The organism is Paenibacillus taichungensis (genome assembly GCF_050994985.1).
GTDB lineage: Bacteria > Bacillota > Bacilli > Paenibacillales > Paenibacillaceae > Paenibacillus > Paenibacillus taichungensis.
The window spans coordinates 4555512-4613182 of record NZ_CP194720.1 but is presented as its reverse complement, the minus strand read 5'-3'; the positions used below and the strand labels follow the sequence as shown (position 1 = coordinate 4613182).

Sequence of the window (57671 nt, the reverse complement as noted above, 5' to 3'; positions counted from 1 at the left end):
CGTCAGAACAATTTGACCAGAAGACCGATTTCGAGATTATCCGGAAACGAATCTTTTGGAATTCCAATAAGCTCCTGCTCATCGTATCGCAGCTGATCCTATTCTTCCAGCTTATTATTCTGAAATGGCGCAAAAAGGCCGATGAAATACACTTTGTTAACATATTCCCAGTAGGCATCACAGGCCCGTTTATGAAATTTTTTTTCGGGATTAAATATTTCCCTTATGTTCATGGCCTGGATGTAATGGGGATGGTGAATAGCAAGTTGTTTCCACTCTTGTTGTTCATATTGAGGCGGTCTGAAAAGGTGATTGCCAATAGTCAGTACACCAAGTCAAAGTTGGTGGAGCTCGGCATTCCGGAGATGCAGATAGTCATTATTCCACCGGGATTAAACGTAAGTAAACTAATTGGTGGTTCTGAATTCAATGAAGATATCAGGGATAAATATGATCTGCAAGGCAAAAAAGTGATGATAACCGTCTCTCGTTTGGTTGAGCGTAAAGGACATGATGTCACTCTTAAAGCTATTAGTCATGTGATCGAGCGGATTCCTAATCTGAAATATCTAATATGTGGAGAGGGTCCACACAGAGGGGAATTGGAACGTCTGGTGAGGCAGTACGGGTTAGAATCTGTAGTCGTTTTTACAGGCGGCATCACTGACCATGAGCTGCATCAGATATATGAATGTTCTGATCTTTTTGTCATGCCTAGCCGTGATATTAAGGAAAAAGGTGATGTAGAAGGTTTCGGAATCGTATTCCTTGAAGCCAATTACTACAGATTACCTGTGATTGCGGGCAACAGCGGTGGAATTCCTGACGCAGTAAAGGACGAGATAACGGGTTATCTTGTAAATCCTCTGGATGAAAAGGAAATCGCCAATCGTATCGAAGAATTGATTACGGATGAAGGACTGGCCAGAACGATGGGAAATAACGGTTATGACTGGGTTATTAATCATTGCTTATGGTCGCATCGCGGACAGCTGTTGAAGCAATTAGCCTGAACAAATAAAACTGTATATTTGGGGTGAGATAATGAGGGCTTCAGTATCCATTTGCACACACAACAGAGCAATAGACACGATGCAGGCTGTTGAAAGTGTTTTGAATGGGGACACGGGTAATGATGATTACGAGATTCTGGTTATTGATAATAATTCAACTGATAACACAAAAGAATTATTCGACTCTCTTAACATGCCAGCGCATGTTCGCTATATTTTCGAGCCTCAATTAGGATTATCCTATGCAAGAAATAGAGCGATACAGGAAGCGAAAGGAGAGTTCATTTTATTCCTGGATGATGACGCACTAGCGTGTGCTACCTGGATTAAAGAAGTCGTTAGAATTTTTGATATGGATTCCCAAATTGGTTGTGTTGGTGGAAAAATAGTACCTATCTGGGAGGGCGGAAAGCCTGATTGGATACCACATGATATCGTTAGTCTGTACACGCTGATGGATTTTTCTAACGAAATTGTGGAAATGCAGGCACCCTCTATTCCTTTTGGTGCTAATGTAGCTTTCAGGATGAGTATTTTTCAGCAGATTAAACCATTTAGAGAAGATTTGGGACGTGTAGGTAGCAACTTAATGTCAAGTGAAGAAAGCGAGCTAATTGGTCGAGTTCGTCTAGAGTATAAAGTTTTTTACAGTCCATACGCTATTGTAGAGCACAAAATAGCAAAAAGTAGGCTAACTAAACGTTGGTTACTGCGAAGAGTTTACTGGCAAGGCATAAGTGATGCAACACGTTATAAGAAGAGTGGATGGGGAATATTCAAGCATACTGTAAGAATTGTTCAGGCGGCGTTATTAATTTTAATCTCTTTTAATAATGTCCAAAAGGTAATGAGTGAAATGGCTAAGATATCTTATCGTAACGGAACGATCGTAGGGTCTTTCCGGAACAGCAGAGGACTGAACACCTGATGAACATGGCTGTTGCCAAAAATCCAAGACAACGTAGTATGGTCCAGACCATTTTTATGACCAGTGTTGCCAATATTCTTATTATGGCTGTGACGACTCTCACTTCTATTATTACAGCCCGAATGTTCGGGGCAACCGGTAAAGGTGAACTTGCTGCTGTACTGTTCTGGCCCGCCTTTATATCTGGTCTGGCTGCATTTGGCCTGCCAACCTCGTTAATCTACAATGTGAAAAAGAACATAAATCAATTGCCAACGTACATCAGCATGAGTTTTGCGGTTCAAATTCCAATCAGCTTGATAGCTGGGGTTGTAAGTTGGTTTGGCATCTCTTTCTGGCTCTCCGGATATTCGGAATCGGTCGTTTCCATTGCGCGCTGGTATACGGTATCCATGGTTCCTGTAATGCTTTTTATGGGAGTGCTTGCAGCCGCCGCCCAAGGAACGGATAAATTCCATATTTATAATCTATCGAGGCTGTTTGCCCCCTTATTTAATCTTGTTGGTCTGGTGTTGCTGTGGATAACAGGCGTATTGACGGTGGAAAGAGCAATTATTGTTAGTTTTGCAGCCAATGTACTTGTATTAATCTGTTACATGTATGCCATGAGGCAGCAAATATTCAGTTCAGTAAGCAAGCTGGCAGGTCAATTGAGAACCTGTATTCACCTATTCAGTTATGGTATTCGAGTATACGGTGTGGAGCTGCTTGGTACTTTGTATAACCAGTTTGATAAAATAATTATTTTGGCTTTACTTACACCCAAAGATTTTGGGTTATATTCGGTTGTTTTTGCCCTCTCCCGAATGTTTAACGTGGTTCAGACTGCGATAACGAATGTGATCTTTCCGAAGGTCGCAGGCATGGAGCAGCAGAAGGTATTGACTCTAGTAGGCAGAGCCTTCCGTATTAGTATGGTTCTTATGACGATCATCATCATACCTAGTATGCTGATTGGTCGTTTTTTTATTGGAATACTGTTCGGATCGGAATTTCTTGAAGCTAGCGGTGTGTTTTATTTGTTATCTCTGGAATGCATTGTTGGCGGAGGATCCTGGATTCTGGCTTCGGCATTCAATGCGTTGGGAAGACCTGGGGTAATTGTACTCCGGCAGATTGTAGCATTGGCAGTGACCATTACTTTATTTTTTGTGCTCACTCCACTACTGGGCTTATACGGAATAGGGTTAGCATTATTGCTCGGTTCCTTTGTTCGCATGTTAATGTCATTAGCATCTGTATCCATTATTTTCAAAATGCCTATGCATAAGATGCTGTACAACAAGGAAGATATTCCTTTTCTAAAGGAAAGATTGAGAGAGAAAAATATACTCAAAGGAGCCGGAAAAGATGTCAAACGTGCAAAGGATTCATCCCATGGATGAGTTGAAAAAGCAGCTTGAATCCATACTGGAGGTCATACCTTCTAATTCCAAAATTTATTATATTGATTACCCTGTCCATAGCAATTGTGGTGATCTTCTTATTATGAAAGGAACAGAGACTTTTTTTAAGGACCACCGTATTCACGTCACCCATAGATATAGTGTTTATGATTTTGATTATCAGGTTGAAATACCACGAGATGAAATCATTGTACTCCATGGTGGCGGGAATTTTGGCGATTTATACGAAGCACATCAAAAATTGAGAGAAAATATTGTTCAGCAATATCCGAATCATAAGATTGTGATTCTTCCTCAGACGATATTTTATAAGGATCAGTCTGCTCTTCATAGAACCGCTGCCATTTTTAATCAACATCCAGATCTCCATATATATGTTAGAGATGAAATATCGTTTCAAATTGCATCCGAGAATTTCCCCAACTGTGAGGTGGCTTTAATTCCTGATATGGCACATCAATTATGGCCAATTGAATTGAAACGTTCCCCGCGTAAAGAAAAGTTGAATTTCTTTAGAACAGATATTGAACAACTCTCTCTTCAATCTTCGATTTCAACAGAGCAGCAAGGTGACTACTTAGATTGGCCAACATTATATAACAGATATGAAAAGAAACTTATTTACTACATCAGTAAAGGACTGAAAAAGCGGGCTTCACGAGCCATTTCACAGTTTTTATGGATGAAATATAGTGATTATCTGGTGAATAAGGCTATTCGCTGTTTCGCGGACTATCGCATGATTCATTCTTCCAGATTACACGGACACATCTTATCCTGCCTTATGGCAAAACCCAATGTGCTAATTGATAACTCCTACGGGAAAAACTCTGGATATTATCGGATATGGACTCATGAAGTTAACACGGCAAACATGGATACCTCTTCAAAAACGATCTCTCCACCTACAGCTAAGTATTTGGAAACAACCGCAACAGTATAAAAAAACCGGACTCAAATGCGTGTAAAATATAGAGAGTGGAGTGATAACCATGAGAATCGTACTTCTCTCCGGTGGATCAGGCAAGAGATTATGGCCCTTATCCAACGATACGAGATCGAAGCAGTTTCTGAAAGTACTGGAGGGCCCTGAAGGGCAAACTGAATCCATGGTTCAACGGGTGTGGAGGCAACTACAGCATACGGGATTAAGCGAACAGGCCACGATCGCAACGAGTAAGCCGCAGGTGGAGATTTTACGGAGTCAACTGGGAGATGAGGTTGATCTTGTCGTAGAGCCGGAACGCAGAGATACCTTTCCCGCAATTGCCTTGGCAGCTGTGTATCTGTACTCGGTACAGGGTGTCAGTCTGAACGAAACGGTTGCTGTACTTCCCGTTGATCCCTATGTAGAGGAATCCTTTTTCTATAAAGTTACGGAGCTTGAAGGAGTGTTGGCTGAGTCTGGTGCGGAGCTCGCATTAATCGGGGTAAAACCCACGTATCCTTCAGAGAAATACGGTTATATTATTCCTGATCCCCATGAAACCGAAAAACATAACCATTACGCCAAAGTATCACGTTTTCAAGAAAAACCCTGTGAGACTGAAGCGGCAGAGATGATAGAACAATCTGCCCTTTGGAATTGCGGGGTTTTTGCATTCAAGCTGAACTATCTGATTAATCTGCTGATCTCACTTGAACTGCCAATTCAGTATGAAGAGATGCTGAAACAATACGGAAGATTACAGAAAATTAGCTTCGATTATCAGGTAGTCGAAAAAGCCAGTCACATTGTGGTTACACCTTATGAGGGATATTGGAAAGATCTCGGCACATGGAATACGCTGACGGACGAGATGAGTACCCATATTGTGGGCAAAGGTGTAATGACGAACAGCTCTGTAAATACACATCTGATCAATGAGTTGAATATTCCGGTGTGTGTGTTGGGGGTTTCCAATCTTATCGTTGCGACCAGTCCGGATGGAATTCTGGTTAGTGAGAAAGAGGCAAGTCCACAGATTAAAGAGATTCTTAAGGATGATACCCAACGCCCTATGTATGAGGAACGCCGCTGGGGTTGTTACAAAGTGCTTGATTACACGCGTAATGCCAGAGGAGAAGAGGTATTAACCAAACGCATTATCGTTGGGGCGGATAAAAATTTTTCTTATCAATACCATCTCAAACGAAATGAAGTATGGACAGTTGTTTCGGGTCAAGGCGAACTGATTCTGGATGGTGAACTGAGATTGCTTAATCAAGGGGATGTCATTTCGATTCTGGCAGGTAGTAAACACAGTGTAAAAGCCGTAACCGAACTTGAAATTATAGAAGTTCAGATGGGCAGTGAGCTGGTGGAAGAGGATATCGTGCGAATCGAGATGGATTGGGCAGATATTATCCAAAATTGCGTGAATTGGGGGAAAACAAGATGAATATCGCGGTGATTGGAACAGGGTATGTAGGTCTTGTATCAGGAGTATGTTTTTCGGAGATCGGCAACCAAGTCATCTGTGTGGACAACAATGAGGCCAAAGTGGAAATGCTCAACGAGGGCAACGTTCCTATCTATGAGCCAGGCCTCAAAGAGTTGATGGCTTCCAACATGAAAGCAGGAAAACTATCGTTCACCTCCAATATTGCTGAAGCGATTAGCCAGTCGGATATTATCTTTATCGCTGTAGGCACGCCTTCTCTTCCGAGCGGCGAAGCCAACCTGAGCTATGTGGAGCAGGTAGCTATAGAGATTGGAAGCCATATTGAGAGCTACAAAATTATCGTGACCAAAAGCACCGTTCCTGTTGGCACCAATGATCGTGTTCGCGAGCTGATTAGCAGTATTTCATCTCAGCCTTTCGATGTGGCTTCTGTTCCCGAGTTCCTCCGCGAAGGATCTGCGGTTAATGATACGCTGAATCCTGACCGGATTGTCATTGGAACAAACAGTGATCGCGCGATTAAAACACTAAAAAAACTTCATCGGCCATTGACCGAGAACTTGATCATTACAGATATTCGATCAGCCGAAATGATTAAATATGCTTCCAATGCATTTCTCGCAACCAAAATCTCATTCATTAATGAAATCTCGAATATATGCGAAAAAGTAGGAGCTGACGTTACACGAGTAGCCGAAGGCATGGGTTACGATAAGCGTATAGGGGCTTCCTTTTTGAAGGCAGGTATTGGTTATGGAGGTTCATGCTTTCCAAAAGATACACAGGCTTTAATTCAGATCGCAGGCATGGTCGATTATGATTTCAGACTGTTAAAATCCGTTGTCCAAGTAAACCAAGATCAGCGTTTTCATATCATTCACAAACTGGAAGAGGCGCTTGGATCTTTAAAAGGAAAAACAATTGCTGTCTGGGGATTAGCGTTTAAACCGGAGACGGATGACGTGAGGGATGCTCCAGCGATCGATATCATTCAGCATTTAAGTGATGCTGGAGCAGTCATTAAGGCCTATGATCCCATCGCAACTGCAAATTTTCGTAAAGAGGTAGATGTAGCTTCCATCACATGGGAAGAGCATCCACTTCACGCTGCTGAAGGAGCAGACGCCTTGTGCGTGTTGACCGAATGGAAAGAATTCGCTCATATCGATTTGAAAGAACTGGCCAAAATCATGAAGGACCCTATTATGATTGATGGTCGTAATTTGTATAGTGCTGAACAGGTTCAGGCATCTAATCTTCAATATTATTCTGTTGGTCGTCCGGGTTTGACGAAGCTGGAAGGGAAAACGGCAGCAATCATTTAACCGCTATTCATCATCTTGAATGTGAGTGAGGAAGAACCCATGAAAAAGTGGATGAAAGTTACCATCTGGATTGTTTCCTTTTTTGTAGTTGTTGTGTTTGGTTATGCCATATATCTCTACCAATCCGTTAAATCAACCGCTGACCAAATTTATGAGCCTAGAAATCCTGTAAAGCCCGTCTCGGTCACAGATAGCAGAGGTGGGCTACAGGTGGACATCAACAGCAAAGAGCCTTTTAACGCACTGATTTTGGGCGTGGATGAACGTCCGAATGATCGAGGACGCTCGGATACGATGATCGTATTGAGTGTGAACCCCGGGAAAAAACAAGTGCTCATGTTTAATATTCCGAGGGATACACGGACAGACATTGTGGGACACAACACTGTAGATAAGATCAATCATGCTTATGCCTTCGGAGGCGTGGACATGTCGGTAAGTACCGTCGAGCAATTTTTGGGAGTCCCTATTCATTATTATATGAAAGTGGATATGGAGGGCTTTGCCAAAATCATTGACCTGGTCGGTGGCGTGGACGTAAACAATCCTTTTGCATTTGATTATGAGGGCCAGCGTTACGATCAAGGGAATATTCATTTAGATGGTGTTGCTGCGCTCGGTTTTTCAAGAATGCGCTATGATGACCCGAAAGGGGATTTGGGGCGTAATGATCGACAGCGTGAAGTTCTGAAGCAGATGCTTAAGAATACGATGCAATTCTCCAGTGTACTTCATATCCAAAATATGCTGGATGAACTAGGTACTCATGTCAGAACGGATGTTACTTTTGATGAAATGAAGGAACTCCTCCTCGATTATCGTAATGATCTGGAGAATGTAGATACGGTGGAGATTAAGGGTAAAGGCGAGAAAATCAATGGGATTTATTATTACATCGTGGATCAGCAGGAAAGGGATCGCATTCACGGAATAATTGAAGAACATTTGGAGAAATAAACTGAAAATGAAAGGCTTATGAAAGTGGTGAGAACCTTGCTTATGGAGGAGGATTACGGGAAAAGAAGACATAAGCATAGACGTAAACAACGACCTTATGTTTATATATTGTCCGTGCTGCTGATTGTGGCCTGGGTTCTGGTGATTTGGCACTTTTCGACCCAATCTTATCAGCAGCAGACCATCCAGCCTTGGCTGCATAAATGGTCTGAAAAGGTGAAGATCGGATACGCACTACCCGATGTGCAATTCACATACGGTGAGCTTGAATATTCTTTAAGACAGCGACCGTATGGTTTTGTTGAGTTCATTTTTCGGAAAAGTGCACATTTATTTGTATATGCTGTGCTGGCGGTGCTTATCTATGGTGGGCTGAGGTATAGGAAAATGCGCATGTTCACTTGTATGGCTTCAGCCCTGGTCGTAGTAGCGGTTATCGCCTCCATTGATGAATATATTCAGCAGTTCAGCCCTGACCGGACGAGTTCAATCCGTGATGTCGGCGTGGATCTGCTTGGCGGATGTGGCGGAATTGCCTTATATATAGGGGTTAATGTCGTTTTCAGAAGATTCAGGTCTTCAAGGCGATCGGCAGTCAAAAGAAAGTGATTTCCCAGGAAATGCTGCCCGCTAGTTCCCGCTTCTACTTGCTTGCCATCCATCATAAGTATGGAAGTAGGACAAGGGGGACGATGCATGCTGCGAAGAAGGAACCGGAATGCGTTACTTAAAAAGATCGGATTCATTGCACTTGTGCTGCTGCTGTTGTGGCTCATAGTCAGAACCATCCCATATCTGTTTCGTGCAGATGCACCTGATGAAGCTGCTGCCATTGCCCAAGAGTTTTACAAATATGAGCAGACAGGTGATTTCGGCAGTTCATGGGAGTTGTTTCATCCATTAATGAAAGAGCGCTTTCCCAAAAGCGCCTATTTACAGTCCAGAGCGCATATTTTCATGCAGCATTTTGGAGTCGAAACCTTTGATCTGGAGATGGAAAAACCGGAGCGGGAGTTTGACGTTACGGTAATTGATGACGTTAAACCATTTGCAGAGGCGTATCGCATTGGTGTTACCCAGAAGTTTACGGGAACCTTTGGTCAATTTAAAATCGTGCAGAATTGTTATATCGTAAAGGATGGGGACGATTGGACATTGCTTTGGTATTATCCGAAGAATGGAGATACCGAGACTGAGCATGAGAAAACCGAATGATAGTATTAACCCATACTATGTACCGAATTGTATCATTAGTACTTGAAAAGGCTCTATGAATGCGAGACTTTAGTCGCATTTATGGAGCTTTTTTTGCATTTCATTTCTTTTTAAACCTGTAAGGGGTTGACATTAGTCCCGGTGTCAAGTAAATTACGAGTTAGATACAAATTGTATCAAAATTCAGCGTCTAACGACAAATAACAGGGACTTCAATGCTCCTTGTGAGGGGAAGGAATATCATTGATCGAAACGGACCGCTTTTACTGTGTCAGTTGTGGGATGATTGTGTCGGTCGCTAGGGGCTCTGTCGAACTAAAGGAAGAGGACTGTGGAGGCAATCACGTATTTCGCACCGGATTTTATCGGAGTGAGATGCCGCTTGGATGCTGTGAAGCGTGTGTAGTTCATACGAAACGTCAGGGGAAATCCCAGTTTGCGGGACAATATACTAAAGATTATGATACACTATCTTCATATGAGAAGCGGGCATGATGTGAGTGTCCGTTGATGAAGGAGGAAATGGAATGCAACAGGAGCCGGTCGTCCGTCTTCAGGGCGTCAGTAAAATCATCTCCTCCCGATCATTGGTCAGTGACCTGACTCTGGATATTTCTCCGGGGCAGGTTTTTGGTTTTTTAGGACCCAATGGGGCGGGAAAAACAACAACGATTCGAATGATGGTAGGGCTGATGTCCATCAGTCAAGGAGATATCATTATTTCGGGACACAGTGTGAAGAATGAATTTGAGCAAGCCATAGCTCAGGTTGGGGCTATTGTTGAGAATCCAGAAATGTACAAGTTTCTGACTGGATATCAGAATCTCGTTCACTTTGCCCGGATGTCACCTGGTATTACGAAAGAACGCATTGCCGAGACGATTGAACGTGTTGGGCTTACAGCACGCATTCATGACAAGGTAAAGACCTATTCACTAGGTATGCGCCAGCGTTTGGGCGTGGCCCAAGCCATATTACATAAACCAAAGTTATTGGTATTGGATGAACCCACCAACGGACTTGATCCGCAGGGAATACGGGAACTTAGGGATTATTTGCGCCAGCTCTGTCAGGAGGAAGGGATTACAGTCTTTGTATCCAGCCACTTGCTGTCCGAGATGGAATTGATGTGTGATACCGTTGCGATTATCCAAAATGGCAAATTGATTGATGTAAGAAATCTAAAAGCTGAGGCAGGAGTGGACGTACTTACTGAAGTTGCTTTTGAAGTAAATGATGCATCACGTGCAGCCGAACGAATTAGCGAAGCTACAGTTCAGGGCAATGCCATTGTGGTTCGCTTATCTCGTGAGCAGATTCCGGACTTGAATGCGAGGCTGGTCAGTGAAGGGTTTCAGGTATATGGTATCCGTAACGTAACCCATACGCTGGAAGATCAATTTTTGCAGGTGACTGGGGGCGGAAGCATTGAGTAATTTCGGCAATCTCATTATGAATGAAAACATGAAAATTTTCCGTCGTCCGCGTACTTGGATTATGTTATCCATTCTGGCATTGATTTCGCTGTTGATGCCGGTTCTGCTCAAGGAAGGCATGGGATCTAGTGAGGTCCCATACTGGCAAGCAGCTATTACAACCGTTCAGATTGTCTTTTTCCTGAATACCATCTTCTGTGTCGTTATTGCAGCTGAAGCGGTAGCTGGTGAGTTCACCTGGGGAACGATTAAACTTCTGCTGATTCGTCCGTGGTCGCGCAGCAAAATACTGGCATCCAAATATTTGTCCGTGATTGGGTTCAGTATTTTGAGTACGTTACTTGTTGTTATTCTGGCAACCGTAATGTCGTATATGCTGTTCTCTCATTCCGTAACTCCGGATGGAAGCGGTGCTTCTGCATCACATGCATTTGCACTATGGGGATATCTGTACGTGGACTTGTTTATTACGCTCGCTATTGCCTTTATGGTCTCCTCAGTGTTTCGTTCGGGAGCTCTGGCCATCGGTTTGTCTCTATTTATCATGTTTACACAGAATTTGTTCTCATTGATCTTCAATCCCGTTCGTTACGAATGGGCCAAGTATGTTCTGTTCAATAACATGGATCTCAGTCGCTATATGAATTCAGCGGCGGATTATGGATTGCTTGGCGGCGATGGAAATGCAGGTATGACACTTGGCTTTTCTATTGCTGTTCTAGCTGTATATTATGTCATTTTCATGTTGATCTCATGGGTTGTATTCAACAAAAGAGATGTGGCAGGCTAATCGCCTGCTTCTTTTTTTTTGCCCAATTTCTATTTCGGGATAGAAAAGAGAGTATATTCAGCATCCGCTGTGGCATGACTAGCATTTAAGGGTACATATAATAATACATGAGAATACGACTTGGAATGGAACACGCTGCCCAAGCTGTATTAAGTTGCAATACATACATATTATCGCCGCAGTCGTATTTGGCAGAGCAGCGTATGGAGGGATCACGTTTCTTGATAAACAACAAGTTTTACCGTATATGCACAGCAATTATTTTGCTGCTGCTCATCGTGTATTTGGGGGATAAAGTCAACTTTATTTTCAGCCCCCTGACCTCGCTGATTCACATCATCATCATTCCGCTGCTGATTGCCGGTTTTTTCTATTATCTGCTGCGTCCGCTTGTCGACTATATGGAACGGCACAAAATGAAGCGTGCACTGTCAGTTCTTATTATTTACGTGGTGATTGCGCTGATTATGGCAGGATTCAGTGTGCTTGTATGGCCTTCACTGCGTGAACAACTGTTGAATTTTGTGGAGAATGCCCCGGTACTGGTTACTTCGCTCAGTGATCAGTTGGCTGAATTTGAGAAGAGCGGTTTCCTTTCAAAATATATACCTGAGGATTCCGATCTGTTCTCACGTTTCTCTGATTTTCTAAGTCAAGGAATTGCCCAGGTAACGGATTACGTATCCGGATTGTTCTCGGTTGTATCCAATCTGGTTATCATTCTGGCGACGTTCCCGATTATGCTGTATTACATGCTCAAGGAGGGCAGCAAATTTGGAACCAATCTTACACTGTTGCTCCCGAGACGTTACCGTAAAGATGGAGAAGAGACGGTCCATGAAATTGACGAAGCCTTAAGCAGCTACATTGTAGGTCGTGTCATTGTCAATGTAGCATTGGGCATCCTGATGTATATTGGTTTTCTCTTTCTCGGTTTGCCATATGCTTTACTACTGACGGCCGTATCCATTGTTCTGAATTTCATTCCTTATGTAGGGGCCTTGCTGGCAGCCATTCCTGTCGTTATTGTGGGGTTCATCGAATCACCTTCAATGGCGATCTGGTCGCTTGTCATCATTGTCATCGCCCAGCAAATTCAGGACAATCTGATCTCTCCTTATGTCTATGGCAAACAGTTGGACATTCATCCGTTAACTACCGTCATCTTACTGCTTGTAGGTGCAGACCTGGGGAACATTCTTGGTATGATTATCGTTATTCCGCTGTATATGATTCTGAAAATTATAGTTCGCAAAATCCATTATCGGATTGTCGAAGATAAGACTGAAATTTGAATGGAATTTGAAATACAACTCTGTCATGTGTCACCACTAATGTTTACTCTTGAAACACATGGATAAGCCGCATATCAATGGTGAAGGGTCAGGTAACTTGCCCTCGCGATTGATATGCGGCTTTTTTTCATACTTATTGTTCACTCGTGTTATATCTGTTATACTTTATATATAACAGATAACAAAAAAGAAGGTGGACTCTTGATTATTCAACTGGATATGCAATCCGAACTTCCCATCTATTCGCAACTCGTTTATCAAATTATTGAAGGCATTGCCAGTGGGGAGTTACAGCTAGGTGAGGCGCTACCTTCGGTTCGAAATTTGGCAGCAGATATTGGGGTTAACCTTCATACGGTCAATAAGGCTTATACACTACTCAAGCAAGATGGATACATTCTAGTTCATAGACAAAAGGGAGTCGTAGTGAACCCTGATGGAATGCCTGATTTAACAGATGATTTTTTGAAAAAGCAGCAGAGAGAATTAAGACCGATTATTGCCGAAGCGATATGTCGCGGAATGACCAAAGAGGAACTATCTGCGGTATTAGACCAAATGTATGATGATGTAAAGATGGGTCACAACAAAGAGTAAAAGAATCAAGGGAGTGTGTTATATATGCAACTATTTAGTATATTACCTATTATTTTAATCTTTGCTCCATTAGCCTTACTTCTATCCTTTGCACCATATTTGACAAGGGAAACCATCAGCTTTGGGGTTACGGTAAGTGAATATAATTATTACACACCCATCTTACGTAAGCTCCGGAGTATGTTTGCTACAGTAAGCCTGATCGGGAACGGGATTGTTATACTTGTCTGTCTGTATTTACTCCGATCTGCTAATGAAGAGTCTACCGCAATGATTACCGGTGTTTGTACAATGATATTCATTGTGTACTGGGCAGCACTAAATATGATATTTCATTTCAAGATGAAAAAGCTAAAGGGAACACTTACAACTGTAGAAGCACCTCAACGGGTTAAAATTGATACCACCTTCCGCCAAAACAAGCTCACCTATTCCAACTATTGGTTTCTCATTCACTTTGCTATTATTGTAGCCATTGCGATCATTTCGATCGTGAATTATAAGGCACTACCTAACATCATTCCAATGAAATATGATCTTCAGGGCAATGTCACTTCCAGTGTGCCTAAAACCTACCTTTCGGTACTGGCTATTAATCTTGTACAGCTAGGAATCATTGCACTTATGATGTTGGTGAACTGGAGTATTAAAACAAGCAAACAACAGCTTACCCCGTCTGATCCTGCCCGATTTGCTGCTAAAAATATTCAATTCCGCCGTAAATGGTCCCTATTTACGATCATAACAGGGTTACTTCTTACCATTTTATTTGCCTTCATTCAGATCAATATGTTCGTCCCTAATCTGGTCTTGTTGACAGCTATTAGCTTCATCACCCCTGTGGTGATCGTCTTAGGCGCTGTGTTGCTGTCTCTCACAGGCAGACAAGGCGGTGGGGAAATTCGGAATCATCAAGAGGGTCGTGAAAGATCCAAGGAGCAGCCTGTGAATGACGATGATAATTGGAAGTTTGGTTTTATTTACTTCAATAGCAATGATCCTTCTTTTACCGTAGAAAAACGTTATGGAATAGGCTGGACTATTAACTTCGCTCGTCCACTATCTTGGGTCCTGTTGTTATTCATCATTGCTATTGTTGTTATAAGTATAGTCCTGAGCCAATAAACGCTCATATGTCTATGCATATAATAAAAATTGCTTAGGGGGAGTTATTACGATGAACAATTGGAAAAAGCTATTATTTTCTCTTATTTCTGCATGTCTCATCCTGCCAGTAACATCTATCTCAGCAGCTACTGAACAAACCGCTGATGGCAAAGCTTTAGTTCCTATTCGTGAGATTGCAGAAAAGAATGGGGCAGAAGTTTCTTGGCAACAAACAACAGGACAAATCACAATACGAAAAAATGAGCTTACTATTGTAGTTAAGGTAGGAGAGAAACAGGCGATTGTGAATGGGCAAGTCTTACCCTTAGACAATCCTGTTGAGCTAACGAAAGGAGTTACCTTTATGGATGGGAGATTTCTTACCGAGACACTGAAGGCAGCACCTGAGGATATATTCATTTCACTTATTAGTGAGGGCAATGGCAAGGAAGCTGCGAAGTATGTTCATACCTCTGTTAGCGGAGTGTTGTCACCCACGCTGTTGAGTCAGCTATGGGCAGCATTAGAAGGTCAAAATGGAAAAATTTCAAGTGAAGCCATAGCTAAACACGTAGAAAATAACACAGTGCATCGCAATGTTACCTATACTTTTAAAACTGAGCTGACTCGTTTAAATATTACGGTCAGAATGAATCATAACGAACTTGTGGATGACTTGTACATTGCGGCCGCTACGCCAGATGTTTATCAAAAACCAAGCTATGACGATCCATCTGCTTATACAGAGCAAGATATTACCGTTGGTCAGGGTGATTTGGCTTTGCCAGGGACATTAACTTTGCCCAAGGGAGAGGGACCTTTCCCGGTTGTCATTCTGGTACACGGATCTGGGCCTAGCAATCAAGATGCTGCCATTGGTGGTGCAAAGCCATTTCGCGATCTTGCGGTAGGTTTAGCTTCACAAGGAGTTGCTGTATTAAGATATGATAAGGTCACATATGAGCATACCTATAAGGTCGCTTCACAGCCTAAATTCACGTTAAAACAAGAAAGTGTAAATCAGGTAGCCGATGCAGTAGATTTGCTTAAAAAGAATCCAAATATTGATCCTACAGCGATTTTTGTGGCTGGACATAGTCAAGGCGGGTTTGCAGTACCGTTAATCATTGCTGACGATAATCAGCATGATATTGCAGGAAGTGTTCTGCTTGCTGCACCAAGCAGCAGCTTTGTGGATGTGCTTACCGAGCAGCAAGGCGAATTGGTAGACCGGATGGAGCGGCTAGGTTTAGACACGAAGATTATTAAAGAACAAGCTGCTTTTTATAAAAATGTTGCTGCGATCGTTAAAGATTCTCAATACTCTATAGATCATCTTCCTGAGGCATTTCCGCTTCAACCTGCTTATTGGTGGTTTGAACAGAGAGATTATGTGCCTGCGGAACTGGCTAAAACACAAAATACCCCTATGCTTATTATCCAAGGCGAAAATGATGTGCAAGTGTCTATGAATCAATTCGAGAACTGGAAATCGGCTCTTCAAGATCATTCCAATGTGACATACAATAGCTATCCAAAGGTAAATCACCTTTTATCCAGCTATGATGGACTTTCGATTGGTCAAGAGTACACTGAGCCATCTAATGTCTCCAAAGTCATTATCGATGATATTGCGAAGTGGGTATTAAAATCAAATTAAAAAATGGGACGGTAAGTTCCATTCTGGTTGAGTGATAACATGGGGAAGTAACACATTCAGCCAGAAATAATAAGAAGAGCACTTACCAAAGTAGGCAAGTGCTCTTCTTATTATATATGAAGTTGTTGCTTTATTTAGCCCAATTAGGCTCTCTTCTCGTCTTCATCAGTGTAGTCGGACATGGTCAGTGGTTCCTTAGGAACAACGGCGACTTTGTAGAAGCGATTTTTGTCTTTTTCCAGCAAAACGAAGGTCAGATTCTCGAACTCATATTCTTCCTGTTCATTCATCTCTGGACGATGGCTATAAAGCCATCCCCCAATGGTATCCCATTCGTCAGCATCCAGGTTTGACGTGAACATGTCGTTAACCTTGGACAAGGACACCTTGCCATCCATAATGACATAGTTTTCATTGATGACCTGAATATCCTCGACTTCGTCTGCGTCAAACTCATCCCGGATTTCACCGACAATCTGTTCAAGCACATCCTCAATCGTTACAATCCCGGAAGTACCTCCATACTCATCAACCAGAACGGCAATATGCACGCCATCCTTCTGCATTTTTTTGAGCAGATCCTTGACCGGTGTCGTTTCGTGAACAGCCGATACCGGCTGAATCAGGGAAGACAGATCGACAGGTTCGTCGTTTCCGTATAACTCCAGGAAAAATTGTTTGGTATTAATGATACCGATAATATCGTCTTTGCTCTCATTTACTACTGGAAAACGGGTGTATTGTTCTTGCCGGATAATATCCAGGTTTTCCTCGTTCGATCTATTGACATAAAGGCAGACCATATCAGTCCGGGGTACCATGATTTCTTTGGCAAGCATCTCATCAAAAGCAAAAATCCGGCTTACATATCCGAACTCAGCTTGGTTGATTTTGCCGCTCTCAAAGCTTTCATTGATGATAATCTGTAATTCTTCTTCGGAGTGCGCATCTTCATGTTCTGATGCAGGTTTGATTCCGAACAATTTGACCAGTTGATTCGCTGAGCTGTTTAACAGCCAGATAAAAGGATACATAATTCGGTTAAACCAGATGATAGGTGTAGACGTCAGCAGAGCAACGGCTTCGGCTTTACGGATTGCAATCGTTTTAGGTGCAAGTTCACCAACTACCACATGCAAATATGTGATGGCGACAAACGCAATAACAAACGATAAGAATGAAGAAACTGCCTCCGGCATGTGCATGCTTTCGAACACAGGATGAAGAATTTTCTCAACCGTGGGTTCTCCCAGCCAGCCCAGTCCCAGAGATGTAATCGTGATACCCAACTGACAGGCGGACAAATATCCATCCAAGTTGGCAACGGCTTGTTTAACAGCCAAGGCACGCTTGTTTCCTTCTGCAATCATTTGGTCAATCCGGCTCGGGCGAATCCTTACGAGTGCAAATTCCACCGCTACAAAAAATGCCGAAAACCCTATCAAAATCGCAACCAATGCTAAATTTAACGCATACCTCTCACTGTCCATTAACTAGTCTTCTCCTTTAAGTAATAAGTTTTTAACGAATATTATATCTAATTTTACGTAAGAAGACCACCTTCCGATCAAGAAAAGAGGAAGAGTCTGGAAGGCCGTGTGCTCGAAATGGCGATGGAATGCTGATCCGCATACTGGAATGAATCATATGTAGAGGGGAACACAGTCAGAATATACAACGTCGAAGAATGGAATGAACTGGCTGAGCGCCGCTACAATCAGCTGTGTATGTAACATTTTATCTAAGCAAACGTTACGAACAGTGCATACATTGGGTATCTAATGATTAGCTAAAGGCTTTATCGTCAAAGCTTGTACAGTGAGAGAGAACGGCAAGGATACACCTTGCCATGAGGAGGAAGCCGAATGTTTTGGCTGGTCATTATATTGCTCGTATTTACTTTTCAGGCAGCCACCATTCTGTTGCTGGAATTCCGTAATCCGGCGAAAGCTGTGGCATGGCTTTTTATTTTATTCTGTGTACCCTTGATCGGCTTTGTTGTGTATTATTTTGTCGCCCAGGACTACAGCAAACGCAAGAAGGTCCGTAAAGGCGGTTCGCGAATCTTTCGTGAAATACGGGAAACGATCTGGGAGCAGGCTCATATTGTCGAGCATGCGGATCAGATGTCGGGCGGCCGATACAATCATCAGCATCGTTTGTTTAACCTGCTGACACACCTGTCTGAGAGCCCGATTACAGGCTGCAACCGGAGCCAGGTACTGACGAATGGTGAAGAGACATTTGGAACCATGTTGAGGGCCATGGAACAGGCAGAGCACCATCTGCATGTTGAATTTTATATATTTCGAGATGATGTCATCAGTACAAAGTTTCAGGATGTGATGATTCGCAAGGCAAAGGAAGGTGTCAAAGTACGTTTGATCTGCGATGGACTTGGCAGTCACAAGATGAGCTGGAGCTTTATTCGCAAGTTTCAGGACGCAGGCGTGGAGTTTCATTATTTTCTGCCACCGCTCATTGCTACGATTGACCGAAGAGTGAATTACCGGAATCACCGTAAAATTGTTGTGGTGGATGGAAGGATTGGATTTGTGGGTGGGATTAATATAGGTGATGATTATCTTGGGCAATATCCGGAGGTTGGATTCTGGCGTGATACCCATGTACAGATTGAGGGAGATGCCGTATATTTCCTGCAAAGTACGTTCTTGAACGATTGGAAGCTCGCTTCCGGCGAGCAGATTACAGAGCCTCAGCTGACAGAGCTGTTCCCGCCACATATTTGCAGTGGGGAAGAGCGGATTCAGATTCTGTCCAGCGGGCCGGATCAGGACTGGGATGCCATTCAGGAAATGTGCTTTGGGGCGATTTCCGTGGCATGTGAACGCATATACATCACAACACCCTATTTCATTCCGGACCCCGCTTTGTACGAAGCAATCAAGACGGCTGCCGTCAGTGGGGTGGATGTGAAAATCATCATTCCGTATCAATCGGATTCGCGGCTGGTGCATTTGGCTTCTATGTCCTATGTCGAAGAATTGTTGCGTGCGGGAGTGAAGTTCTATCAATATCGCAAAGGTTTTGTGCATGCCAAGGTCTTAATTGTGGATAATTTGCTTGCAACGGTAGGTACAGCCAATATGGATATGCGCAGCTTTTTCTGCAATTTTGAGTTAACCGCAGTGTTGTTCGAGACATCATCTATGGACCGGCTGACTGAGGATTTTGAACGTGATCTGAATGAATGCAGCCAGATTGACGTGAAGGTGTTTCAGCAGCGCTCACGGTGGGAAAAAGGGGCAGAAATGCTTTCTCGCATGCTTTCTCCGCTGCTTTAGCCGTTATAAGGCGGATTTCTCAAGATAAGTTCACTTTTTGTGAATTTATCTTCTTTTTGCTAACTATTTTGCTCAAATTTGATCTTTTATGATATAATGTTTATATAAATTATGTCTTGGCGAAGGAGGGGAGTCTGCGGGAAAACAGGCTCCCTTTTGCTCTCTTTTGCTCTCTTTTGGAATTGTCAACCGGAATTAAGACATACTTGAATACATTTCATATAGCCTTTAGGTGCTTTTATAACGGGTGCATATAGCGTTGGAACGGTGTTGTTCCTCTGTATGTAGGGTTCCTCTGGGTACTTAAATGATTTATGAAATGGATTCACATATTGATCAAAACGGGGGGGATACCATGTCCAATGTATCGGTTAAAGAACTAACATCCAAGCCGGACCGTAATGTGAAGAGCTCGGTGTTTTCACTGAAGCTTCTGCAGCGCATTGTGATGATTCTGGTCGGTGCTGCACTGATGGCTGTGTCACTCGAAGTATTTCTCGTGCCGAATGGCGTTATTGATGGGGGAATAACAGGGATCTCGATTATGGTGTCAGAGCTTACACATCTGCCACTAGGAATTTTCCTGACTTTGCTTAACTTGCCCTTCCTGATTTTGGGGTATAAACAGATTGGTAAAACGTTTGCGTTGTCCACACTGCTCGGGATCGTTGTAATGTCCATTGGAACGTCATTGTTACACCACGTTCCTGCACTGACGCCAGGTGAACCACTGCTTGGGGCTGTATTTGGTGGATTGATCTTGGGGGTTGGAGTTGGTCTCGTCATTCGTTCTGGCGGTTCACTGGATGGTACGGAGATTGTAGCCATACTGTTGAGTGAGAAATCACCATTGTCTGTAGGTCAGATCGTATTGTTCATTAACGTATTTATTTTTGCAGGTGCAGGTTTTGTGTTTGGCTGGCCAAACGCCCTGTATTCCATGATTGCTTATTATATTGCAATGAAGATGATTGATATTGTGAATGAAGGATTGGATCAATCCAAATCGGTATGGATTATCAGTGAGAAGTACCGTGATATTGGTTCAGCCTTAACCGACCGTCTGGGTCGTGGCGTCACTTTTCTGGATGGAGAGGGCGGCTTCAGTGGAGACGAGAAGAAAATTATCTTTGTGGTTATTACCCGTTTGGAAGAAGCTAAGCTGAAGTCCATTGTTGAAGATTGGGACCCACATGCCTTTGTGGCAATAGGTAACATTCACGATGTGAAGGGCGGACGTTTCAAGAAAAAAGGTATACATTAGCGAATCTCATCACGAGTAAACGAAAAAATAGCCGGTACCCTTGGTTTGAGGGTGACCGGCTATTTTTGTTTTAAATGCTGGATAATCAGTTCAACAGGCTGGGGGTCGACAGCTGCGATCAGATCTCCAGTCTCCGTCAAGCGTTCCACGATGTTCATCAAGTGGTAATCCTTAACCGAAACGTTGTTCCGAACTTCATCCCATGTGAGAGGAGTAGACACTGTACCGCCTGGTTTGGCGCGGGGAGTGTAGGGAGCTGCGAGCGTTTTGCCACCGTAATGCTGGAGGTAATCAAAATAAATGCGATCCCCCCGGTCTTTTTTTAGTCGTTCCAGTGTAAATAGATCCGGATGTTTTTGAGTGACGTATTTGCCTACAAAATAACCGATGTCTCTTAATTCATCGAAAGTTACACCTTGGCGGATCGGAACAATAATCTGTACACCTGTGGCACCGGAGGTTTTCGGTACCGATCTAAGGCCAAGCGAAGTTAGCGTTTCCCCCACGATCAGAGCAGCTTGCATGATGCGAGGTTCTTCTTCCTGCGAAGGATCGAGATCAATCATCCACTCGCAAGGCAGATGGCTGCCTACAGCATGTAAGGAAGGGTGAAACTCAAGAGCGGCCAAATTGCCAAGCCATAACAGATCAGGAAGGTCATTCATCACTACATATCGTATCCCATCATGCATCTCAGTTCGTACAAACTCCGGAACGGGCTCCGGGGCATTTTTTTGATAGAAAAACTCGCCACCTGCACCATGTGGATAACGTATCGTGGTGAGCAACCGATTTCGGGTGTACGTCAGTAGATAGGGGGCCAGTGCCGCCAACTTTTGCAAATAGATAGCCTTGGTTACACCCGCTTCGGGCCATAACAACTTGTCCGGATTGGTCACGGTAAGTTCCATTCCATTAATCGTTATGGTGCCCTTTATTGTATGGGCCATGAATATCACCTCCTCTGGTGAGCAAGTATAATTTTAAATGGAAAGCCTTTTTGATGTATCGGGTGTATGGTGAAAGTCGTTTATCGTTCAGGGATAAGATGACTGATCTGGCTGATCGCACACTCATCTCGCTTTACCAAAGCAAAAGCCTGGATGCTTGGGTGACGTAGGGTAAGATGGTGGGTGAGTTCCATGAATTGCACTTTGACGCCGATATGTGGTTCAACCCATGTCGTCTCCGCGCTTCTCTCGGGTATGTTATGAAAAGGTCTATCCTTACGAATAAGAGGTTGTACTTCTTCGGTTAGTTTACGCCAGGAGTCCGAGTTCAATTTACCAGTGCCGACATGACCAATATAGACAAAGTTAGGCCCATCATATACACCGACTGCAATTGCATTGACGAAGCCGCTGCGGTAGGTGACCCCTCCAATCATGGCATATAGGTCGTGGAAAATCTTAACCTTCTGCCAGCGTTGATCTTTGCCGTTGATTCCATAGGTACTGGCAAGGTCTTTACATACAATTCCCTCCATCTGGTGCTGTCTCATCACAGTGAGCAGGGCGTCGGGATCGGTCGTGTTAGTCACCTCTTGAACATGTGGAGCAGAATTCAGAACTTGGTGCAGCAGACGCTGACGATCTGCAAGTGGCTGATCTGTGACCCATTCTCCATCGCAGTAAAGAATATCAAATACCATATAAGTCACCGGAATCTGGTTTACAGCTTGGGCAATGCCATCCGGTCTGCTCATGCGATCTCGCCGCAGCACGTGATAGAAGGACGGTTTTCCTGTATCCGGATCAAGGGCAATAATCTCTCCATCCAAAATATAAGAAGGGACGGAGCATAGGTTGCGTGGCTGAACCAGCTCAGGATATTGTGCAGTTCGGTTGTGCAATCTGCGATTAATTAACTGAATTCCCTCTCCGTCCTCGTAAGCAAGCATGCGGACCCCATCCCATTTGATTTGGGCAATCCAATTTTGCCCGGTAGGGATCACAGCTCGAGATATAGGTTCAAAAGGAACCAGGGGATTGAACATGTGCTTAAAACTCCTTTCCTCTTTCAAATCTGCCTGGAGGTTGATCCTCTAAGTTGAGTAGGGCAGGTTTAGCTCTTCCGCAGCCGTGCTTTCAGCTTATGTACCATAATAAGCAGTAAAGGAATCGCGATACCACAAGTCAAATCCCAATCAATCCAATACGGAATAACAACTTTGAGATAGAAATTTTCGTTGGGTGCTAGCACAATGGACATGGACAGAATCAACATGGCGCCAGGCAAAATGAGTGGACGATAGCTGGACAGTTTGAAGAGATGAGTGATTCCGAGTACAAAGCTGTAGAAGAACAGAATGCTCTTGAAAAAGACGGCAATTATCCAGACGGAAGCCATAAAGGCCTCAATCCGCTGCAAAAAGTTGCCTATATTGATCTTCAGCGACAGATTAAATGCTGCAAACCAATGGTGCTGCGTCATAAATGGACCCATGACCAGCAGACAGATGGTTAGCGTTAGGGTAAGCATCAATCCCCCTATGATGGCTGCTAGAAGGATATCCTTTTCCCAATGTGCTTCCTTTTTGGCATAAGGAAAGAGCATAAGAAAGATGCACAATTCACAATAAGGATAGGTAAGCACAGCGACAAAGCCTTTAAAGGGATTCAGAAAGCCTTCTGCAAGCACGGGCTTGATGTTGTCCAGATGCGAATGCGGGAATAGACAGACGGTCAGAATGAGCAGGAACAGCACGATCAAGGGCAGAAGTACCTCGGCACTTCTGCCTATGGGTTCCAGACCAGAAAAGAGTCCCCAGGCAAGAGTACAAACAAAAAGCAAACTCACAATGAAGAGGGGAGATTCAGGCAGGATCTGGGTCGTCATGAAATCCCCAATTTCTCTTATGAATGCAGATGTACCCATTAGAAAATAGAATAGATAAAAACAGCTGATGAACGCCCCAATCCAGGGGCCAAGCGTATACAATGCATGTTGGATCAGATTCATGCGGGGCTGAAGTTTGTATACAACGAGCATGATGGACAGTACCCCTGCTCCCCCGGCAACCCCCATTAATGCGGATATCCATGCATCCTGATGCGCATATGAGGTAACCATTGAGGGGAAGACGATAATCTGTTCACCTATCGTGCATAAGAACATCAGTGAGCCCAGTTGTCTTACAGTTAAACGCCCCTTTTCAATCATGTGGGTTCTCCTTCGCATGTCGATCTAGATATTTGGTTAGGATACGCCAATTGCACCAATTTTATTAGGAAATGGGTAAAGGAATAGATCTACATAAAAAAGTAGGCAAAAAAGCCCGGACAACGGATTTCCCCATGGTTAGAGCGAGGAAATTGATGTCCGGGCTAATCAGATTGTAATCAACTTAAGGCACAACGTTTACGTCACAGATTCCCCGTCTTAATTCGTTGAAGTTAAGCGAATACGAATATTCTGTGGGTCTATAGTAAACCAGTCCTTACCATGCTGTTCAATCGATGTGTTGGATTGACGTAGTTGTTCTAGAGCTTGTTCCAATTGTTCTTTTCCGTCATAAATGATGGTGAAGTAGTCAATGCCTGTCGCATTGGCCGGATTTACAGGGGCGCCTGTACCAGCCCAAATGTTCAGTCCGATGTGATGGTGATAACCGCCAGCCGATACAAACAGGGCGGACATGTTGGCGAAGTTACCAACGATATCGAATCCAAGTACTCCTGTGTAGAAACGGCGTGACTCTTCCAGACTGCGTACATGGAAGTGAACATGACCAATGACCGTTCCGGCTGGTAATCCCTGCCAAGGTTCGTTCGCGGCGAGAGCAAACAGGCTGTCTACATCAACAGGATCACTTGACATAATGTAGTTATTTTCTGAATCTCGCTTCCAGGTGTCGCGGGCACGGTCTGCATAGATTTCGATACCGTTCTGATCTGGATCGGAAATGTAGAATGCTTCACTGACCAGATGATCACCTTGACCAATTTCGATGCCGGATTCAGCCAGATTACGAAGAGCAAGGCCCAGCGATTTGCGGTCAGGCAGCAGGATGGCGAAGTGATACAGACCTGAAGTGGAGCGAACAGGCATCGTTACTGTATCGGTCAACTGCTCAAGGCGCAGAAGAGACTGCTTTCCATCGGCTGTCAGGGTAGCGACTTTGTCGCTGCGTTCAAGCAGTTTCAGTCCGACCACTTCGGTATAAAATTGAATGGATCGATCCAAATTGCTGATTCGCAAACTTACTTCACCCAGATGGGTTGTAGCAGGGATTTGATAAGTAGAAGTCATAAGGAATTCCTCCTGTATAAAGTTTAGTTGAATTGTTGCGGTTCACTTATTGGCAATGGAATAGGGCTATTGTAATGTCATAGTTCATATAGTTATGAGGCCTAACTGTACATTTATAAATAAGTTACTTTTCATAAGTTAATATAAAATATAAATCAACTTTCGTCAATTGTATTTTCGATTTTGGTATATTCATTCTTGGTTGAGTATTACTTCAATTATGGAGTACAAAACAAAAATCCGGCTGCATGGCCGGATCTCCAATGTTGATGTTAGTGACAAGTGAATCCTGTGTTGTTTGCTGTTTACGCCTTGGGTTTAGGAGCAGCCTTCTTTCTTTTGGCAGGAGCAGGAGTCTCTGTTTCTCCTCCAGCTGCTGCTTGGACTGAAGTTTTCTTGGGAGCACGTTTCTTAGGTTTGGCTGTGGTGGTTCCGGGATCGGTTGGAATGGGCTTCACAGCTTCAATACTTGCTTGCAGTGCTGCCATGAGATCCATGACATTCGCTTCCGGTTTAGCAGGGGCAATTTTGATTTCTTCACCGGCTACTTTGTGATTGATCAGATCCAGCAGTTTGGCGCGGTAGTCGTCCGTATATTTACCAGGTTCAAAAGGAGTAGATAACTGATCGATCAGTAATTTGGCCATCGTCAATTCCTTCTCGTTTACGTTTAGAACCTCGGGCAGGTTGGGAACCTGAGAGACGGGACGAATCTCGTCTGGATAGAAAATGGTTTCCATGGAGAGGCAATCGTCCAGCACACGAATGGCGGCCAAACTACTTTTGGAGCGAATGGATATCTTGGCGATGCCAATCTTTCCTGTATCCCGCATGGCTGTCATTAATAGCTGGTAGGCGTTTCCTCCCGCTTGATCGGGAGAGAGGTAATACGTTTTTTGAAAATAAATCGGATCGATCTCCGTTAAATCCACAAAATCCAGAATGGTAATGGTTTTGCTGCTGGAATCATTTAACGCTTCAAGCTCGTCCTTTTCGAACAAGACGAATTTGCCTTTCTCATATTCATATCCTTTGGTGATCTCTTCCCATTGAACCTCAACTTCACAGGAAGGACATTTACGTACATAAGCAAGTGGACTGCCGCAGACTTTGTGAATGTAACGCATGGAGATGTCTTTGTCTTCGGTAGCCGAAAACATTTTGACAGGAACATGAACCAGACCAAAGCTAATGGCACCTTTCCAGACTGTATGCATGAACGGCTCCTTTCCGAGAACATTTTAGGTATAGTATGGGCATTTCACGGGCGGGATAACCCTATTTTCCCGGATCGGTATGCTTCAGAAAGAGTGGGGGATGATAACAGAAACATCCTTGAAGATTTTCGCTTATATTGTTGTTTTGAAAGAGGATGATGTTAGGTATTAACTATCACGTCAGGAGGTACCCCTATGAAGAACAAACGAGACGAAGCTGAAGCTCACGCCCATACGTTCTCTCCGTATCCTCGTGCCGAGTCGGAAGGGTCTGAAGGTTTTCATACACCTGCAACAGCGGTTAACTGGGAGGCTATCACCTCAGAAGAGCTGCCGCTTGACAGGGAGTCGTTTATGCTGGACATTGACCGGATGGTGAATGAAGGTCTGGGCGGTGGACAAGTTACAGAAGATAACGGATATATTGGTGAGAGTACAACAGATAGCATGGTGCGGGAATCGCATGATGATCCGGAAGGGGAGTATGAATAATAATGATGGATGTGAAACGAGCGAAAGCCATTTATGATTCCAAAGACACGATTGCTGTTACATTGGAAGGAGATCCGGTTTGGATCGAAAATGTGGATGAAGCCAATGGCATGGCAACGGTGCAGGTGGGCAGCAGACCGGGGAATACCCAGACGGTACGTGTAGACCGTTTGGAAGAGTAAAAGAGAACATCTGGTAAAGGATGTCTAGGAAAGGCCGGTGCCGTCAGGTGCCGGTTTATTTGTCATTCGTGTGAATGGTGGCCTATCTTCCGTTCTGCTTCTGATCCTTCGATGTTGCGGGGTGAGAATGGGACCGATATAATAAAGTTCAAAGTGAACTCAGGCGGCTTGACCGCCAAAGGTGGGGCGTATATTGAATCAGACGCATGAGCAGTGGGTGTATCACTCCCATGGCATTGCAGATACAGAAGTACTCGCGTCCGCACTCGCTGAACAGGCAACCGCCGGCATGGTGATTGCACTAGACGGTGATCTGGGCGCGGGCAAAACGGCATTTTCACAAAAGTTTGCGTGGCATTTGGGTGTACGTGATGTGGTTAACAGCCCCACGTTTACATTGATCAAGGAATACGAAGGGCGCCTGCCCTTGTATCACATGGATGTGTATCGCATATCACTGGAAGAAGCGGACGAGCTTGGACTGGATGAGTATTTCTATGGAACCGGAGTTAGTCTGGTGGAATGGTCCAGCATCATTCCCGAATTACTGCCACAGGAACACCTGCATGTGCAGATCGAGACGACGGGCCCGGAGGATCGAACGATTACGCTGGATGGGTATGGCGAGACTTATGCTGCCATGTGCCGACAGTTCAGACAGAATGGAGTCAAATGATGATGGAAGATTTACAAAAACAGCCGCGCCAGCGGTTTTTGGCGTTGGATACCTCGACTGCGGTGATGGCAGCCTCAGTGATGGAAGGCCACGCCCTTCTGGAAGAACGCAATGAACGGGCAGAACGCAATCATTCGGTACACGTCGTGCCTGTAATGGAGCAGCTGCTGGAAGCCAGCAGCACGCAGCCGGGACAGCTGGACGGCATTGCCGTCGGCATTGGCCCGGGCTCGTACACGGGCATCCGTATTGCGGTGACCGCGGCGAAGACGCTAGCCTGGGCGTGGGACATCCCCGTTGTCGGGGTGTCCAGCCTTCAGGCCCTGGCCTGGGGCGGCTGGCACAGCGGCCTCGCCGCCAAGGCCGAAGCTGCGGCAGAGGATGCCGCAGCAGGGGCTGGCGGAACGCTATCCGCAGACCAGGGCGGCACCGGTGCCGCCCCTGTCCACTGGATCGTTCCGCTCGTGGATGCACGGCGCGGCCAAGCCTATACCGCGCTGTTTGCCTCCGCCGGGAGCGCTGCACCCCGGCGGCTGGCGCCAGATGCCATCCGTATGGTAGACGGATGGCTGGAAGCCCTTGCCGCCCGCATGGCGGAAGCGGCGCCGGAAGAGCGGCCCGCTGCCGTCTGGATTGTCGGCGAGACGGGCCCGCATGCTGCGGCAGCGGCTGAGCTTCGCTGCCCCGCAGGAACGGCGCTCCAGCTCGTACCCTATGAGCTGGAGGGCCGCTGGATTGGGCGCTTAGGCGCCGAGGCGCTGCTTGCAGGTCAGCGAGGTGACGTGCATGCACTCGTGCCCAACTACACCCAGCTGGCTGAAGCGGAAGCCAATCTGCTGCGCAAAGGCTAAAAGAGGTTGTTCAAAAAGTCCGCTTTTGATTACGAAGGATGCCTAGTGGCATCATCAGCATGGAATATGGAATTCAGCGGAAATAAGCGGATGCTTACGAAGTATGTTTCCTTCGGAAACATTGTAGTTGCTCACGTAGTTTCCCTACGCTCCGCTACTCCATTTCTAGCTTCATCCCATCTTCTCGGTACTGAAAACCGGTCTTTTTGAACACGCACTAAAAGGGAGGGGAAGCAGATGGACAACGTGGAGAATGACGCGCAGGAAGCAGCGCTTCAGTTCAGGTTCATGACTTTGGGTGATATTCCCGATGTAATGATTATTGAACATGAAGCCTTCACCCTGCCCTGGACGGAAGAAGCATTTCAAAATGAATTGACACACAATCATTTTGCTAAATATATGGTCATGGAATTGGAAGGTACGGCGATCGGCTATGCCGGTATGTGGACAATTATGGATGAAGCCCACATTACCAATATTGCAGTCCGGGAAGCTTATCGTGGGCGCAAGCTCGGTGAGAAGCTGCTGGACGAATTGATGAAAACGGCGGCTTATCTCGGGATGGAACGAATGACGCTGGAAGTCAGGGTTTCGAATCGGATTGCCCAGAGCTTGTATCAGAAAAAAGGGTTTGAATCGGCTGGTCTTCGTAAAGGGTATTACTCCGACAATGGGGAAGATGCGATGATTATGTGGGCGAATTTGCCGCCTGCGAGCCGGAGCGGCGAAGAGGAAGGAAGCGTAACGGATTCATGAAGGATTTCAATGAAAAGGTAAGTTCAGCACCATCTTATATATTGGCAGTGGAGACAAGCTGTGATGAAACATCCGTAGCGGTAGTCAAGGATGGACGGGAAGTGCTGTCCAATCTGATCTCCAGTCAGATTGAGACTCATAAGGCATTTGGCGGGGTTGTGCCTGAAGTCGCTTCGCGTAAACACGTGGAAGTCATTACATTGATGTTGGAACAGGCTATTGAGCAATCCGGCATCCGTCCGCGTGATCTGAGTGCGATCGCCGTGACACAAGGGCCTGGGCTGGTTGGTGCATTGCTGGTCGGCATCGTGGCAGCGAAAACCATGGCCATGGCACTTGGCAAACCGCTCATTGGCACACATCATATTGCGGGACATATCTATGCCAACAGACTTACCCATGAGCTGCAATATCCAGCAATGGCACTGGTGGTTTCAGGTGGTCATACCGAGCTTGTGCATATGGAATCCGAAGGAAAGTTCAAACTGATCGGACGTACGCGTGACGATGCTGTAGGCGAGGCTTATGACAAAGTGGCGCGTGCACTGGGTTGTCCCTATCCGGGAGGACCACATGTGGACCGGATGGCTGCTGAAGCAGAGCAGGCGGTACCTTTGCCTCGTGTCTGGCTGGAAGCCGATTCCTATGATTTCAGCCTTAGCGGTCTGAAGTCTGCTGTACTGAATGTTTTGAATCAAGCCAAAATGCGCGGAGAAACGCTTGAACCATCTGCTGTGGCACGGGGATTCCAGGAATCTGTCGTCGAAGTGCTGGTAGAAAAAGCAGTAAGGGCTGTCCGTGAGTACGGATCACGTCAATTGCTGTTATGCGGTGGCGTCGCGGCAAACCGGGGATTGCGTTCTGCTTTGCAGGAGCGTTGTGCGAAGGAAGGGCTCGAATTGCTGATCCCGCCGATGGAGTATTGCACCGACAATGCAGCGATGATTGGAGCTGCCGCGTATTTGAAGTGGCAGCGGGGAGAAATCTCGGAATTCGATGCCAAAGCTGATCCTGGACTTTCACTTGAAGCATGGTCTGTTCAATCGCTCTAGAATGATTCATGTATATACTTGACAGTCTCAAGTGAAGACTGTATATTAATTACAAATTAAAACAGGAATACGATATGTTCAACTAAACATTTACACGATAGCGGAGAGGACAGAAATAACCTGAAGAAGCGAAGCGTTCGCCTTTATCACCGGATTTTCCCTCTTAGAGAAGGGAATCAAAGAAATCTGGGGATAACAGCGATCGGAAGGTTGTTCTGTCATCGGAGCGCCAGTGTAAATATTCATTTGTTGACTTATATAGATTCCTGAACTGAAACGCAATGAACAGGAACAGTAGGGTATTTCCCGGTCATAGAGAGCTGCGGGGTGGTGCAACGCAGTCGAAGGAAACCTGAAACTCACCTGGAAGCGGAACGATGGAACACGGTAACTCCCTGGGAGAAGCCGAAGGCCGATGATGGCCCAAAGTACATGGTTACGGGTTGCCTCCGTGAATGGGCCGTTGTTGATGGAATCCGGATGACATATCGGTAGAAGATCAACAATAACTGAGGGGGCTTTTGTCACTTTGGGCAATGATAATGGTATGGACGCATACAGGATCAGCTCGAAGGAAATGAAAGTCAACAAGAGTGGTACCGCGAAGGTGAACAGCCTGTCGTCTCTTGCATTATTGCAGGAGATGGCAGGCTTTTTTGATTTTCAAAATGGTGATGAAATTCATGGTCATATATCATAAATGTAATGAACGGGAGCAGTAAAACGATAAAGCGCACAGAGAGCTGCGGGGTGGTGCGACGCAGTGGCTGGAATCGTTCGAATCTCGCCCGGGAACGGAGCTGTGGAAACAGATGAGACTATGTCTCATCCCTTGTCCTATAACCAACAGGGCATTGTGGTACACAGCAACGGTTAACCTCCGTTATAAGGTGTTTCTCCGGCTGGATCGGTTGTTATTGTTGCGTACGCAGCTGCAATGGATCTTGGCTGGAGACGACGAGGTGGATGGTGCCTGGCGCAAGCCTGGACCATCAAGCAAGAGTGGTACCGCGGAGGGATAATAACCCGCCGTCTCTTAGATGAGATGGCGGGTTATTTGTGTTTGCTGCCGGCAGCAGGGTGGGCGATGGGAATCAATAATTATGGTTTAGACAAAGAAATATGTCCGGCGTGCAAGTCGACGTGTACATCGGCATGGAATACAAAATGAATAAACATAGAAAACGGGAAATGAACATCTCGTTCACATCCCCACAATAACCAATATACATTCAAATTTGATGGAGGTTGATGAATATGACAACGAACAATAACAAACGCATGATTGAGATTTTTGATACAACACTGCGCGATGGAGAACAAGCACCGGGAGCGAGTCTGCAGCCTGAACAAAAAATTGAACTGGCACATCAGTTGGCTTCTCTGGGCATTGACGTCATCGAGCCTGGATTCCCGATCTCAAGTCCAGGTGAGTTCGCGGCGGTTCAGGCGATTTCCAGACAACTGCAAAACGTGGAGATTTGCGGATTCGCGCGTGCGGTCAAAGGGGATATTGATGCAGCCGTTCGAGCAACGGCTGACGCAGCACGCCGTCGTATTCATCTGTTTATCTCCTCTTCGGACATCCATATAGAGCATCAATTGCGCCGTCCGCGCAGTGAAGTCGTAGCTACCGCCCGGGAGATGGTCTCCTATGCTCGTCAGTTCACGGATATTGTGGAATTCACTGCCATGGATGCGGCTCGTACGAAGATGGATGATCTGATCGAAATGGTTGAAGTAGCCATTGAAGCGGGAGCAAGTATTATCAATTTGCCAGATACGGTCGGGTACGCACTGCCGCATGAATATGGAGAGATGTTCCGTCAGGTACGTGAGGGAGCAAGAGGTGGAGATAAGGTTCGATACAGCGCACACTGTCATAATGATTTGGGTCTCGCGGTTGCCAACAGTCTGGCTGCGATTGCCAACGGTGCTTCCCAGATCGAAGTAACCATCAACGGTGTGGGAGAACGGACGGGTAACTGTGCATTGGAGGAGCTGATTATGGCTCTGGAGACGCGGGGAGATGTTATTGGCGCAACGACAAATATCAAACTGAACCAGATGTATGAGACATCCCGTCAGATTAGTCGTGCGATGCATTTCCCAATTGCCTACAACAAACCGGTAGTAGGGCGCAATGCCTTCCAGCATGAGTCTGGTATTCACCAGGATGGTCTGCTTAAGAATCGGAGTACGTATGAGATTATGGACCCGGAAGCGCTGGGTATTCCACGCAGTATGATTATTCTGGGCAAACATTCCGGGCGTCACGCTTTGAAAGATCGGGTTCGCAAATATGGCTTTGAACCCGATGAGCAGCAAATGGAACAGCTGTATGAGATATTTAAAGAAACTGCCGATCAACAGAAAGTGGTCAGTGATGACCAGTTATTGCAGATGGTGAGTCAGACCATGAATATTCCTGCGCAGGATTATGAACTGGTTGAATTGCAGGTTACGGCGGGCAGCATGACGGATCGAATGGCAGCAGTTCGCATTCGCACGAGCGCAGGGGAGCAATCCTATTCTGCGGTTGGCGGTGGTCCGGTAGATGCAACGATTCGAGCGATTGGTCAAAGTATCTCGGACGACATTACGTTTGTCGATATGGAAATGCACGCACTGAGCGGAGGAGAGGCTGCGAGTGCAGAAGCTGCGGTTACCGTGGAGCGTGCTGGACGTGAATTCAGAGGAACTGCCACGCACAATGATATTGTCATGGCAGCCGGTCTGGCTTATGTAGCAGCATGCAATGCGGCCGGACTGAAGGCGGAGTCTACTGAAAGTGATGAATCAGTGCACGCGTAATATTACTTCCGCATATCACACCACATAACTTTGTGCTTTGTATTCAAAAGCAAACGAGAGGCAGACCTTAAATACAGAGGTCTGCTTTTGTCCTTTTATAGGAGATGAAATATGAGGGCCAGGATAGGTTTGTCAAGATGTGATTATAGTTATCCACATATTCAGGATAATTTGTGGGTAACTCTAGCAAACCCAAACCAGTAATGTTTTCGAAAATAAATGTCTTTAGGGGATAGAAGTTCCCTGTTATATCCACAAAGTTGTGGATAAAGTGGATAACTTGGTGGATAAATATGGTTTTTGTGCAAAAAAAGCTATTCTACCGCCGTATAATTAAGTTGATTAAGTTGCTTGCTATATTGCTTTCTTGTGGATAAAGGGGAAGGTAATCAACAGAAAAATAATTTCCATGATTCGAGTGAATTTGACAATTATGCAAACACCCTTGTCAAAACTCTACGGTTTATCATTAAAAAAAATGCTGATTCCGTCAAGGAATCAGCTTTTAAGTATTGTTAAATGTTCCACGCCGCATGGCAGCAGGAAATGCACTGGAATGGTCCAATTTTATTCCAAAGCTAATTCTTCCCACTCTTCATAAGCCTTGGCCAGTTGAAGCTTGTGATCCTCTGCTTTCTCCTGGAGTTCTTGCAGCTTCATGTAGTCCTGATATATTTCAGGCAGGGCCATCTGAGCCTCAAGCTCCGTAATCTCCGTTTCCAGCTTCGCAATCTGTTGTTCCAGAGCTTCCTGCTTGCGCTGGCGGTTACGTTCTTCGCGTTTGGCCTGCTTGTCCGCTTCGAATGAGGCGGCTCCGGATTTTTCGGTTGAGGATAGGGCTGGATCAGATTTAGCCGAGTTTTTGGAAGAGGCAAGGCGTGCTTCAGCCGCTTCGCGAGCGATATCTTCAAGCTCCTGTTTCTTCTCCACATAGTCATCATAATTGCCCAGGTAATGTTCTGTTCCACCCGGATGAAGTTCAACAATGCGTTCAGCCATTTTATTGAGGAAATACCGGTCATGCGAGATGAACAGCAACGTGCCTTCATAGTCCATCAGTGCTGCTTCAAGTACTTCTTTGGCGAACAGGTCGAGATGGTTCGTAGGCTCATCCAGAATGAGCATATTGGCTTCCTTGAGCATGAGCTTGGAGAGGGAGACACGTGCTTTTTCACCACCGCTGAGCGATGAGATTTTTTTGAGTACATCATCTCCACTGAACAGGAAGTTGCCTAGCACCGTACGAATCCGTGCTTCCTCCATGCCTGGATAGGCACTCCACAGCTCTTCCAATACCGTATTGGAAGGATTAAGTCCCGTCTGCTCCTGATCATAATAGCCAATCTGCACCTTGGTTCCCCATTGGATATCACCGCTTACAGGACGCAAACTTCCGGTGAGACATTTCAGCAAGGTGGATTTACCTATACCGTTTGGACCGATCAAAGCAACCGTTTCCCCGCGTCTTAGATCAAAAGATACATTGCGGAACAACGGCGAAGCCTCATCGTAGGCAACGGACAGCTGATCCACACGGAGCACTTCTTTACCGGACATGACAGCCGTTTCAAAAGAGAAATGAGCTTTCTTCAGATCTCCCATCGGTTTGTCGAGCCGTTCCATCTTATCGAGTGCCTTGCGGCGGCTCTGTGCCCGTTTGGTCGTTGAAGCACGTACGATATTCTTCTGAACAAAGTCCTCCATTTTGGAGATTTCATCCTGTTGTTTCTCATATTGCTTCATCTGGCTTTCGTACTCGGCAGCTTTCAGTTCCATGTATCGGCTGTAATTGCCCGTATATTTTCTGGAGCGGTGTCGTTCGATCTCCACGATGGTTGTTACAAGCCGGTCAAGGAAATACCGGTCATGGGATACAACCAGCAAGGCGCCTGAATAACCTCTGAGGTAGTCTTCCAGCCACGTGAGGGTGGCGATGTCGAGATAGTTGGTAGGCTCGTCCAGCATGAGTAGGTCAGGGGCCTGAAGCAAAATGCGAGCAAGCGCAAGACGTGTCTTTTGTCCGCCGCTCAGTGTGGCAATCTGAGTATCTGGTGAAAATTCACCGAAGCCCATCCCGTGAAGTACACTGCGAATACGGGTTTCCATCTCATAACCGCCATGATCCTTGAACCAGTCCGAGCGTTTGGCATAACGTTCAAGCAGATCGGCGTATTTTTTTTCGTCTTCCATCTGTGCGGGGTCGGCAATATCCTGTTCCATCTGGCGCAAATCCGCTTCAGCCTGGGTCAGATGGGCGAATACGTTCATCATTTCTTCCCATATGGAGCGATCGGATTGCAGTCCGCTGTTCTGGGCGAGGTAACCAAGCGTTGTTTCCTTGGATTTGAAAATCTGTCCACCATCATAGGACATTTCCCCTGCTACAATTTTGAGCAAAGTGGATTTTCCTGCGCCGTTAACACCAACGAGGCCGATGCGCTCGCGTTCTAATATTTGTAAGTTCACGCCGTCCAGGATTGGATCGACACCAAAACGTTTGATAATTCCGGATACTTGCAGCAGCATAAAATTAAGTTCCTCCATAGGTCCAGTTCTTGATATGACAACTATATCCCAGTTTACATGAAATACAGAGCAATTGCACCGATTAGGAGTGCCTGGGGCGTGTAGTCTTTTTGGTCAATCAATGATAAACTGAAAGAAGGCATGTTAATACATGAGGATTTTGCAGAAAATGAATCATTTTAACGATTCCAACACGATGACAACTGGTGCATAACATATAAATGGTTTTAATTGAGAGCTAGTTTACCTTCCCGATCAACAGGAGGTTATTCAAGGACATGCAGGATCATACGGAACAGAAAATCCGTCTTCGTTCCAAGCTGAGACAGAGCCGGGATCTTATGGATGAAAGCATGCGTCAGCAGGCGATGACTGAGATCAATGATGTGACGAAGCGGGAGCTGGAGCGCCTTAGACGGGACAAATGGAAGCTGGGGAACAAGCGGCTTATGATTTTCAGCTATTTGTCTTATGGAAGCGAAGCATCTACGGCCTTTTTATTTGAAGAAGGCTGGAAGCATGGGGATCGGATGCTCGCACCGAAAGTGCTGGCGAATCCGGCTCGTATGGAGTTGCGGCGTGTCATGGGTGAACAGGATATTCAGCCAGGAATATGGGGGATACCTGAACCCAAGAATTCCTGTGAAGTGCTGCAATCTGATAGCTGGCCGGATATCGATCTTGTCATCGTACCGGGGCTAGGATATGACCTTCAAGGAGGGCGCATTGGTTATGGCGGCGGTTATTATGATCGTTTTGCCGAGACACTTGCAGTGAAATGTGCAATGACGGACAAAAGACCACTGATGGCTGCATTGGTATTGCCAGGCCAGCTTCAAGATGAAATTCCGATGGACCCGCTTGATCTGCGGCTTGATCTGTTGATAACAACCGAAGGTATATTACATATCGTATAAAGGGTTGTGATGTGATTGAATTCAGAAACAAATAACGACCAGGCTTCCGGCAGTAAACTGACTCATTTTAATGAACAGGGACGAGCTCGGATGGTTGATATTTCGGGTAAGGAAAGTACCGTGCGTACAGCTGTTGCGGTATCCAAAGTGACGATGAATCGGACTACGCTTGAAGCGATTCGGGAGGGCCGCATCGGTAAAGGTGACGTTCTGGCTGTGGCCCAAATTGCGGGTATTCAGGGCGCCAAGAAAACGTCGGACTGGATTCCGATGTGCCATCCATTGGCATTGACGGGTGTGGATATTCGTTTTCATGATAACGGTGTCGATGAATTGCAGATTGAAGTTACGGTCAAAACCGAAGGGAAGACAGGTGTCGAGATGGAGGCGCTCACGGCGGCGTCGGCTGCGGCACTGACGATCTATGACATGTGTAAAGCCATGCAAAAAGATATGATTATCGGTCCAACCATGCTTAATTCCAAAAGTGGTGGCAAAAACGGCGATTTCAGCCGATAAGGGACATTTATTTTCATAGAGGAGAAGGGTGATCTTTATGGTGTGGAGAACAGCAATCCTGACAGCCAGCGACAAAGGGGCCCGCGGGGAACGTGAGGATACGAGTGCCCAAGTGATCCGGGAACTTGTGGAAGAAGAACTGGGTGGGGAAATCGTGGAGTACCGCATCGTTCCGGATGAACCCGATGAGATTATTGCGGCTTTGATTGAAATGACAGATTATTTTCACGCTGATTTGGTATTGACCACTGGGGGAACGGAGCTTGCGATTCGTGATATTACTCCAGAAGCGACAAGGCGGGTTATTGAACGGGAAGTTCCAGGCATGGCTGAAGCCATGAGATACAGTGTCATGGGCAAGAATCGTTCTGCCATGCTGTTCCGCGGCGTATGCGGCATTCGCGGACGTACATTGATTGTCAACCTGCCAGGTACACCGAAGGGTGTGCATGAGCATTTGGCGGCCATTATGGATCAGCTTCCGGAAGCGCTGCTGATGGTTACGGGTCAGTTCAAGCAATAAGAGTGAAACATATAGTAGCGGGTGTGAAATCAAGCAGGGAGAAATGATTGGATGTCGAGGTCTCTTTTGTGAATAATGTGGGTTATGTAAGTGGTTACATCTATGGTATGATTGACATAGTTCAAAATGAAGCAATGACATCTATGAGCCTATGGCCAAGCGTGTGCATCTTTGAAGCTTGAAATGAGGAGGAATAATATCAATGTTAAGTTCCATTGGACCAACAGGTTTTATTTTGCTGGCCGTTATCGCGTTGCTTTTGTTTGGACCTAACAAGCTTCCGGAATTGGGGCGGGCAGTCGGACGCACTTTCCGTGAATTCAAAGAAGGCGCACGTGAGATTATTTCGGATGATGATTCATCCAGTCGCAAGGAACAGGAAAAGGCGAAGCCGCTGGCATCTGAGACTGCATCTGCAGACAAGCCTGAGGATAAACGCCTGCCGGAATAACTTTGACGGCAATGAAAGAGAAATCCCTTCCTGCCGGAAGGGTTTTGTATTTTAAGCTGGCAACAATGGGGGGCAGGCATGACGCAGCAGAAGGAAGAAATGACGCTTACAGAACATTTGAGTGAGCTGCGCAAGCGGTTGATTTATGTGTTGAGTATTTTTATTTTGGGACTGGTGGCAGGCTTTCTGGTGGCAGATCCAGTGTATCAATATCTGACGAAGGCAGAGACTGCTCAGGGGTTTGTGCTGCATGCATTCTCGTTCTGGGACGGGATTGGCATCTACATGAAGATTGCCGGACTATTCTCGCTGGTCATTACGCTGCCGTTTACGGTGTTTCAGCTCTGGAAGTTTGTCAGTCCAGGTCTGCGCCCGCGTGAGCGAAAAGCTACGTTGAAGTATGTACCTTATGTATTTCTGTTATTTCTGATCGGGTTAGCTTTCTCGTACTACGTTGTTTTCCCGATGGCACTTTCCTTTACTTCATCGATTACGGAAAAAATGGGGCTTGTCGAGACTTACGGAATGAAGCAGTATTTCAGTTTTTTGTTTGGTATTGTACTGCCGGTGTCCCTTTTGTTCGAACTTCCGTTAATTATTATGTTCCTGACAGGGCTGCGGATATTGAATCCGATCCGGCTTCGCAAAATGCGCAGAGTCGCTTATTTTGTCCTGATTTTCATTGCAGTTGTGGTCACACCACCTGACTTTATTTCCGATTTTCTAGTGATGATTCCGTTGTTACTGTTATATGAGATTAGTGTGTTTCTGTCTGGCTTTGTGTATCGCAAACAGCTTGCAGCTGATGCAGAGGCTGAGTCCCGTTACATCCGTGCCGAGGACAAGCAGAGCGCAGTATAACAAGAGAGATTCCATAGGATGTTGTAATCGTAATAATTTTGCATGGTGCCCGTCCCGGGATAAGGCGGTCAGTTCTTACCCGGGATATGAAAGGCGACAAACTTTTACGGTTATATATTCTGATGGACGGGACAAGCAGGCATATTATGTTCAACAATGGATACAATGGAAAAGGGCTGACTGAGAACGATGCAGGAGGACTTACGGATTCTGTGGAATAAGTAATAAGGTATTATGGCATTTACGCAGGCCAATCGGGAGTTTTTTGACCGGGTTCATGTAAATACAACGTAAAATCTCGCAGGAATTCATGAAAAGGACTTGAAATCATGCTTCAAGTTGAAGTATCATAAAGTTGGTTGTTAGCACTGAACACTGTCGAGTGCTAATACATATGGCTACAACCTACAATGTAACGTTATATAATTTCAAAAGGAGGCTATTTTTCATGATCAGACCTTTAGGTGAACGCGTATTGGTAGAACCACTGGAGCAAGAGCAAACAACTTCTTTCGGGATCGTACTGCCGGACTCCGCTAAAGAAAAACCGCAAGAGGGTAAAATTATTGCTGTTGGCGCTGGAGTATTGAAAGACGGAGTACGTGTAGCTCTGGAAGTGAAAGAAGGAGATCGCGTTATTTTCTCCAAATATGCCGGTACAGAAATCAAGTTCGAAGGTAAAGAATATTTGATTATGAAAGAAAGCGATATTCACGCGATTCTCGACTAATTCAAATTTAATCGGTTAACCGAACCATATAGCAACACCATTTTACACAATATACTAGGGAGGTTTTCTTACCATGGCTAAAGACATTAAATTCAGTGAAGACGCTCGTCGTTCCATGCTTCGTGGTGTGGACGCATTGGCTAATGCAGTTAAAGTAACACTCGGTCCTAAAGGCCGTAACGTGGTTCTGGAGAAAAAATTCGGAAGCCCGCTCATCACGAATGACGGTGTAACGATTGCTAAAGAAATCGAACTGGAAGATGCATTCGAGAACATGGGTGCACAACTGGTTAAAGAAGTAGCAACCAAAACCAATGATGTTGCCGGTGACGGTACAACAACTGCAACTGTATTGGCTCAAGCGCTGATTACAGAAGGTTTGAAAAACGTAACTGCAGGCGCTAGCCCAATCGGTATCCGTAAAGGGATCGACAAAGCGGTTAAAGCTGCTGTAGCTGAACTGCAATCCATCTCCAAACCAGTTGAAACCAAACAATCCATCGCACAAGTTGCAGCAATCTCTGCAGCTGACGAAGAAGTAGGCGAACTGATCGCTGAAGCTATGGAAAAAGTGGGTAAAGACGGTGTTATCACGGTTGAAGAATCCCGTGGATTCGCTACAGAGTTGGAAGTGGTTGAAGGTATGCAATTCGACCGCGGTTACATCTCTCCATACATGATCACGGATACGGACAAAATGGAAGCAGTTTTGGACAACCCGTACATCCTGATCACAGACAAAAAAATCTCCAACACGCAAGAAATCCTGCCATTGCTTGAAAAAATCGTTCAACAAGGCAAACCGCTTGTATTGATCGCTGAAGATATCGAAGGCGAAGCACTGGCGATGCTGGTTGTGAACAAATTGCGTGGTACATTCAACGCTGTAGCTGTTAAAGCTCCTGGCTTTGGTGACCGTCGTAAAGCAATGCTGCAAGATATCGCTGCCCTCACTGGTGGCCAATTGATCACGGAAGAACTGGGTCTGGACCTGAAATCCGCTGTTGTGGAACAACTGGGTACAGCTCGTCAAATCCGTGTAACGAAAGAAAACACAATCATCGTTGACGGTGCTGGTAACAAATCCGATATCGATGCACGTGTAAGCCAAATCCGTACACAACTGGAAGAAACAACTTCCGAGTTCGACAAAGAGAAACTGCAAGAGCGTCTGGCTAAATTGTCCGGCGGTGTAGCAGTAATCAAAGTCGGTGCGGCTACTGAAACAGAATTGAAAGAACGCAAACTGCGCATCGAAGATGCCCTGAACGCAACTCGCGCTGCGGTTGAAGAAGGTATCGTATCCGGTGGTGGTACAGCGCTCATGAACGTATACAACGCGGTTGCAGGCGTAGCCCTGTCCGGTGACGAGCAAACAGGCGTAAACATCGTCCTGCGCGCTTTGGAAGCACCAATCCGTACTATCGCAGCTAACGCTGGCGAAGAAGGTTCCGTAATCGTGGAACGTCTGAAAAAAGAACAAACTGGCGTAGGCTTCAACGCTGCGACTGGCGAGTGGGTTAACATGATCGAAGCGGGTATCGTTGACCCTGCGAAAGTAACACGTTATGCATTGCAAAACGCTGCTTCCGTAGCGGCAATGTTCCTGACTACTGAAGCGGTTATCGCTGACAAACCAGAACCTGCAGGCGCTGCTGGCGTTCCTGACATGGGCGGTATGGGTGGAATGGGCGGCATGATGTAAGGTCATTGACCTTATCTCATGTGTCTAGCAGAGCAAATTTTCGGTCAATTTGATTGAGGGTTTGTGAAGCAGTCACTGTTACAAATTATAAATGATACAATGACCACTTCTTAATATCTTATTAAGGAGTGGTTTTTGTGTTGTTGAAATTTGCATTTCAGGATTTTTTGGATGATCGTAAGTTTAAAAACACAACGAAAGTGAACATCCGTAATTACCTAACTATGCTAGGCGAGTTTGTTGATTACTGCAATGAGAATAAAGTTGTTAATGTAGAGGATATTACGACTTCAACCATTCGAAGTTACTTATTGAAGTGTCAAGACAAAGGTAATAATGCAGGCACAATCAATACCAAGTTGATGAGAATTAGAGCATTTTTTAACTATATGGTTGAATGTGAAGTTGTTAAACTCAGTCCAGCTAAGAAGGTTAAGTTACTCAAGGAAGATGTGAAAATTGAAGTGTTTAGTGACGAGCAGATCAATCAAATGTTGAATTTCTATCGAAGAATTAAGCGTAGAGAGAAAAGCTACTGTGCTTATCGAGACTACATGATTATTGTAACAATACTGGGAACGGGAATAAGACGTGGAGAGTTGATTGGGTTAAAGTGGACAGATATTGACTTTGAGAATCAGTCTATAACCGTCTTTGGTAAAACTAGAAGAAGAGAGACGCTGCCTCTCACGAATAAGCTTACAAAGGAATTCCTGGCTTATAAGACCTATTGTAAACAGCATTGGGGTAAAGGGAATGAATTTGTCTTTACCAAGCGTGATTATACTAAACTTACGGAAAACTCATTAATGCTGGTGTTTAAGTATCTTCGTCAGAAAATGAACTTTCCGAATGTTCGTGTATCGCCTCATACTTTCAGACATACATTCTGCCATAGACTTGCCATGTCGGGAATGAGTGCATTTGCAATTCAGAAACTAATGAGGCACCAAAATATATCGGTGACGATGAAATATGTAGCTATGTGGGGGAATGAGCTTAGGGAACAGAATGATCGGTTTAATCCACTTAACAATTTAGAAATTTGATTAAATAAGTTTTTTGGCTATTTTGTGTGATTTTGTTCTGCTCTTATATAAGTATATATAGGATATTTTCTTTTTATATAAGAGAGGAGGAGCATTAGTGTTCGAGAGAGATTATGTTGTACTAAAGATATGACTTTAATAGTATTCAATACCCTTTGACGTTCCAGAATGGATTCTAAAGCCACTAAAGTGTCCTGATCACATTTATGCTTTATTGCTGATAGGGGCTCAAATGGATGAAAGTGAAAGCTTATAACGTTAGGTCTTGTGAGTGTCCCCTTTACTTCTCATAGCAGATAAAGTTTCTTTCTGATCATGTTGACATAAAGGGATTGCTTTTTGTCTATGGCTGTTTTCTTTCCGCCTCTGACTTTAAGTTTACCACTTTGCTTGTTATTTCATGAAAATTCAGTCCTTCTTGTTGGTTAGTATTTTTTGATATGTATAATTTTTTTTATGATGCGTGGATTTTAAAGTACATTTATATAACTATAATAGAGAGGTTTGAACTCGGGGGTGGTTTACAGTCGAAATTGACTCTCCATGCCCAATAGTAGCCCCGAACTAATACACGCTAATTCTCTAGATTGATATTTCGCGATACGAAAGGGGGACAGCATTTTGATTCGATAATTAGAATCTTTCTATGGATTCTTTAAATATCTATTTAGTCAATTACGAAACTCTTTTAAACAAGCTCGTACTCTACGAAATACTAAGAAAGAGTTTCGTAGAGTTTCAGACTTTACGAAACTAAAACACTACGAAACTTTTCTAAAAAATCTCGTATTCCACGAAAGGCTACGAAAGAGTTTCGTGGAATTTCAAACATTACGAAACTGAAACCGCTCCAAAAATTATATGTGATCCAAAAACCAGTAATTAATATCTAAAAAAACACTATATAAAGCGAATGACTCCGAGAAATCGGAGTTTTTTTTATTTTTGTTCCTTATATCACAGATTCACAAAATTATGAAAGAGAGATGATGGTTATGAATGACAAGAAATTAAGGGGAGCATTACAGAGACTACAGCTGAAATATGGGAAATCAACTACCTTCGTTGCTTACAACATAGGAATCTCGCGAAACCATCTCTCTAAATGGTTGAACAACGAATCATGTGTGGTCTCTGACAGTTTAAAGACTAAGTTGAATAAGTATGTTAAAGGAGAGATGTAATATGACAACAATAAACGTTATCGATGCTCCATGCGGATATGGTAAAACATCGTGGGCTATTCAGTATATGAACTCTGTTCCACTTGATGAATACAAGTTTATTTATGTGACACCATTTCTTGATGAGGTTACTAGAGTCAAAGAATCAGTAGTAAACAGAACTTTTTATGAACCACATGATAAACATGGGGACACTAAATTAGATGATTTACACAGATTACTTGGCGAAGGAAAGGATATTTGTACTACACACAATTTGTTTATGAGATCAGATGATCACACAAGAAAATTGCTTCAAAATAATAAATATATTCTTATACTAGACGAGGTGCTGAATGTCATTAAACAAGTAGAATTAAAGAAAAATGACTTGGAGCTATTGAAGAAAGCTGGAGCAATAAGTTTTGAGAAGAGAGAGAATGGATTAGAATACATTCAATGGCATGAGCATTTAAAACACGAAAGTAGATTCAATGATATAAAGAGGATGGCCCTATCTAATTCTTTACTACATTATCAAAATTCAGCCTTAATATGGTCTTTCCCAGTTGAAATTTTCAGCTTATTCCAAGATGTTTATATACTGACATATCTCTTTAAAGGGCAACTTCAAAGATATTATTTTGATCTATACCAATTACAATATAAATATTTATCTGTTGTATTTTCAAGTGGAGTTTACGACCTTGTACCATATGAAAGTAGGGATAAATTAAATAAGACCTTACTGGCTGAGAAGATGGCAATATATGAAGGTGATCTAAATGATATTGGAAATAAAAGTAGTGCTCTGTCGTATAGCTGGTTTGGAAATGCTGAAAATAAAAAAAACTTTGAAAAATTAAAGAACAATGCATATAACTATCTAACAAATAAAAGAAAGGCAAATAACACTAATGCACTTTGGACAACATTTAAAGGTGGAAGTAAGGAAAAGATTAAGAAGCTTGTTGCCCCAAAATCATACGCAGATTCTTATATTTCAGTTACGTCCAGAGCAACGAATGAATATAGAGAAAAATATAATCTAGTATATTTAGTAAATAGGTATATGAGACCGATAGAAACAGGTTTTTTTAGACAGAATGGCATTATAGTAGATGCTGATGCTTGGGCATTGTCTGAACTTATACAATGGATTTGGAGAAGTCGCATTCGTGAAAATAAACCAATAAATATTTATATCCCTAGTAGACGAATGCGGGGATTATTACAAAGGTATTTAACTAGTGAGGATTTTGAAGTAACTCCAATGAATGCGATTATTAACGAACTACCAAGTGACTGGCATCTCTAATGCACTTAGGCACTAGGACTGCCTAAGTGCATAAGATAAACCCAATAAACATAAGGGTTTTTAAATCGAATCCTTAAGAGAAAGTACAAGAAAGAAAATATAATATGAGTAATACCATGCGAGTCGATGAGCGTAGCGAAACGACTCGTGGACAAGGACAAACGCGGAGCGTTTGCCGCGTCAGGCCTTTTTAGTATACACTACTTTCTTTAGTTTCTTTAAATTATATGCTCATTTACTAAAATATAGTGATTTAAAAATATCTATGCTATCATGTCGTTATATGCATGCTAAAAGAAAGAGATGAGCGAATATGAATTGTTTCATATACCTATATTTCAAATCTAACTTATATGTTTGTGAAAAAGCAGAGAGGCTACTATAGCTTCTCTGCTTTTTTATTTGGATTATTGGATCGCTACTTTCTTTGGCACCATAAGGGGGTGGCTCTAGCGAACATAAAAACTAAATCACAATAACAGTAATCTTGAAAGGACTGAGTTGTACATGGGAAATACTAAGGAAAACAGTAATTTGAACTTTTCTAATGGGGATCAGATGTTTATAGGAGAAATATCAAAAACACCCGCTGTGGGCAAGATATTTGCCAAAAGAAAAGTTTATTTAGTGGCTGTCGAGCAAGTCAGGGAATCAGGCGAATTTCTTGGTTTAACTAATGAAAATGGAAGTTTAACTACGCAAAACTTTTAACAGGAGAATTTGAAGTTGATATCGTCGAAAGAGAAGACTGCGTTTTTCCTAGTGGGTTATAAACAGAATCCATTCATTCTTATTTCTCTGATTTGCAGTGAAACAAATGAAGAAACACTTGTTTTAGGTATAAGAAAAGTCAATTTAAAACACTACCATGAAAGATAATTCTCAATAACTAAATAAAATCGGAATTTTATTTACAAGGAGGTAATTAATCATGACTAGAGACCAACATAATGAAGGGGCTAGAAAGACAATTAAAAACCAAAATTAAATCGACATCGTACGATTTTTTATTTGAAGCAGAGAATAATCAATATGATGAAATCTACAAAGATTATATAGATGATCAAGAGGGCACTTCTCTCCATAATAAAAAAATTGAAGAAATATGGGGGATTCTTTATGGGGAAGTTGGTATCGAGGAACGAAATGAAAAGTATCAAAAACAAGGAGAAAACAATGATTATGGAAGTATTAGTATAGTTGAATGTCCAATGTGCGGCAATAATGAGGTTCCAATTATTGATATTGAAGTAAATGTAAAATTGAGCCTGAGTACATTCAAATCAATATCCTTGGAGGGAGCCGAATGTACTATGTGTAATGAGTTGTTTCTTTCAGAAAGTACAACTGAAGCATTAATAAGACTTAGTAATGTCTTCGATAAATTGTTTGCTAATCTTGAAAATAAATGAGGTGAAAGTGTGGAAGATGAGGGTGTTATTAAAGACAAAATTAAGCAGCTCAAAGAAGAGGTTGGAATATTATCCGAGAATGTAAGTTTAGCTTGTTCTATGACTAATGAACGACTTATTGCCATTGAAAAATTAATGTGGAAGATTGAGAGGAAGCTGATAGATCAAAAGAAGTTCATGAAGTTACTATCTAGTAATGAATTGATAGATAGATTAGTGACGATGAAATACGAGCAAAGTAGAATCAAACCCTTCCACTTGGAAAGTGAAGAGTACCAAATGTCAAGTATAGAAGCTATGTACGACGATGAGGATGATGATGACTAAGTAAAATGTAGATCGTATAGAACGCACTACCAATCCCTATTAAAACGACTTATGATAATTAAATTTAGACAGTCGGTAAGTTAATCGGCTGTCTTTTTCATTAAACTAACGGGCAGGTTAGTTTAATGATGAATTCAACTGAGTAGTAGGATTTTTCACTTAGGGCAAGCTGAAACTGTAATAATTTGCTCAATAAGTAAAACTATTATCTCTTCTTCTTATGCAAACTATACTTGCGAACTAGCTGGAATCTTTACAGGTATCAACATTCAAGACTATCTCTCCGATATAAAGAGTAATAAAATTGGGAGGGGTATACATCAAACATATGAAAATCAAAGCAGGAATTATACTACTCTTCCTTAGTATAATTCTCGTAATCGGTGCGTGCTCAGGGAAAGGGAGCGGTAGTCTCCATGTTGAACTTACCGTAACAGAAGATTTTGATAAGGAAAACCGACTCAAATTCACCGGCATCACTAATTTACCAAATGAAACGAAACTTGTTCTATCTGTAACAGGTGAAGATGAATATTCTGCTCAGGCAAAAGTTCAAGTCAATAACGGTATGATAGAAAGTGAGTGGCTCTCTAATAATGGAGAAGGTTTAGTACCTGGAGTGTATAGTCTTCGAATCACATCTCAAGCAGCTATAATACAGCCCGACTCAGTTCAAAACATAATTGGTAAGCAAGGCGAAAATCTTGAGGGTGAGTTTGTTTTGTCCGAAGAGACCCTTGGAAAAATGATTGGATATACATACGCTTTTAGTACGAGTGATTCTCAGATAGTAGCGATCGAGAGCGAGACAATTTGGGATGAGGTGAACGGCTATTTAGCCACAGGACAATATACACTAATAAGGGAGTTTATTGATAAGATCCAAACACCAAGTCAGGATCTCCAGATGATGTATCACCTTTCTATGTATCATATCTATGAGCAAGCTGGGAGAAGATAAAAAAGCATTAGAGTCCTTGTACAGCATTCCCAAGGGTTACACTGGCCGAAACGAAGATTTAATCAATTATTACAAATACTTGAATGATTTTTATGAGGATGAATCTCCATTTAGCTTTAATGATTACGTAGCACTCTACAGAAAAAAACGAATTACCTCAATTTCCTTTGCATATTATAAAAGTGAAAGCCTACAGACAAGTAATACTCAAAACAGTGATGCTGACATAGTTTACAAGTATATGATGCAGGAGTTCGATGTCTTAACGAATTACGGAAACAATTACGTTCCTGAAATACACGACCCCATTGTACTTGAGAAAGCTAGTAAACATTTTGGGATGTCCGTGAGTGAAGTAGATGAGATTTTTATGGCTAGAGCAATGCAATTACCATAAATTTGGGCTCTCATACTTATTGTTTTTATTTATACACTCACCTGTTTACTATTTGTGAATAATAATAACGATATCTTCAGAAAACGTATAAAATCAATAGCCTTTTGGATTTTATTTATTGGCTCTGTTTATGCTATTATTATTCCTTTTCTTAAAGGAGAAAATCCATTCTAATAAAGCTAACGGGATACGTTAGTTGAAAAATCAATGAGCAGTCTGTAATTTTCTAGACTGCTCATTTTTTTCGTTGAGCTATCTATATGTCCGTGAATGTACCAAGAAAAGAATCATACTGAGGTGCTCATCACTTATTGGAAGCCTAAGTTCTAAGGGGGCGTAGATTGCGTGATAATTGATGTAGGTACTTTTTTATAGATATAGCTAATTGTACAATCTATGGTTTGTTTATTGAAACAAGTTATTCATCCCTTTCTTCTCCTATGAACTGTTGCGAGAAAACTTCGGTATCAAAAAATATGCGATACGAAAGAGATATTCACACCCTCGAATAAAGGTATAGGATCGAGTAATAAACCACCTGAACAGGTTAAAATTCTTCAAAAATAAAGCATGTGAGCTGCACTTTGTAATTCTTTTCACATAATCACAATTATGGGGAAAGTGGATTCGTAGAACAGTTGAAGAGCAAAGCTTTACTCTTGAAAATCCTGTAACACATACTTTCAGCAACTCCGAATTTAATTAACAAGGATATCTTTATTTATAAAATTGATATCGTAGCTACGATAAGGCTCACTCGTATAATCATTAGTTTTTTTCGTTTTAATTTCAATTCTAATCGATATCCAGCGGCTAGACGCTTCCGAGATTAGGAATAAGGGTTTGTAGATTCAACTTGATAATTTATCAAAGAAGATCAATCATTATTTGGATGAGTTGTTTAACAGGGTAGTGGGCTAAATCTAGGTTTATGATATAATAAGAACGTACGTTTTGTATTTCTGAATAAATTATGAAGGGGCTGAATTAAATTGCCAAAAGAAGAATACGATTTGCTTATTGGGGAAAAGCGTCAAGAAATAATTAAAATTAAGACAGAGATGGAACAATTAAGGTTAAGATTTAAGAAAGTCTTATCTGATTTCACAGAGGAATGGTTTAAATCATATGCCAGAAAGCTGATTGTTGATAATCCAGAGACAGCAGGGAAATTGACAGACTCAGAACTTCAGAAGTTAAAAAATGAAGTGGAAAAGTTAGCTAGAAGTGCTAGTGAGTTTGTTGATATCCACTTCGATAAAGATAATTTATGGTGGCATTTAAAAGAGAATACATATGGATACTCGGAATATCGGGATGAAAATATCCCGCCTATTCTTTCAGAAGAGGTGGCATACTTGTTTGGAAGACTCGGTTTATTATTTCAAAATCATAATATAATTAAGACAGGATTAGAATCAGGTTTAAGAAGTGATAGCTATAAATTTGACTTTGTAGTAGATCAAAATAGAAAAAAGAATGAATTGAGAATAAAGGTTGTAGGGAAATTCCCTATTTTTCTTACTAGTATAATGAAGGAGTATGGCAAGTTTCATGAAAGAGCTAAATATGCAGAAAATGAGATTGGAAGATTACTTGAAGAAAAAAGGAGAGCTTCCATTGGTGATTTATGGGATTCCTTATGATTATACATCTCTATCAATGTTGGTGGGAGTTTGATATAAAGGTAGGCGCGCACCTTGTTAACAATCCAACTTGTAAGTTAGGTGTAATAGGATATTGAAAATAGAGACTTAATTCTATAAGGATTGGGGTTATAATATGAAGGTTTACGTTGTTTGTAGAGACTTTCCGCATCACGTATTTCTGTCACGAGAAAAAGCAGAACAATATGTTAAAACCTTTAATACCAGTCCCTCTAAAATTGACCATTATAAAATTCGTGAATTTGAAACAGTTGATGAAATGATGGATAATTTAAAAATTGTAACTAAATGGCTGTTTAAATTAGAGTATCCAAGCCAGTTTTTCTATATAAATTCAATAGAATATAATAACTTGGATAATAAAGTTCAGTTCACAAATGGTTTCTCGTCAGACATTAAATATGAGGAACTAAAGTACCATAATTCAGAAAAGGTGAGAATCAGAAATTTATCTGCTCAATTTTATGTAGATAAATTGGAGAGTAATTTGGATTATGCGCTCATTGAAGAGAAAATAAAGCCTAAAGCAAATGATTTGATGCTAGAGATTATTCAACGAAGGGATAAAAATAAGAATAGTATGGAAGAAGTAGAATTTTGGTTGAAGAAAGAACCTCTTGCCCAAATTGAAAAGATTAATAAGTCTTTATACGATTAAACTCTAGGGCTTTTGTGGTGATTATGATGAAACGCACTTGACTGTAGAACAACGGTCTAGTGTGTTTTTTTTCGTGACCATTGAAGGGAGTCCTGACGGGATGTACCCAATATGAGTCCAAGAGTTGGAAACCCCACGTTTTTTTAGGATAATCAAACTAAGAGAATTATTTTGAACGCAGATTGGCGGTGATTATGTTGGATAGTATCAAACGAGTTACCTTTAATATAACTACAGCACAAGACAAATTTATTGAATTGTTTACTTTAGCTACGGGTTAGGTAATCAGAGGTTATAAGAAATTTGCTTGATGTTGCGCTTTATAAATAAAGAATATATAAAAGAACAGCTCTTGTAAAATGAAAAATATTTAAGGTAAGGGGGTCATTCACTTATGGAATAGTGAAGCCCTGCTTTTTTATCTGAAGCAGCCGTTTTTCTATATATTATCAGTAATTTTTTTTCTGATTTAGCCTCCCTACCTACTACTCCCTTAAGAGGAGGAGATCTCACTCTAGTCTATTGAATTAACCTTTTACAGATCCAGTTTTAATGTGTGACCTTGCGTAGCCCCGACATTCTCGTTCTGATTCCGTTCCGGCGAATATCCCCCTCCCACACTTCAGATAAGGTATATTATCAGAAGCTAATCATTCTGAAAACTGTAACGGAATGTAGTCTTAATATTTATATGAAGATACTTAAAAGGAATGAGAACGCTTGTTCTTATTTTCGTGCTATGATAAAATATGATAACAATCTGTCCCGACAAATAAGCTTAATATCTTCTGATAATGGAAAATATTGATGATTTACTAATTAGAATATGAGATAATATACCTACAATTTCACTAGATGACGGGAAGAAGGACTTATAAATATGATGAATGCTGAAAATTCAATACTGGTTGTAGGTAACCATGAAGTTAAGGAAAATAGTATTTCAAATATGAAAGTCAGTGAAAGTATTAGTCCGGTAGTAACAATAAAGCCATCTGTAGATGAAATCACAACTTTTAGACATTCTTTAAAATTGTTAAATCAACGGGAGTTAACATCTATCATAAACAAATATAAAATTAAAATACCGTCTGATGCACAAAAGGTTAGTGAAGTTACGTATGCTCTCGAGAAGAGCTTTGGGGAGGGAATCTTATCTAAAGAAATATTCCATCAGTTTAGACAAGCGGCATTCAATCCAGAGTTGGACACAACAGATGGTTTTTTTATGTCATTTAATTATAAATTCACAGATATAAGTGAAGTCACGCTAAATAGTAAAATTTCAGAATGGAAAAAGAACCTTGAGCAAGATAGAGATTCGGATAGAAATACCTTTAATGCAGAAATTGAGTTACTCGATTTTGGCTCTAATTCTAAAGGAAGTCTTTTTAAATTTACAAGAAGAAACGAGCGATTTGTTTATAATAGTCAAAATATGTTGAGCAAGAATTATTTCGAGGTACATCAGGTTGTAGTGGAGATATATTTTGATAAACAAATCGTATATTTTCAGACATCTAACTCAGTGAAATTCAATTCGGTAAAGACTATTGTTTCGAATTTTCTTATTTCTTTAGCGGATGATAAACACACTAAAATTAAGCTAACCACACCTAAAATGAGTAAACATCTTAAATTCTCCTTCAGAGAAGATGGAAGGTCAGCCAAAGTTTATGACAATATAAACCCTAACACTATCAAATTGCTGGATTTATTTTTGGAAATTGAAAACTCAACAAGCTTTAGTAGCTTTCAATGTGTTGACATTAAATTTGACCACGAAGATTCACTGAATAAGGATTTGAAGGATAGAATTAAAAGTCAAGCTTATGGTTGTGATATAGGGGATTTGTTTAATAAATCAGAAGTCAAGACACATATACTTAGTAAACGAGTTATTCTCCAAATTGAGTTTAAACTTGTTTACACAACTTTGGATGCAAATGAAATTCCACGAAAACATATAATATTGGCTGGAATTGTGAATGATAAAAGCAAAATAAATGCATTGAGAATTTATATTGAAAATAATGAACATACAATTAAAGATATTGTTAAAGATGCATACAAAGACTTGAAAGATGTTTTTATTGGGAGCTTAATGGATAGTGCTTTAAAAAACGAGGATAAAATAAAAAAAATGCTAGGTATTGGTATTTAATATCCGATAATTGAAAAGAGAAGTGGGAATATGAATGAATTAATAGTGTTCCATTATAAAATGAAAAGAGAAAATAGAAAAAACATCATTCATTTCTTAAATCATCTCAAAAAGGATTATAACAGTAAAGTTTGTGTTAAGCAGAATGGTTTTGAAGAAAAGTTTATTTCAGTTTCATACGAAAATATTATATTGTTAATGTTTGACTCTATCTTTTGGATTATATTGAAAGACGAAAGTCAAAATAATCATCATATTGAGCATTTTGAAGTGGTTCATTCGCTACCAGACTGTCTAATGCCTGTTCAACTAACAAATAAAAAATTGATAGAGTACTTTTTTGAGCATGAATTTAGTAATAATTTGCTCGAGATGTTTATTGATGGTGATGACGATTATGAATATTTCGATAAGTTCTTAATCTACGGTGAAGGATTAAATTATTCAAGTGAGTATAAACAAGCTTTAAAAATACCTGAAATCAACTTTGAGTACATCAAATTACAACCTAAAAACAGTGATTCTGTTTTAACGTTTCGAAATAATCATCTTAATGTAGATGGAACTGCTAGTATTGATGATACGTTAAATGTAGCGCAGTCTTTTAACCGCTTTTATCAAAATTATCTTAAAGAAAATGGAGAAATTCTTACATGAGAAAAATTTCAGTTACTGTTGAGGATAAAAATGAAACACATGTGAAATTAACTAATCATGAAGACCATCATATTAATGATGGTTTATCTATTGATTACTTTTTTAAAAATAATATTCATGACAGTGAAATAGAGTATGTAGTTAATAAGATAATTAAAACGAAAGATTGGATTTCAAATGAGAACGGTATGTACTTCATTGATTTAAAAAAACTTGGAACTGCGTATCCCTCAATTTTTAGTCAATGTCAATGGATGAATGGCTTAATAAATGTTTCCCCTTCTTTTGAAGATGGGTTAGGAGACGTCAGAATTTTTAGTTTGACTATCTCAGAAGACGAAATACGTGAAAAAGCCCCCAAAAAAGTGTTTTTAAGTCACAAGGGAGCCAACAAACCAATGGTCAGAAAGTATTACCAACTTTTAAAAGAACTTGGATTTGATCCATGGATGGATGAAGAAGATATGCCTGCCGGGGTTCAATTAATGAGGTCAATTCGGCAAGGGTTCAAACAATCTTGTGCAGTAGTTTTTTTTATTACTCCGGAATTTAAGGACGAACAATATTTAGAAAGTGAAATCGACTACGCCATAAATGAAAAGCTAAGCAGAAAGCAGTTTACAATTATTACATTACAGTTTGAGGATGGACAAGGTATTAAAGGTGTCATACCAGAAATGTTGGAGAATTACGTTTGGAAATCCCCTAAAACAGAACTTGAAGCATTCAAAGAAATTATCAAGGCACTTCCAATCAAAGTTGGTCAAGCAATATGGAAGTAGATGGGATGCTGAGTATAAGGTTTGAATCTTACAGAGTTATAGAATTTTTATAATAAAAATGTTGACTTATATTTAAGAAGACAATAAAATGTATCAATCCAACGGTCATATACCCAAAAAAACGTTTTAACAAAGACCGCTAAAGCTGTTCAATTATAAAGTGCTATAAAGTCAATCACCATATAGGATGACGGCGTTTTACAGCGAGGGGCGGTCTTGAAAACCGTTAGTGTATAATTGCGTCAGTGACTTTCTTAGCAATTTGTACTTGAAAATGACCAGTTTACCCACCAAGATTGATATACAAAACAACTGGATAATTGACCAGTAATTACATTTAAAAGCTCTCATCATTCCTAAACTGTAGGTTTCAGTGCTGTAACCTCTATCGACGGATGACAGCTGACTGGGCAAGTATTCCTTGGGACGTATTGGAGAAAATCTCCGTGCGGATCGTTAACGAAGTGGATAACGTAAACGTATCGTGTATGACGTAACTTCCAAACCACTAGCAACGATTGAGTGGGAATAACACTCATTGTTTACATCCAACAATCACTGCTTTATACTGAAATTGCAAGCACTTGAAAAAGAAGTGGTCATTGTATATCAATTTAATATAGTAAGAGTGACAAACCCTGCATAACGTTCCAACAAACTGGCGTAGGCTTCAACGCTGCGACTGGCGAGTGGGTTAACATGATCGAAGCGGGTATCGTTGACCCTGCGAAAGTAACACGTTATGCATTGCAAAACGCTGCTTCCGTAGCGGCAATGTTCCTGACTACTGAAGCGGTTATCGCTGACAAACCAGAACCTGCAGGCGCTGCTGGCGTTCCTGACATGGGCGGTATGGGTGGAATGGGCGGCATGATGTAATAAAGGTGTAAAAACCTTTTAATGCCGATAGATGAAAGGCTCCCGAAAGGGAGCCTTTTTTCATTAATTAGATAGGGTGCTTTGAATTTATGTTTTAATAACTGGGGGAGGAAATCATTTGAGAAAGAGTACAAAGTGGACATTATGGATTCTAGGCTTGATGCTCGCTGCAATTTTCATCAACTTCTATATGAATCTATATAGCTTCGCTTATGCGCTGATTACCGTGCTTTTACTTATATTTATGGGGTGGGGATTCTTAGCCAAATTAAAGAACGACGTTCGACAACATGAAGATCATCATAGAAGAGAGCACCAGTCTGCGATCGATGACATCGATCGATACACGAGGTAGTAATCAATGAACCTGCCATACATAGCTTTGTTGTTAACGGACATGTTTACAACTTTTGTCCATCAATAGTTTAAAGGCTCCCACTTGGGAGCCTTTCTTTATTCAGATGCAGGAGTGGATATGAAGGAAAGGCTAACGAAGTTTGCAGAAGGGAGAAGGAATGTTGAGTCGTTCCTATCTAAACGACTGGTTTGCACATTTGCAACTCAATCAACAGTTGTTATTCCAAAAATAGAAACATTGTCTTGAATGCTGAAGTGATATTCAAATCCATTTCGAACATTCGCTCCATCAAATTCACTCTGACTTACATCGCGATCCAATATGCCGATATCCTGAATCACCTCTTGCGCATCATTATATGTGTATTCATTATTGGTTGTCAGAATAAGAGTAGCGATAGCAGTCAACAGGATTCCACCCGTTGGTTCGCTGACATCACCAGTCCCGTATAACCTGACTTCTTTTACTTTTTGATTCGAATTTAATTTACCAACCAATCGTAAATCATCATTAAATACATACTCGAAAGCGCCAGTATCCTGCTCTGAATAGGCTTTCATATTCAAGCGGGTAATACTCAAACCGTTCAGTCGGTATTTGCCCACGGCGCCATTAAACTTGTTTTTGAATTCCTCTGCTGTCATATAGAAGCTAGAGGCATTCGTTTGGGTTAGAGGTGCGTGATCTACCTCTGTTGTATCAGCGCCTGATTCGTGTTTCTCCGTCTGATCTGTTCCAGATGATTGCGGAGGATTTGAAGGTAAAGCCAATATGCCATACATTCCGATCGAAGCAATTGCAAAACATGCCGCCGTTAGCATAACATGCCTTATCGGTATCCGGTTATGTTTCCTCATGGATAAGATCATCAAAACAAGAAATACGAAGAAGGCTATAAAACTAAGGATGAATAGAATTGTAAACAGATATTGCAAATTCTCACCTCATAATGCATCGTTATTTCCTACTTTCATTATAATGTTCCTTCGTGAAACTTTAAACCTGCACTCGTCACCTCAAAAAAGCACTGTCGGCGTTTTAGCCAGCAATGCTATTTTTTCTTATCATCGCTTGGATTTAATTCAGCAAGGAAAGTGTGACTCGAATCGAGTTTTCTATAAATGAACGATTGGGACGGGATTTCATAAAAACGGTCAGTCCAATTAGCGATACGATAAGTGCTTGGGCGACAGCCTTGGCGTCCAGGGAAGGGTTAAGTTCACCTGATCGCATTCCCCGCTCAATATTTTCCTGAAAGATGACCGACAGGTACATCTGATGTTCCCGGGTGAGAATTTCAAATTTCTCATCATGGGGTGCAAGCTCAACCATCGTATTGATGCAAAAGCATCCGCGACTGAGTCGCTCTGCGTTGTATTCTTCATCCACGATTTCTGCAAAAAAAGTACGAAAGGCCTCTTTTACCGATGAAATACCCGCCAGTCTGGTTCGCATCTCTGCGGCACGAGCCATCGTGTACTTCCGTAGCGACGTTTCGAATAATTCTCTTTTATCTCCAAAAGTGGAGTATATACTGGGCCTTTGGATGCCCATTCTCGAAGTCAAATCGCTTAATGAAGTGGCCTCATATCCTTTTTCCCAAAAAAGCTGCATCGCTGCATCCAGTACTTTCTCTTCGTCAAATTCGCGAGTTCTCGCCATAATAAATGCTCCTTGTTACTTATATTTTCTAAAGTATAGATATTTTGTATTGGATCATGTAGATCTTGTTTTGCTAATTGTATTTCTTACTCATCAGTATGATATATACTATATAACTCTCAATTATTTGTCAAACAAACGTCTTTTTGATGATGTATTTAAGAAATATGATATAGATTTGATGCAAATAAAATGATTGACATTAGGCGAAACAGTAAGATATATTAACTACCTAAATAACATACCGATCGGTAATTTATTTTGTCAGTAACAGTCCAATTTTGAATAAAGGAGAAATGAGTTATGGAAATAGGAATTACTTCGTTTGTGGAGACGACACCCGATCTTCGCACAGGTGAGGTCATAAGTCATGCACAGCGATTGCGTGAAGTAGTGGAGGAAATCGTACTAGCCGATCAGGTGGGGCTGGATGTATTTGGCGTAGGAGAACATCATCGTAAAGATTATGCCGCTTCTTCTCCTGCGATGGTGTTGTCCGCAGCTGCATCCCTGACCAAGCGTATTAGGCTCACTAGTGCAGTAACAGTACTTTCGTCGGCTGATCCGGTACGTGTGTTTCAGGATTTTGCCACACTGGATGGCATTTCGAATGGACGTGCAGAGATTATGGCAGGGCGGGGCTCCTTTACCGAATCATTCCCATTGTTTGGATACGAGCTTGGTGAGTATGATGAGCTGTTCGATGAACATCTGGAACTGCTGCTCAACCTGCAGAAGTCAGAAATAGTCAATTGGCGAGGTGGGCACAGACCTGCAATACATAATTTAGGCGTTTATCCGCGGCCTGTGCAGAGTCCTTTACCCATATGGATTGGCAGCGGGGGCAATCAGGAATCGGTGGTTCGTGCTGGGTTGCTGGGACTTCCGTTGACGTTGGCTATTATTGGCGGAAGCCCGGAACGTAATTTTGCCCCTCTTGTACAGTTGTACAAGCAGGCAGCGGCACATGCCGGACATGACGCTTCGAAGCTTAACGTAGGGTCGCATT

General features: G+C 42.5%; 56 protein-coding genes, 2 pseudogenes and 1 other annotated feature (2 of these 59 cut by a window edge). Of the genes and pseudogenes, 49 read left to right on the top strand and 9 right to left on the bottom strand.

The genetic code is table 11. The annotated features are described in order from the left end of the window. From ACR1R9_RS20875 to ACR1R9_RS20805, 15 genes are all read left to right on the top strand, one after another. Positions 1-1013, top strand: the 3' portion of a protein-coding gene (locus ACR1R9_RS20875) for a glycosyltransferase family 4 protein (RefSeq protein WP_433922832.1). 133 nt of this gene lie to the left of the window's left edge; only the last 1013 of its 1146 coding nucleotides appear in the window; the start codon falls outside the window, past its left edge; its stop codon occupies positions 1011-1013. 31 nt (positions 1014-1044) lie between these two features. Further along, positions 1045-1941, top strand: a complete 897-nt coding sequence (locus ACR1R9_RS20870; RefSeq protein ID WP_310852208.1) for a glycosyltransferase — start codon at positions 1045-1047, stop codon at positions 1939-1941. Continuing rightward, positions 1941-3326, top strand: coding sequence for a lipopolysaccharide biosynthesis protein (locus ACR1R9_RS20865; RefSeq protein ID WP_433922833.1), 1386 nt, complete (start codon positions 1941-1943; stop codon positions 3324-3326). The genes ACR1R9_RS20870 and ACR1R9_RS20865 overlap by 1 nt, the downstream gene beginning before the upstream one ends. Then, positions 3319-4290, top strand: a complete 972-nt coding sequence (locus tag ACR1R9_RS20860) for a polysaccharide pyruvyl transferase family protein (protein WP_433956387.1) — start codon at positions 3319-3321, stop codon at positions 4288-4290. The genes ACR1R9_RS20865 and ACR1R9_RS20860 overlap by 8 nt, the downstream gene beginning before the upstream one ends. A gap of 49 nt (positions 4291-4339) precedes the next feature. Beyond that, positions 4340-5728, top strand: coding sequence for a sugar phosphate nucleotidyltransferase (locus ACR1R9_RS20855; protein WP_433922835.1), 1389 nt, complete (start codon positions 4340-4342; stop codon positions 5726-5728). After that, complete coding sequence (locus tag ACR1R9_RS20850) at positions 5725-7056, top strand: UDP-glucose dehydrogenase family protein (protein ID WP_433922836.1); 1332 nt, start codon at positions 5725-5727, stop codon at positions 7054-7056. Before ACR1R9_RS20855 ends, ACR1R9_RS20850 begins: the two co-directional genes overlap by 4 nt. Positions 7057-7095: 39 nt before the next feature. Then, entirely contained in the window at positions 7096-8013 is a 918-nt protein-coding gene (locus ACR1R9_RS20845) for an LCP family protein (protein WP_433922837.1), read from the top strand. A gap of 18 nt (positions 8014-8031) precedes the next feature. Next, complete coding sequence (locus tag ACR1R9_RS20840; protein WP_099855838.1) at positions 8032-8622, top strand: VanZ family protein; 591 nt, start codon at positions 8032-8034, stop codon at positions 8620-8622. Between the two features lie 87 nt (positions 8623-8709). Then, complete coding sequence (locus ACR1R9_RS20835; protein ID WP_433922838.1) at positions 8710-9228, top strand: hypothetical protein; 519 nt, start codon at positions 8710-8712, stop codon at positions 9226-9228. Positions 9229-9755: 527 nt separating this feature from the next. Then, entirely contained in the window at positions 9756-10664 is a 909-nt protein-coding gene (locus tag ACR1R9_RS20830) for an ABC transporter ATP-binding protein (RefSeq protein WP_076291510.1), read from the top strand. Then, the gene (locus ACR1R9_RS20825; protein WP_433922839.1) at positions 10657-11454 is read left to right on the top strand and encodes an ABC transporter permease; all 798 of its coding nucleotides are present in this window, start codon (positions 10657-10659) and stop codon (positions 11452-11454) included. Before ACR1R9_RS20830 ends, ACR1R9_RS20825 begins: the two co-directional genes overlap by 8 nt. 221 nt (positions 11455-11675) lie before the next feature. Further along, positions 11676-12749 (top strand): AI-2E family transporter, encoded by a 1074-nt coding sequence (locus tag ACR1R9_RS20820; RefSeq protein WP_326065015.1) that lies wholly within the window; start codon positions 11676-11678, stop codon positions 12747-12749. Between the two features lie 201 nt (positions 12750-12950). Next, positions 12951-13346, top strand: coding sequence for a GntR family transcriptional regulator (locus ACR1R9_RS20815; RefSeq protein ID WP_076291512.1), 396 nt, complete (start codon positions 12951-12953; stop codon positions 13344-13346). Between the two features lie 24 nt (positions 13347-13370). Further along, the gene (locus tag ACR1R9_RS20810) at positions 13371-14471 is read left to right on the top strand and encodes a DUF1648 domain-containing protein (RefSeq protein ID WP_433922840.1); all 1101 of its coding nucleotides are present in this window, start codon (positions 13371-13373) and stop codon (positions 14469-14471) included. Positions 14472-14523: 52 nt separating this feature from the next. Then, a complete protein-coding gene (locus ACR1R9_RS20805; protein ID WP_433922841.1) occupies positions 14524-16113 on the top strand; it encodes an alpha/beta hydrolase family protein in 1590 nt (529 codons plus the stop codon). A 143-nt stretch (positions 16114-16256) separates the two neighbouring features. Here the strand turns inward: ACR1R9_RS20805 and ACR1R9_RS20800 are convergent, their stop codons facing one another. Further along, the gene (locus ACR1R9_RS20800; protein WP_099855846.1) at positions 16257-17603 is read right to left on the bottom strand and encodes a hemolysin family protein; all 1347 of its coding nucleotides are present in this window, start codon (positions 17601-17603) and stop codon (positions 16257-16259) included. A 375-nt stretch (positions 17604-17978) separates the two neighbouring features. On the opposite strand from ACR1R9_RS20800, the gene cls reads away from it, so the two are divergent. Together cls and ACR1R9_RS20790 are read left to right on the top strand one after the other, a co-directional pair. Continuing rightward, positions 17979-19418: a cardiolipin synthase gene (gene cls / locus ACR1R9_RS20795; RefSeq protein WP_433922842.1), complete on the top strand. Its 1440-nt coding sequence runs from the start codon at positions 17979-17981 to the stop codon at positions 19416-19418. A 355-nt stretch (positions 19419-19773) separates the two neighbouring features. Continuing rightward, a complete protein-coding gene (locus ACR1R9_RS20790) occupies positions 19774-20682 on the top strand; it encodes a YitT family protein (RefSeq protein ID WP_053783466.1) in 909 nt (302 codons plus the stop codon). Positions 20683-20741: 59 nt separating this feature from the next. On the opposite strand, the gene ligD is transcribed toward ACR1R9_RS20790, so the two are convergent. The 5 genes from ligD to ACR1R9_RS20765 form a co-directional block, all read right to left on the bottom strand. After that, positions 20742-21632, bottom strand: coding sequence for a non-homologous end-joining DNA ligase (gene ligD / locus ACR1R9_RS20785; protein WP_076291517.1), 891 nt, complete (start codon positions 21630-21632; stop codon positions 20742-20744). Positions 21633-21712: 80 nt separating this feature from the next. After that, entirely contained in the window at positions 21713-22678 is a 966-nt protein-coding gene (locus ACR1R9_RS20780) for an RNA ligase family protein (protein ID WP_433922843.1), read from the bottom strand. A gap of 68 nt (positions 22679-22746) precedes the next feature. Beyond that, positions 22747-23844, bottom strand: a complete 1098-nt coding sequence (locus tag ACR1R9_RS20775; protein WP_076291519.1) for a GerAB/ArcD/ProY family transporter — start codon at positions 23842-23844, stop codon at positions 22747-22749. A gap of 219 nt (positions 23845-24063) precedes the next feature. Beyond that, positions 24064-24933 (bottom strand): VOC family protein, encoded by an 870-nt coding sequence (locus ACR1R9_RS20770; protein WP_433922844.1) that lies wholly within the window; start codon positions 24931-24933, stop codon positions 24064-24066. A 305-nt stretch (positions 24934-25238) separates the two neighbouring features. Next, positions 25239-26150, bottom strand: coding sequence for a Ku protein (locus ACR1R9_RS20765; protein ID WP_076291521.1), 912 nt, complete (start codon positions 26148-26150; stop codon positions 25239-25241). Positions 26151-26345: 195 nt separating this feature from the next. On the opposite strand from ACR1R9_RS20765, the gene ACR1R9_RS20760 reads away from it, so the two are divergent. The 8 genes from ACR1R9_RS20760 to ACR1R9_RS20725 all read left to right on the top strand — a co-directional run bounded on the left by ACR1R9_RS20760 (position 26346) and on the right by ACR1R9_RS20725 (position 32976). Continuing rightward, a complete protein-coding gene (locus ACR1R9_RS20760; protein WP_063564487.1) occupies positions 26346-26642 on the top strand; it encodes a hypothetical protein in 297 nt (98 codons plus the stop codon). 5 nt (positions 26643-26647) lie between these two features. Beyond that, positions 26648-26824, top strand: coding sequence for an H-type small acid-soluble spore protein (locus ACR1R9_RS20755; protein WP_053783520.1), 177 nt, complete (start codon positions 26648-26650; stop codon positions 26822-26824). 193 nt (positions 26825-27017) lie between these two features. Beyond that, on the top strand, positions 27018-27500 hold the full coding sequence (tsaE, locus tag ACR1R9_RS20750; protein ID WP_076291523.1) for a tRNA (adenosine(37)-N6)-threonylcarbamoyltransferase complex ATPase subunit type 1 TsaE: 483 nt from the start codon (positions 27018-27020) through the stop codon (positions 27498-27500). 2 nt (positions 27501-27502) lie between these two features. After that, entirely contained in the window at positions 27503-28351 is an 849-nt protein-coding gene (tsaB, locus tag ACR1R9_RS20745; RefSeq protein WP_433923674.1) for a tRNA (adenosine(37)-N6)-threonylcarbamoyltransferase complex dimerization subunit type 1 TsaB, read from the top strand. 237 nt (positions 28352-28588) lie between these two features. Beyond that, positions 28589-29110 (top strand): ribosomal protein S18-alanine N-acetyltransferase, encoded by a 522-nt coding sequence (rimI, locus tag ACR1R9_RS20740; RefSeq protein WP_076291524.1) that lies wholly within the window; start codon positions 28589-28591, stop codon positions 29108-29110. Continuing rightward, a complete protein-coding gene (gene tsaD / locus ACR1R9_RS20735) occupies positions 29107-30162 on the top strand; it encodes a tRNA (adenosine(37)-N6)-threonylcarbamoyltransferase complex transferase subunit TsaD (RefSeq protein ID WP_310852222.1) in 1056 nt (351 codons plus the stop codon). The genes rimI and tsaD overlap by 4 nt, the downstream gene beginning before the upstream one ends. A gap of 529 nt (positions 30163-30691) precedes the next feature. After that, entirely contained in the window at positions 30692-30862 is a 171-nt protein-coding gene (locus ACR1R9_RS20730) for a hypothetical protein (protein WP_432206571.1), read from the top strand. Then, positions 30859-31202 (top strand) — a binding site (T-box leader). It overlaps the preceding gene by 4 nt. Before the next feature lie 217 nt (positions 31203-31419). Beyond that, positions 31420-32976: a 2-isopropylmalate synthase gene (locus ACR1R9_RS20725; RefSeq protein ID WP_076291526.1), complete on the top strand. Its 1557-nt coding sequence runs from the start codon at positions 31420-31422 to the stop codon at positions 32974-32976. 567 nt (positions 32977-33543) lie between these two features. Here the strand turns inward: ACR1R9_RS20725 and ACR1R9_RS20720 are convergent. Continuing rightward, positions 33544-35502, bottom strand: coding sequence for an ABC-F family ATP-binding cassette domain-containing protein (locus ACR1R9_RS20720; protein WP_433922845.1), 1959 nt, complete (start codon positions 35500-35502; stop codon positions 33544-33546). A 278-nt stretch (positions 35503-35780) separates the two neighbouring features. Between ACR1R9_RS20720 and ACR1R9_RS20715 the strand changes: the two genes are divergently transcribed. The 23 genes and pseudogenes from ACR1R9_RS20715 (at position 35781) to ACR1R9_RS20605 (ending at position 54997) form a co-directional block, all read left to right on the top strand. Beyond that, on the top strand, positions 35781-36419 hold the full coding sequence (locus ACR1R9_RS20715) for a 5-formyltetrahydrofolate cyclo-ligase (protein ID WP_433922846.1): 639 nt from the start codon (positions 35781-35783) through the stop codon (positions 36417-36419). A 15-nt stretch (positions 36420-36434) separates the two neighbouring features. Next, positions 36435-36938: a cyclic pyranopterin monophosphate synthase MoaC gene (moaC, locus tag ACR1R9_RS20710; protein ID WP_433922847.1), complete on the top strand. Its 504-nt coding sequence runs from the start codon at positions 36435-36437 to the stop codon at positions 36936-36938. Between the two features lie 37 nt (positions 36939-36975). Then, positions 36976-37461 carry a MogA/MoaB family molybdenum cofactor biosynthesis protein gene (locus ACR1R9_RS20705; RefSeq protein ID WP_024630749.1) on the top strand — a complete coding sequence of 162 codons (486 nt, stop codon included), beginning with the start codon at positions 36976-36978 and terminating at the stop codon, positions 37459-37461. A gap of 202 nt (positions 37462-37663) precedes the next feature. After that, positions 37664-37912, top strand: coding sequence for a twin-arginine translocase TatA/TatE family subunit (tatA, locus tag ACR1R9_RS20700; RefSeq protein ID WP_163756402.1), 249 nt, complete (start codon positions 37664-37666; stop codon positions 37910-37912). A 78-nt stretch (positions 37913-37990) separates the two neighbouring features. Continuing rightward, positions 37991-38773 carry a twin-arginine translocase subunit TatC gene (gene tatC / locus ACR1R9_RS20695; protein ID WP_063564478.1) on the top strand — a complete coding sequence of 261 codons (783 nt, stop codon included), beginning with the start codon at positions 37991-37993 and terminating at the stop codon, positions 38771-38773. An 86-nt stretch (positions 38774-38859) separates the two neighbouring features. Continuing rightward, on the top strand, positions 38860-38994 hold the full coding sequence (locus tag ACR1R9_RS20690) for a hypothetical protein (protein ID WP_310852227.1): 135 nt from the start codon (positions 38860-38862) through the stop codon (positions 38992-38994). Positions 38995-39221: 227 nt separating this feature from the next. Beyond that, the gene (groES, locus tag ACR1R9_RS20685) at positions 39222-39503 is read left to right on the top strand and encodes a co-chaperone GroES (RefSeq protein ID WP_024630746.1); all 282 of its coding nucleotides are present in this window, start codon (positions 39222-39224) and stop codon (positions 39501-39503) included. Positions 39504-39576: 73 nt separating this feature from the next. Then, positions 39577-41208 carry a chaperonin GroEL gene (groL, locus tag ACR1R9_RS20680; protein ID WP_063564477.1) on the top strand — a complete coding sequence of 544 codons (1632 nt, stop codon included), beginning with the start codon at positions 39577-39579 and terminating at the stop codon, positions 41206-41208. A gap of 137 nt (positions 41209-41345) precedes the next feature. Then, a complete protein-coding gene (locus tag ACR1R9_RS20675) occupies positions 41346-42257 on the top strand; it encodes a tyrosine-type recombinase/integrase (RefSeq protein ID WP_433922848.1) in 912 nt (303 codons plus the stop codon). 1185 nt (positions 42258-43442) lie between these two features. Beyond that, on the top strand, positions 43443-44738 hold the full coding sequence (locus ACR1R9_RS20670; protein WP_433922849.1) for a hypothetical protein: 1296 nt from the start codon (positions 43443-43445) through the stop codon (positions 44736-44738). A 507-nt stretch (positions 44739-45245) separates the two neighbouring features. Beyond that, entirely contained in the window at positions 45246-45449 is a 204-nt protein-coding gene (locus ACR1R9_RS20665; protein WP_433922850.1) for a hypothetical protein, read from the top strand. Between the two features lie 239 nt (positions 45450-45688). Continuing rightward, a complete protein-coding gene (locus ACR1R9_RS20660; RefSeq protein WP_433922851.1) occupies positions 45689-46150 on the top strand; it encodes a hypothetical protein in 462 nt (153 codons plus the stop codon). A gap of 9 nt (positions 46151-46159) precedes the next feature. After that, positions 46160-46477, top strand: coding sequence for a hypothetical protein (locus ACR1R9_RS20655; RefSeq protein ID WP_433922852.1), 318 nt, complete (start codon positions 46160-46162; stop codon positions 46475-46477). Between the two features lie 328 nt (positions 46478-46805). After that, positions 46806-47438: a hypothetical protein gene (locus ACR1R9_RS20650; protein ID WP_433922853.1), complete on the top strand. Its 633-nt coding sequence runs from the start codon at positions 46806-46808 to the stop codon at positions 47436-47438. Further along, entirely contained in the window at positions 47416-47835 is a 420-nt protein-coding gene (locus ACR1R9_RS20645; protein ID WP_433922854.1) for a hypothetical protein, read from the top strand. The genes ACR1R9_RS20650 and ACR1R9_RS20645 overlap by 23 nt, the downstream gene beginning before the upstream one ends. Before the next feature lie 992 nt (positions 47836-48827). Continuing rightward, positions 48828-49481 (top strand): hypothetical protein, encoded by a 654-nt coding sequence (locus ACR1R9_RS20640; protein WP_433922855.1) that lies wholly within the window; start codon positions 48828-48830, stop codon positions 49479-49481. 136 nt (positions 49482-49617) lie between these two features. After that, complete coding sequence (locus ACR1R9_RS20635) at positions 49618-50160, top strand: hypothetical protein (protein ID WP_433922856.1); 543 nt, start codon at positions 49618-49620, stop codon at positions 50158-50160. Positions 50161-51040: 880 nt separating this feature from the next. After that, the gene (locus tag ACR1R9_RS20630) at positions 51041-52324 is read left to right on the top strand and encodes a hypothetical protein (protein ID WP_433922857.1); all 1284 of its coding nucleotides are present in this window, start codon (positions 51041-51043) and stop codon (positions 52322-52324) included. A gap of 60 nt (positions 52325-52384) precedes the next feature. Then, a complete protein-coding gene (locus ACR1R9_RS20625) occupies positions 52385-52981 on the top strand; it encodes a hypothetical protein (RefSeq protein ID WP_433922858.1) in 597 nt (198 codons plus the stop codon). Next, positions 52978-53763, top strand: coding sequence for a toll/interleukin-1 receptor domain-containing protein (locus ACR1R9_RS20620; RefSeq protein WP_433922859.1), 786 nt, complete (start codon positions 52978-52980; stop codon positions 53761-53763). Before ACR1R9_RS20625 ends, ACR1R9_RS20620 begins: the two co-directional genes overlap by 4 nt. A gap of 360 nt (positions 53764-54123) precedes the next feature. Beyond that, a pseudogene (locus ACR1R9_RS20615) lies at positions 54124-54295 on the top strand (glutamine-hydrolyzing GMP synthase); the annotation flags it as partial. Between the two features lie 119 nt (positions 54296-54414). Then, positions 54415-54642, top strand: a pseudogene (locus ACR1R9_RS20610) (TCP-1/cpn60 chaperonin family protein); the annotation flags it as partial. 118 nt (positions 54643-54760) lie between these two features. Further along, the gene (locus tag ACR1R9_RS20605) at positions 54761-54997 is read left to right on the top strand and encodes a hypothetical protein (protein WP_433922860.1); all 237 of its coding nucleotides are present in this window, start codon (positions 54761-54763) and stop codon (positions 54995-54997) included. A gap of 206 nt (positions 54998-55203) precedes the next feature. Here ACR1R9_RS20605 and ACR1R9_RS20600 read toward each other — a convergent pair whose 3' ends face one another. Together ACR1R9_RS20600 and ACR1R9_RS20595 are read right to left on the bottom strand one after the other, a co-directional pair. Beyond that, positions 55204-55935: a hypothetical protein gene (locus ACR1R9_RS20600; RefSeq protein ID WP_433922861.1), complete on the bottom strand. Its 732-nt coding sequence runs from the start codon at positions 55933-55935 to the stop codon at positions 55204-55206. 142 nt (positions 55936-56077) lie between these two features. Then, positions 56078-56662 carry a TetR/AcrR family transcriptional regulator gene (locus tag ACR1R9_RS20595; protein ID WP_099855863.1) on the bottom strand — a complete coding sequence of 195 codons (585 nt, stop codon included), beginning with the start codon at positions 56660-56662 and terminating at the stop codon, positions 56078-56080. A 303-nt stretch (positions 56663-56965) separates the two neighbouring features. On the opposite strand from ACR1R9_RS20595, the gene ACR1R9_RS20590 reads away from it, so the two are divergent. Further along, positions 56966-57671, top strand: the 5' portion of a protein-coding gene (locus ACR1R9_RS20590; RefSeq protein ID WP_433922862.1) for an LLM class flavin-dependent oxidoreductase. It continues 359 nt past the right edge of the window; only the first 706 of its 1065 coding nucleotides appear in the window; its start codon is at positions 56966-56968; its stop codon lies off the right edge, out of view.

Bases quoted from the DNA above. Each gene is read 5' to 3' on its own strand.
- ACR1R9_RS20725 (WP_076291526.1), top strand. From the start codon at position 31,420: ATGACAACGAACAATAACAAACGCATGATTGAGATTTTTGATACAACA.
- ACR1R9_RS20835 (WP_433922838.1), top strand. From the start codon at position 8,710: ATGCTGCGAAGAAGGAACCGGAATGCGTTACTTAAAAAGATCGGATTC.
- groL (WP_063564477.1), top strand. From the start codon at position 39,577: ATGGCTAAAGACATTAAATTCAGTGAAGACGCTCGTCGTTCCATGCTT.
- ACR1R9_RS20755 (WP_053783520.1), top strand. From the start codon at position 26,648: ATGGATGTGAAACGAGCGAAAGCCATTTATGATTCCAAAGACACGATT.
- ACR1R9_RS20780 (WP_433922843.1), bottom strand. From the start codon at position 22,678: ATGTTCAATCCCCTGGTTCCTTTTGAACCTATATCTCGAGCTGTGATC.
- tatA (WP_163756402.1), top strand. From the start codon at position 37,664: ATGTTAAGTTCCATTGGACCAACAGGTTTTATTTTGCTGGCCGTTATC.
- ACR1R9_RS20805 (WP_433922841.1), top strand. From the start codon at position 14,524: ATGAACAATTGGAAAAAGCTATTATTTTCTCTTATTTCTGCATGTCTC.
- ACR1R9_RS20620 (WP_433922859.1), top strand. From the start codon at position 52,978: ATGAGAAAAATTTCAGTTACTGTTGAGGATAAAAATGAAACACATGTG.
- ACR1R9_RS20665 (WP_433922850.1), top strand. From the start codon at position 45,246: ATGGGAAATACTAAGGAAAACAGTAATTTGAACTTTTCTAATGGGGAT.
- ACR1R9_RS20705 (WP_024630749.1), top strand. From the start codon at position 36,976: ATGGTGTGGAGAACAGCAATCCTGACAGCCAGCGACAAAGGGGCCCGC.
- ACR1R9_RS20645 (WP_433922854.1), top strand. From the start codon at position 47,416: ATGAGCAAGCTGGGAGAAGATAAAAAAGCATTAGAGTCCTTGTACAGC.
- tsaD (WP_310852222.1), top strand. From the start codon at position 29,107: ATGAAGGATTTCAATGAAAAGGTAAGTTCAGCACCATCTTATATATTG.
- ACR1R9_RS20855 (WP_433922835.1), top strand. From the start codon at position 4,340: ATGAGAATCGTACTTCTCTCCGGTGGATCAGGCAAGAGATTATGGCCC.
- ACR1R9_RS20660 (WP_433922851.1), top strand. From the start codon at position 45,689: ATGAAGGGGCTAGAAAGACAATTAAAAACCAAAATTAAATCGACATCG.
- ACR1R9_RS20865 (WP_433922833.1), top strand. From the start codon at position 1,941: ATGAACATGGCTGTTGCCAAAAATCCAAGACAACGTAGTATGGTCCAG.
- ACR1R9_RS20775 (WP_076291519.1), bottom strand. From the start codon at position 23,844: ATGATTGAAAAGGGGCGTTTAACTGTAAGACAACTGGGCTCACTGATG.
- ACR1R9_RS20845 (WP_433922837.1), top strand. From the start codon at position 7,096: ATGAAAAAGTGGATGAAAGTTACCATCTGGATTGTTTCCTTTTTTGTA.
- ACR1R9_RS20770 (WP_433922844.1), bottom strand. From the start codon at position 24,933: ATGACTTCTACTTATCAAATCCCTGCTACAACCCATCTGGGTGAAGTA.
- tatC (WP_063564478.1), top strand. From the start codon at position 37,991: ATGACGCAGCAGAAGGAAGAAATGACGCTTACAGAACATTTGAGTGAG.
- groES (WP_024630746.1), top strand. From the start codon at position 39,222: ATGATCAGACCTTTAGGTGAACGCGTATTGGTAGAACCACTGGAGCAA.
- ACR1R9_RS20790 (WP_053783466.1), top strand. From the start codon at position 19,774: ATGTCCAATGTATCGGTTAAAGAACTAACATCCAAGCCGGACCGTAAT.
- ACR1R9_RS20635 (WP_433922856.1), top strand. From the start codon at position 49,618: ATGAAGGTTTACGTTGTTTGTAGAGACTTTCCGCATCACGTATTTCTG.
- ACR1R9_RS20630 (WP_433922857.1), top strand. From the start codon at position 51,041: ATGATGAATGCTGAAAATTCAATACTGGTTGTAGGTAACCATGAAGTT.
- ACR1R9_RS20625 (WP_433922858.1), top strand. From the start codon at position 52,385: ATGAAAAGAGAAAATAGAAAAAACATCATTCATTTCTTAAATCATCTC.
- ligD (WP_076291517.1), bottom strand. From the start codon at position 21,632: ATGGCCCATACAATAAAGGGCACCATAACGATTAATGGAATGGAACTT.
- ACR1R9_RS20690 (WP_310852227.1), top strand. From the start codon at position 38,860: ATGAAAGGCGACAAACTTTTACGGTTATATATTCTGATGGACGGGACA.
- ACR1R9_RS20800 (WP_099855846.1), bottom strand. From the start codon at position 17,603: ATGGACAGTGAGAGGTATGCGTTAAATTTAGCATTGGTTGCGATTTTG.
- ACR1R9_RS20650 (WP_433922853.1), top strand. From the start codon at position 46,806: ATGAAAATCAAAGCAGGAATTATACTACTCTTCCTTAGTATAATTCTC.
- tsaB (WP_433923674.1), top strand. From the start codon at position 27,503: ATGGAAGATTTACAAAAACAGCCGCGCCAGCGGTTTTTGGCGTTGGAT.
- ACR1R9_RS20840 (WP_099855838.1), top strand. From the start codon at position 8,032: ATGAAAGTGGTGAGAACCTTGCTTATGGAGGAGGATTACGGGAAAAGA.
- ACR1R9_RS20720 (WP_433922845.1), bottom strand. From the start codon at position 35,502: ATGCTGCTGCAAGTATCCGGAATTATCAAACGTTTTGGTGTCGATCCA.
- cls (WP_433922842.1), top strand. From the start codon at position 17,979: ATGTTTTGGCTGGTCATTATATTGCTCGTATTTACTTTTCAGGCAGCC.
- ACR1R9_RS20670 (WP_433922849.1), top strand. From the start codon at position 43,443: ATGACAACAATAAACGTTATCGATGCTCCATGCGGATATGGTAAAACA.
- ACR1R9_RS20830 (WP_076291510.1), top strand. From the start codon at position 9,756: ATGCAACAGGAGCCGGTCGTCCGTCTTCAGGGCGTCAGTAAAATCATC.
- ACR1R9_RS20850 (WP_433922836.1), top strand. From the start codon at position 5,725: ATGAATATCGCGGTGATTGGAACAGGGTATGTAGGTCTTGTATCAGGA.
- ACR1R9_RS20870 (WP_310852208.1), top strand. From the start codon at position 1,045: ATGAGGGCTTCAGTATCCATTTGCACACACAACAGAGCAATAGACACG.
- rimI (WP_076291524.1), top strand. From the start codon at position 28,589: ATGGACAACGTGGAGAATGACGCGCAGGAAGCAGCGCTTCAGTTCAGG.
- ACR1R9_RS20595 (WP_099855863.1), bottom strand. From the start codon at position 56,662: ATGGCGAGAACTCGCGAATTTGACGAAGAGAAAGTACTGGATGCAGCG.
- ACR1R9_RS20860 (WP_433956387.1), top strand. From the start codon at position 3,319: ATGGATGAGTTGAAAAAGCAGCTTGAATCCATACTGGAGGTCATACCT.
- ACR1R9_RS20715 (WP_433922846.1), top strand. From the start codon at position 35,781: ATGCAGGATCATACGGAACAGAAAATCCGTCTTCGTTCCAAGCTGAGA.
- ACR1R9_RS20765 (WP_076291521.1), bottom strand. From the start codon at position 26,150: ATGCATACAGTCTGGAAAGGTGCCATTAGCTTTGGTCTGGTTCATGTT.
- ACR1R9_RS20760 (WP_063564487.1), top strand. From the start codon at position 26,346: ATGAAGAACAAACGAGACGAAGCTGAAGCTCACGCCCATACGTTCTCT.
- ACR1R9_RS20810 (WP_433922840.1), top strand. From the start codon at position 13,371: ATGCAACTATTTAGTATATTACCTATTATTTTAATCTTTGCTCCATTA.